Origin of the sequence: Alkalihalobacterium elongatum (assembly GCF_019024285.1) — a bacterium.
Classification (GTDB): Bacteria; Bacillota; Bacilli; order Bacillales; family Bacillaceae_F; genus Alkalihalobacterium; species Alkalihalobacterium elongatum.
This window is the reverse complement of sequence record NZ_WMKZ01000002.1, coordinates 57,672-115,342: the sequence shown is the minus strand read 5'-3', so window position 1 is coordinate 115,342 and position 57,671 is coordinate 57,672. Positions and strand designations below refer to the sequence as shown.

The 57,671-nt window shown below is 35.5% G+C and carries 57 protein-coding genes, 1 tRNA gene and 1 riboswitch (2 of these 59 cut by a window edge); of the genes, 35 read left to right on the top strand and 23 right to left on the bottom strand.

Annotated features, from left to right (window positions below; translation table 11 throughout):
• Positions 1-614, top strand: the 3' portion of a protein-coding gene (locus GKP30_RS04460; protein ID WP_216828204.1) for an ABC transporter substrate-binding protein. The gene continues 397 nt to the left of window position 1, outside the view; 614 of the gene's 1,011 nt are visible here — the last part of the coding sequence; its start codon lies beyond the left edge, outside the window; the stop codon is at positions 612-614.
• 114 nt (positions 615-728) lie between these two features.
• Here GKP30_RS04460 and GKP30_RS04455 read toward each other — a convergent pair whose 3' ends face one another.
• Positions 729-3,023: an ATP-dependent helicase gene (locus tag GKP30_RS04455; protein ID WP_328703118.1), complete on the bottom strand. Its 2,295-nt coding sequence runs from the start codon at positions 3,021-3,023 to the stop codon at positions 729-731.
• Positions 3,024-3,262: 239 nt separating this feature from the next.
• Here GKP30_RS04455 and GKP30_RS04450 point away from each other — a divergent pair, with 239 nt between their 5' ends.
• From GKP30_RS04450 to GKP30_RS04435, 4 genes are all read left to right on the top strand, one after another.
• Positions 3,263-3,496: a hypothetical protein gene (locus GKP30_RS04450; RefSeq protein ID WP_216828203.1), complete on the top strand. Its 234-nt coding sequence runs from the start codon at positions 3,263-3,265 to the stop codon at positions 3,494-3,496.
• 122 nt (positions 3,497-3,618) lie between these two features.
• Positions 3,619-3,807 (top strand): hypothetical protein, encoded by a 189-nt coding sequence (locus GKP30_RS04445; protein ID WP_216828202.1) that lies wholly within the window; start codon positions 3,619-3,621, stop codon positions 3,805-3,807.
• Positions 3,797-4,690, top strand: coding sequence for an MBL fold metallo-hydrolase (locus tag GKP30_RS04440; protein ID WP_216828201.1), 894 nt, complete (start codon positions 3,797-3,799; stop codon positions 4,688-4,690). Before GKP30_RS04445 ends, GKP30_RS04440 begins: the two co-directional genes overlap by 11 nt.
• 8 nt (positions 4,691-4,698) lie before the next feature.
• Positions 4,699-4,992 carry an HNH endonuclease gene (locus GKP30_RS04435; RefSeq protein WP_216828200.1) on the top strand — a complete coding sequence of 98 codons (294 nt, stop codon included), beginning with the start codon at positions 4,699-4,701 and terminating at the stop codon, positions 4,990-4,992.
• On the opposite strand, the gene mscL is transcribed toward GKP30_RS04435, so the two are convergent.
• The 4 genes from mscL to GKP30_RS04415 all read right to left on the bottom strand — a co-directional run bounded on the left by mscL (position 4,989) and on the right by GKP30_RS04415 (position 7,542).
• Entirely contained in the window at positions 4,989-5,492 is a 504-nt protein-coding gene (gene mscL / locus GKP30_RS04430) for a large conductance mechanosensitive channel protein MscL (protein ID WP_216828199.1), read from the bottom strand. The two genes, GKP30_RS04435 and mscL, sit on opposite strands and share 4 nt — an antisense overlap.
• Positions 5,493-5,752: 260 nt before the next feature.
• The gene (locus GKP30_RS04425) at positions 5,753-6,175 is read right to left on the bottom strand and encodes a GNAT family N-acetyltransferase (RefSeq protein ID WP_216828198.1); all 423 of its coding nucleotides are present in this window, start codon (positions 6,173-6,175) and stop codon (positions 5,753-5,755) included.
• 2 nt (positions 6,176-6,177) lie between these two features.
• Entirely contained in the window at positions 6,178-6,693 is a 516-nt protein-coding gene (locus tag GKP30_RS04420; protein WP_216828197.1) for a YjcG family protein, read from the bottom strand.
• 120 nt (positions 6,694-6,813) lie between these two features.
• Positions 6,814-7,542 (bottom strand): alpha/beta hydrolase, encoded by a 729-nt coding sequence (locus GKP30_RS04415; protein WP_216828196.1) that lies wholly within the window; start codon positions 7,540-7,542, stop codon positions 6,814-6,816.
• A gap of 390 nt (positions 7,543-7,932) precedes the next feature.
• Between GKP30_RS04415 and GKP30_RS04410 the strand changes: the two genes are divergently transcribed.
• Both GKP30_RS04410 and GKP30_RS04405 read left to right on the top strand, forming a co-directional pair.
• A complete protein-coding gene (locus GKP30_RS04410) occupies positions 7,933-8,484 on the top strand; it encodes a phosphatidylglycerophosphatase A family protein (protein WP_216828195.1) in 552 nt (183 codons plus the stop codon).
• Between the two features lie 135 nt (positions 8,485-8,619).
• The gene (locus GKP30_RS04405; RefSeq protein WP_216828194.1) at positions 8,620-8,814 is read left to right on the top strand and encodes a hypothetical protein; all 195 of its coding nucleotides are present in this window, start codon (positions 8,620-8,622) and stop codon (positions 8,812-8,814) included.
• A gap of 121 nt (positions 8,815-8,935) precedes the next feature.
• Here GKP30_RS04405 and fumC read toward each other — a convergent pair whose 3' ends face one another.
• Positions 8,936-10,324, bottom strand: a complete 1,389-nt coding sequence (gene fumC, locus GKP30_RS04400; protein WP_216828193.1) for a class II fumarate hydratase — start codon at positions 10,322-10,324, stop codon at positions 8,936-8,938.
• Between the two features lie 389 nt (positions 10,325-10,713).
• Between fumC and GKP30_RS04395 the strand changes: the two genes are divergently transcribed.
• The 4 genes from GKP30_RS04395 (at position 10,714) to GKP30_RS04380 (ending at position 14,383) form a co-directional block, all read left to right on the top strand.
• A complete protein-coding gene (locus GKP30_RS04395; RefSeq protein ID WP_216828192.1) occupies positions 10,714-11,928 on the top strand; it encodes a NupC/NupG family nucleoside CNT transporter in 1,215 nt (404 codons plus the stop codon).
• Between the two features lie 188 nt (positions 11,929-12,116).
• Positions 12,117-12,515, top strand: coding sequence for a GntR family transcriptional regulator (locus GKP30_RS04390; protein WP_216828191.1), 399 nt, complete (start codon positions 12,117-12,119; stop codon positions 12,513-12,515).
• Positions 12,502-13,380 (top strand): ATP-binding cassette domain-containing protein, encoded by an 879-nt coding sequence (locus GKP30_RS04385; protein ID WP_216828190.1) that lies wholly within the window; start codon positions 12,502-12,504, stop codon positions 13,378-13,380. The genes GKP30_RS04390 and GKP30_RS04385 overlap by 14 nt, the downstream gene beginning before the upstream one ends.
• Positions 13,370-14,383, top strand: coding sequence for an ABC transporter permease subunit (locus GKP30_RS04380; protein ID WP_216828189.1), 1,014 nt, complete (start codon positions 13,370-13,372; stop codon positions 14,381-14,383). Before GKP30_RS04385 ends, GKP30_RS04380 begins: the two co-directional genes overlap by 11 nt.
• A gap of 348 nt (positions 14,384-14,731) precedes the next feature.
• Here GKP30_RS04380 and msrB read toward each other — a convergent pair whose 3' ends face one another.
• Positions 14,732-15,691 carry a peptide-methionine (R)-S-oxide reductase MsrB gene (gene msrB, locus GKP30_RS04375; RefSeq protein ID WP_328703117.1) on the bottom strand — a complete coding sequence of 320 codons (960 nt, stop codon included), beginning with the start codon at positions 15,689-15,691 and terminating at the stop codon, positions 14,732-14,734.
• 174 nt (positions 15,692-15,865) lie between these two features.
• On the opposite strand from msrB, the gene GKP30_RS23715 reads away from it, so the two are divergent.
• Positions 15,866-15,988 carry a hypothetical protein gene (locus GKP30_RS23715; protein ID WP_268884659.1) on the top strand — a complete coding sequence of 41 codons (123 nt, stop codon included), beginning with the start codon at positions 15,866-15,868 and terminating at the stop codon, positions 15,986-15,988.
• Between the two features lie 24 nt (positions 15,989-16,012).
• Here the strand turns inward: GKP30_RS23715 and GKP30_RS04370 are convergent, their stop codons facing one another.
• The gene (locus tag GKP30_RS04370; protein WP_216828432.1) at positions 16,013-16,669 is read right to left on the bottom strand and encodes a potassium channel family protein; all 657 of its coding nucleotides are present in this window, start codon (positions 16,667-16,669) and stop codon (positions 16,013-16,015) included.
• A gap of 585 nt (positions 16,670-17,254) precedes the next feature.
• Between GKP30_RS04370 and GKP30_RS04365 the strand changes: the two genes are divergently transcribed.
• A complete protein-coding gene (locus GKP30_RS04365) occupies positions 17,255-18,988 on the top strand; it encodes a BCCT family transporter (protein ID WP_216828188.1) in 1,734 nt (577 codons plus the stop codon).
• A 273-nt stretch (positions 18,989-19,261) separates the two neighbouring features.
• Positions 19,262-20,710 carry a SulP family inorganic anion transporter gene (locus tag GKP30_RS04360; RefSeq protein WP_216828187.1) on the top strand — a complete coding sequence of 483 codons (1,449 nt, stop codon included), beginning with the start codon at positions 19,262-19,264 and terminating at the stop codon, positions 20,708-20,710.
• 259 nt (positions 20,711-20,969) lie between these two features.
• On the opposite strand, the gene GKP30_RS04355 is transcribed toward GKP30_RS04360, so the two are convergent.
• Both GKP30_RS04355 and GKP30_RS04350 read right to left on the bottom strand, forming a co-directional pair.
• Entirely contained in the window at positions 20,970-21,623 is a 654-nt protein-coding gene (locus tag GKP30_RS04355; RefSeq protein ID WP_216828186.1) for a glycoside hydrolase domain-containing protein, read from the bottom strand.
• A gap of 180 nt (positions 21,624-21,803) precedes the next feature.
• On the bottom strand, positions 21,804-23,093 hold the full coding sequence (locus GKP30_RS04350; protein ID WP_216828185.1) for an ATP-binding protein: 1,290 nt from the start codon (positions 23,091-23,093) through the stop codon (positions 21,804-21,806).
• Positions 23,094-23,394: 301 nt separating this feature from the next.
• Between GKP30_RS04350 and GKP30_RS04345 the strand changes: the two genes are divergently transcribed.
• The 3 genes from GKP30_RS04345 (at position 23,395) to GKP30_RS04335 (ending at position 24,468) form a co-directional block, all read left to right on the top strand.
• A tRNA-Val gene (locus GKP30_RS04345) sits at positions 23,395-23,470 on the top strand.
• Positions 23,471-23,704: 234 nt separating this feature from the next.
• Positions 23,705-23,911 (top strand): YuzF family protein, encoded by a 207-nt coding sequence (locus GKP30_RS04340; RefSeq protein WP_216828431.1) that lies wholly within the window; start codon positions 23,705-23,707, stop codon positions 23,909-23,911.
• Between the two features lie 293 nt (positions 23,912-24,204).
• Complete coding sequence (locus GKP30_RS04335) at positions 24,205-24,468, top strand: hypothetical protein (protein ID WP_216828184.1); 264 nt, start codon at positions 24,205-24,207, stop codon at positions 24,466-24,468.
• A gap of 72 nt (positions 24,469-24,540) precedes the next feature.
• Here the strand turns inward: GKP30_RS04335 and GKP30_RS04330 are convergent, their stop codons facing one another.
• Entirely contained in the window at positions 24,541-25,188 is a 648-nt protein-coding gene (locus GKP30_RS04330) for an adenine nucleotide alpha hydrolase family protein (RefSeq protein ID WP_216828183.1), read from the bottom strand.
• 117 nt (positions 25,189-25,305) lie between these two features.
• The gene (locus tag GKP30_RS04325) at positions 25,306-25,482 is read right to left on the bottom strand and encodes a hypothetical protein (protein WP_216828182.1); all 177 of its coding nucleotides are present in this window, start codon (positions 25,480-25,482) and stop codon (positions 25,306-25,308) included.
• A gap of 487 nt (positions 25,483-25,969) precedes the next feature.
• On the opposite strand from GKP30_RS04325, the gene GKP30_RS04320 reads away from it, so the two are divergent.
• The 3 genes from GKP30_RS04320 (at position 25,970) to GKP30_RS04310 (ending at position 30,375) form a co-directional block, all read left to right on the top strand.
• Positions 25,970-27,061: a DUF4097 family beta strand repeat-containing protein gene (locus tag GKP30_RS04320; protein ID WP_216828181.1), complete on the top strand. Its 1,092-nt coding sequence runs from the start codon at positions 25,970-25,972 to the stop codon at positions 27,059-27,061.
• Positions 27,062-27,323: 262 nt separating this feature from the next.
• Positions 27,324-30,002 carry a YhgE/Pip domain-containing protein gene (locus GKP30_RS04315; RefSeq protein ID WP_216828180.1) on the top strand — a complete coding sequence of 893 codons (2,679 nt, stop codon included), beginning with the start codon at positions 27,324-27,326 and terminating at the stop codon, positions 30,000-30,002.
• Positions 30,003-30,120: 118 nt separating this feature from the next.
• Positions 30,121-30,375 carry a hypothetical protein gene (locus GKP30_RS04310; protein ID WP_216828179.1) on the top strand — a complete coding sequence of 85 codons (255 nt, stop codon included), beginning with the start codon at positions 30,121-30,123 and terminating at the stop codon, positions 30,373-30,375.
• Between the two features lie 74 nt (positions 30,376-30,449).
• On the opposite strand, the gene GKP30_RS04305 is transcribed toward GKP30_RS04310, so the two are convergent.
• Positions 30,450-32,870, bottom strand: a complete 2,421-nt coding sequence (locus GKP30_RS04305) for a S8 family serine peptidase (protein WP_216828178.1) — start codon at positions 32,868-32,870, stop codon at positions 30,450-30,452.
• 560 nt (positions 32,871-33,430) lie between these two features.
• Between GKP30_RS04305 and GKP30_RS04300 the strand changes: the two genes are divergently transcribed.
• The 6 genes from GKP30_RS04300 (at position 33,431) to GKP30_RS04275 (ending at position 41,251) form a co-directional block, all read left to right on the top strand.
• Positions 33,431-34,384 (top strand): AAA family ATPase, encoded by a 954-nt coding sequence (locus GKP30_RS04300; RefSeq protein WP_216828177.1) that lies wholly within the window; start codon positions 33,431-33,433, stop codon positions 34,382-34,384.
• 137 nt (positions 34,385-34,521) lie between these two features.
• Positions 34,522-35,586, top strand: coding sequence for a DUF58 domain-containing protein (locus GKP30_RS04295; protein ID WP_216828176.1), 1,065 nt, complete (start codon positions 34,522-34,524; stop codon positions 35,584-35,586).
• Positions 35,567-36,757 carry a DUF4129 domain-containing protein gene (locus GKP30_RS04290; RefSeq protein ID WP_216828175.1) on the top strand — a complete coding sequence of 397 codons (1,191 nt, stop codon included), beginning with the start codon at positions 35,567-35,569 and terminating at the stop codon, positions 36,755-36,757. Before GKP30_RS04295 ends, GKP30_RS04290 begins: the two co-directional genes overlap by 20 nt.
• 480 nt (positions 36,758-37,237) lie before the next feature.
• Positions 37,238-39,418 carry a malate synthase G gene (locus GKP30_RS04285; protein ID WP_216828174.1) on the top strand — a complete coding sequence of 727 codons (2,181 nt, stop codon included), beginning with the start codon at positions 37,238-37,240 and terminating at the stop codon, positions 39,416-39,418.
• Between the two features lie 122 nt (positions 39,419-39,540).
• Positions 39,541-40,734, top strand: coding sequence for an alanyl-tRNA editing protein (locus tag GKP30_RS04280; protein ID WP_216828173.1), 1,194 nt, complete (start codon positions 39,541-39,543; stop codon positions 40,732-40,734).
• 76 nt (positions 40,735-40,810) lie between these two features.
• The gene (locus tag GKP30_RS04275) at positions 40,811-41,251 is read left to right on the top strand and encodes a MarR family winged helix-turn-helix transcriptional regulator (RefSeq protein ID WP_216828172.1); all 441 of its coding nucleotides are present in this window, start codon (positions 40,811-40,813) and stop codon (positions 41,249-41,251) included.
• A 118-nt stretch (positions 41,252-41,369) separates the two neighbouring features.
• Here the strand turns inward: GKP30_RS04275 and GKP30_RS04270 are convergent, their stop codons facing one another.
• Together GKP30_RS04270 and GKP30_RS04265 are read right to left on the bottom strand one after the other, a co-directional pair.
• Positions 41,370-41,708, bottom strand: a complete 339-nt coding sequence (locus GKP30_RS04270; protein ID WP_216828171.1) for a nuclear transport factor 2 family protein — start codon at positions 41,706-41,708, stop codon at positions 41,370-41,372.
• Positions 41,709-41,748: 40 nt separating this feature from the next.
• A complete protein-coding gene (locus GKP30_RS04265; protein WP_216828170.1) occupies positions 41,749-42,510 on the bottom strand; it encodes a DUF3891 family protein in 762 nt (253 codons plus the stop codon).
• 198 nt (positions 42,511-42,708) lie between these two features.
• Between GKP30_RS04265 and GKP30_RS04260 the strand changes: the two genes are divergently transcribed.
• Positions 42,709-43,026 (top strand): YtxH domain-containing protein, encoded by a 318-nt coding sequence (locus GKP30_RS04260; RefSeq protein ID WP_216828169.1) that lies wholly within the window; start codon positions 42,709-42,711, stop codon positions 43,024-43,026.
• A 110-nt stretch (positions 43,027-43,136) separates the two neighbouring features.
• Here the strand turns inward: GKP30_RS04260 and GKP30_RS04255 are convergent, their stop codons facing one another.
• A complete protein-coding gene (locus GKP30_RS04255; protein ID WP_216828168.1) occupies positions 43,137-44,153 on the bottom strand; it encodes a phosphotransferase enzyme family protein in 1,017 nt (338 codons plus the stop codon).
• 117 nt (positions 44,154-44,270) lie between these two features.
• Between GKP30_RS04255 and GKP30_RS04250 the strand changes: the two genes are divergently transcribed.
• The 6 genes from GKP30_RS04250 to GKP30_RS04225 all read left to right on the top strand — a co-directional run bounded on the left by GKP30_RS04250 (position 44,271) and on the right by GKP30_RS04225 (position 49,006).
• Complete coding sequence (locus GKP30_RS04250) at positions 44,271-44,960, top strand: response regulator transcription factor (RefSeq protein WP_216828167.1); 690 nt, start codon at positions 44,271-44,273, stop codon at positions 44,958-44,960.
• A gap of 19 nt (positions 44,961-44,979) precedes the next feature.
• A complete protein-coding gene (locus GKP30_RS04245; RefSeq protein ID WP_216828166.1) occupies positions 44,980-46,404 on the top strand; it encodes a sensor histidine kinase in 1,425 nt (474 codons plus the stop codon).
• 16 nt (positions 46,405-46,420) lie between these two features.
• Positions 46,421-47,521: a mechanosensitive ion channel family protein gene (locus GKP30_RS04240; RefSeq protein WP_236034895.1), complete on the top strand. Its 1,101-nt coding sequence runs from the start codon at positions 46,421-46,423 to the stop codon at positions 47,519-47,521.
• Positions 47,522-47,757: 236 nt separating this feature from the next.
• Complete coding sequence (locus tag GKP30_RS04235; RefSeq protein ID WP_236034894.1) at positions 47,758-48,042, top strand: glutaredoxin family protein; 285 nt, start codon at positions 47,758-47,760, stop codon at positions 48,040-48,042.
• A 257-nt stretch (positions 48,043-48,299) separates the two neighbouring features.
• The gene (locus GKP30_RS04230) at positions 48,300-48,455 is read left to right on the top strand and encodes a hypothetical protein (RefSeq protein WP_216828165.1); all 156 of its coding nucleotides are present in this window, start codon (positions 48,300-48,302) and stop codon (positions 48,453-48,455) included.
• A 152-nt stretch (positions 48,456-48,607) separates the two neighbouring features.
• Positions 48,608-49,006 carry an HPr family phosphocarrier protein gene (locus GKP30_RS04225; RefSeq protein WP_216828164.1) on the top strand — a complete coding sequence of 133 codons (399 nt, stop codon included), beginning with the start codon at positions 48,608-48,610 and terminating at the stop codon, positions 49,004-49,006.
• An 8-nt stretch (positions 49,007-49,014) separates the two neighbouring features.
• Here the strand turns inward: GKP30_RS04225 and GKP30_RS04220 are convergent, their stop codons facing one another.
• Together GKP30_RS04220 and GKP30_RS04215 are read right to left on the bottom strand one after the other, a co-directional pair.
• Positions 49,015-50,325, bottom strand: coding sequence for an MFS transporter (locus GKP30_RS04220; protein WP_328703123.1), 1,311 nt, complete (start codon positions 50,323-50,325; stop codon positions 49,015-49,017).
• Between the two features lie 172 nt (positions 50,326-50,497).
• Positions 50,498-50,749 carry a DUF2621 family protein gene (locus GKP30_RS04215; RefSeq protein ID WP_216828162.1) on the bottom strand — a complete coding sequence of 84 codons (252 nt, stop codon included), beginning with the start codon at positions 50,747-50,749 and terminating at the stop codon, positions 50,498-50,500.
• 233 nt (positions 50,750-50,982) lie between these two features.
• Between GKP30_RS04215 and GKP30_RS04210 the strand changes: the two genes are divergently transcribed.
• Positions 50,983-51,561, top strand: a complete 579-nt coding sequence (locus tag GKP30_RS04210; RefSeq protein WP_216828161.1) for a hypothetical protein — start codon at positions 50,983-50,985, stop codon at positions 51,559-51,561.
• Positions 51,562-51,619: 58 nt separating this feature from the next.
• Here the strand turns inward: GKP30_RS04210 and GKP30_RS04205 are convergent, their stop codons facing one another.
• The 5 genes from GKP30_RS04205 to GKP30_RS04185 are packed head-to-tail and all read right to left on the bottom strand — an operon-like array spanning position 51,620 to position 56,187.
• A complete protein-coding gene (locus tag GKP30_RS04205) occupies positions 51,620-52,663 on the bottom strand; it encodes an ABC transporter substrate-binding protein (protein WP_216828160.1) in 1,044 nt (347 codons plus the stop codon).
• Positions 52,660-53,412 (bottom strand): ABC transporter permease, encoded by a 753-nt coding sequence (locus GKP30_RS04200; RefSeq protein ID WP_216828159.1) that lies wholly within the window; start codon positions 53,410-53,412, stop codon positions 52,660-52,662. Before GKP30_RS04200 ends, GKP30_RS04205 begins: the two co-directional genes overlap by 4 nt.
• The gene (locus tag GKP30_RS04195; RefSeq protein WP_216828428.1) at positions 53,409-54,185 is read right to left on the bottom strand and encodes an ABC transporter ATP-binding protein; all 777 of its coding nucleotides are present in this window, start codon (positions 54,183-54,185) and stop codon (positions 53,409-53,411) included. The genes GKP30_RS04200 and GKP30_RS04195 overlap by 4 nt, the downstream gene beginning before the upstream one ends.
• A complete protein-coding gene (gene tenA, locus GKP30_RS04190) occupies positions 54,175-54,855 on the bottom strand; it encodes a thiaminase II (RefSeq protein WP_216828158.1) in 681 nt (226 codons plus the stop codon). Before tenA ends, GKP30_RS04195 begins: the two co-directional genes overlap by 11 nt.
• Positions 54,856-54,906: 51 nt before the next feature.
• Positions 54,907-56,187, bottom strand: coding sequence for an acetylornithine deacetylase (locus GKP30_RS04185; RefSeq protein ID WP_216828157.1), 1,281 nt, complete (start codon positions 56,185-56,187; stop codon positions 54,907-54,909).
• 140 nt (positions 56,188-56,327) lie between these two features.
• Positions 56,328-56,431, bottom strand: a riboswitch (TPP riboswitch).
• A gap of 615 nt (positions 56,432-57,046) precedes the next feature.
• Here GKP30_RS04185 and aceA point away from each other — a divergent pair.
• A protein-coding gene (aceA, locus tag GKP30_RS04180; RefSeq protein WP_216828156.1) for an isocitrate lyase crosses the window boundary here: on the top strand, positions 57,047-57,671 show its start. Its footprint extends 668 nt past the window's final position; only the first 625 of its 1,293 coding nucleotides appear in the window; it begins with the start codon at positions 57,047-57,049; its stop codon lies off the right edge, out of view.

Here is a 57,671-nt window from a genome sequence, read left to right as displayed (position 1 = left end):
CAGATCTAATTATCGGAAGTAAACTAAGACATGAAGCAATCTATGAGCAATTAGCAGCAATTGCACCAACTGTTATGTCTGAAACAGTCGGTACAGTTTGGAAAGAAAACACATTATTATATGCTAAAGCAATTAATAAAGCTGAAAAAGGTGCAGAGTTAGTTCAGGCATGGGAAGAAAGAGTAGTTGATTTTAAAGAGAAATACGCCGACAAACTAGAAACTGAAGTATCAATTTCACGTTTCCAATCATCAGGTGGACGTTTATACTATAAAGGCTTCCCAGGTTCCATAATCGAAATGGTTGGATTACACAGACCAGAAGCTCAAAGTAATATAGGTGATGAAGTAGTAGGAGATTTAACAATTGAAAGAATTCCTGAAATGGATGGAGATGTCATTTTCTATTTCGTATCTGATTGGGAAGGTACTGGAGAAGTATACACAATCCAGGAGCAATGGATGGAACATGACCTATGGAAAAACTTAGAGGCAGTTAAAGCAGGAAATGTAGTGGAAGTAAATGATGTATTCTGGAACATGGCAGGTGGAATTCAAGCTGCAAACATCATGTTAACAGACCTAGACGAGTTCTTCGCCACATACGAAAAGTAACAAAAGAATATATATTATGGTGCCAGGCACCTTTAGTATACTAAAGGTGCCTGGCACCATTTATTTCTTTACTTTTTTCTTTACCTTCTTTTCTTTTTGTTGTACTTTTTCTTTCTACCGCAAGAATCTGGATTTGACTGCTTTTTTGCCGCGGCGCATGGATGGGACTGAGATATACAGTGCTTCTTTAGCGCGTGTCATTGCGACATACATCAATCTACGTTCTTCCTCTATCGGTTCATCGTTGCCGTCACGCCATGCATCAAGGGCATAATCGTGCGGAATACCACCATCAACAGCACCGATGACATAAACATGTTTAAACTCTAATCCTTTCGAACGATGAATGGTCATGAGTTGAATGGCGTCACCAGTTATAGCCTTTTTATTAGAGACAATTTCTTTATGCTTGTGAATAATGTGGTCGACGTACTCAAGGAACTCACCTACAGATTGATGGGATTGGGCTGCGACTCGTAAGTCTCTAACATCATCTGACCCTTTATCCATCGAATTACCCTCATTCCCTTGTTTTTTCAAATAATCCGTTAATCCCATTTCCTTTTCAATAAAGTCAATCGCATCTACTGGTTTTAAGGATTGTATTTTTGAAAAAAGAGGCACAATCGTTTTTAGTTTTTTTATTTGGAATGGTGGTAGCTGAGTTAGTTTAGTAAGTGCTTCAACTAATGAGCAATCCTCCACAATACTTAACGCCTTTAAATCCCGGAGGACGTCTTGCTTCAAGAATAAGGCTCCAATAAGGTCACTCATAGCATCAGTATGGTTTGGATTAATTGATAAGTGCATATAAGCTAATATTTTTTTGACCGTTTTACGCTGATAAAACGATTCACCTTCTTGTTCAACAATGAAAGGTAAACTCGTATGTACGAGCCGCTCAAATAATGCTCGAGTAGAAACATTCGTACGATAGAGGATGGCAAAGTCCGAGGGGTTTGCACCTTTTGCAATGCGTTCTTTTAAATCTTCTACTATAATTGTTGCTTCTAGCTCCTCGTCATATGGAAAAAAGACGAGCGGCGTAAACTCACTGTTAGTTAACGCAGAAAGTTTTTTGTCATATCGGTGTTTGTTTTTTGAAATGACATAGTTTGCCGTACTTACGATGGAATGAATCGAGCGATAATTTTTAGCAAGTATAATGGTTTTGGTTGCTGGGTAATCTGCTTTAAAGTTTAAGATGTATTCGGGATTACTTCCTCGGAAGGAATAAATCGACTGATCGTCATCACCAACGACACATAAATTATTTTGTGGTTCTGCTAACAATTGAACTATTTTATATTGAACTTTATTAATATCCTGAAATTCATCAACAGAGATATAGGAAAAGCGTTCCTGATATTTCTCTAGAAGACTACTGTTCTCTGATAAGAAATGATAACAGCCAAGAAGCATATCGTCGAAATCAAATAATTGTTCTTTTCCTTTAATTTCTTCGTAATGCTTGTATATATGTAACGTTCGTTCTTCGAATAGATCTTTCGGTTGAACTTGGTCTGGAATGATTAAGTTATTTTTCCACCATCCGATTTGCGTGAGGGCCTGGTCGTAAGCAAACTCTTTTTCCTCAAGACCCAATTCTCGACCAATTTGCTTAGCAATTTTCTCTTTCTGCCATTCCCATTTTAATAAACGGTCTTGGTGCCAGCCGTTTGGGTCATGATGCATGAGCATCTTATAAAAAATACTATGAAAAGTTCCGACTAGAAGCTGTCTAATCTCTGATTGCTTAAGGTTTGGATACTGTAGCATCCGTTCCTTCATTTCTCTGGCTGCTTTCGCAGTAAACGTTACAAGTAACATTCGATTAGATGGAATTTTTTCCTCTGTCATCATATAAGCAGCTCTTGCTGTAAGAACTCTAGTTTTTCCACTTCCTGCGCCAGCTAAAATGAGTAGTGGTCCTTCTGTCGTCGTAACGGCTTGCCATTGGTACTCGTCTAAAGAAAACCCTTTTTGAGACAAATCATCATAATAGGAATGTTTAATTATCTTTGGGGTCTCATTTAATTCAGAAAAAGAAGAAATCCGACAAACAACTTCAGGCTTCTTCCAATTCATTTCAGTTGTCGTAGCTGAAGCACTATTCGTAATTGAACGGCGTTCTGGTAAGCGAAATGCAACAGTAGTTTTATTAGGACTCTCATGAACTCTTTCTTTTTTCTTTTCTAGGAGAGCCATTACTGCCTTTTGGCATTCACTGTCATCATGAGAGTGAACAAAGTGTGGTGGGTGTTTAATACTCACAGAAAAGGTCATTTTTTCACCACAATGTACGCAAGTTATTTTTCCACACTTACTGTCTCGGTATAGTTGTTGATATTGATTAGCATCTATTTTTGTTAACTGAACAAAGCGTTCATTCCAATATGCGACTTCCACTTAGTGTTCCTCCTTAAAACGAACGGACAATAACTAAAGTAGCATTGTAGCACATATTATGTTAAAGGAAAACTACATAATGAAGAATGAGTACCCGTTAATTCAGTAATTGTGAATTATTTATGGGGTGCAGAAATAACAATATTATGAGAAATAAAAAGAAATAATTGGAATAAAAACTGAATAAACAGCATATAATATTCAAATATTCTAACAATTTAGCAATAGGAGGAAGAATATTGGGATATGTGCCTCCACATCATAATATCGTAGCTGTTCATTATGGGAGTAGAATGAGGGTTAGACAAGCATCAATTAAAAGGAAAGAAAGGGTACAAAAAATAGAGTTGCCAGATTTATTAGAGCAGTACAAGAAAGAAAGGGAATGTAAAAGTTCAGACTTATATAAAAAATGGAAACTAGTTGAAGGTCAAATAACGCAAAAAGGATTACTTTTTGATAAACAAGTCTGAGAAGGGCTTGTTTTTGCGCTTTTTAACACTTTTTAAGTAATAAGCTACTTAAAGTTGACGTTTAATCGGTTGATTTTTAACTGTAATGAAAAGACTAAAAAATAAAAAGGAGGTAAGCTAAAATGGTATCTTTTCTAATAATTGGAATAATTGTTACAATAGGTGCAGGTGCTCTTTTTTATATCGGCCTAACCTTTGAAAATCAATTTTTGTTCGGACCGTTTATTGCTTTAATCGTCGGGATTAATTTTATATTTATGGCGATTGTACGAATGTATCAAACAAAGAGGGGACATAGAGATGGAACTTAAGCAAATTAACGATCACTGCTTTTATTTTAAAGGAGCAGTTAATATCGGCTATATTAAATCAGAAGAAGAAGGTATTCTTATTGATGCTGGTTTAGATGACTCTGCTATAAAAAAAGTGTTAAAGCAGTTAGATGAAAAAAACTGGCCGTTAACTCATTTATTTATTACTCATGCGCATGCAGATCACTTTGGCGGTGCAGCTTACTTAAAAAAGAAAAGGTCCGTAAAAGTATATGCACCTGAATTGGAATCAGCTATTATAAACTACCCCAAATTAGAGCCGATTTATTTACAAAATGGGAACAATCCATACAAACAGTTAAGAAATAAATTTGTAGAAGGAAAGCCAGTACTTATTGATCAAACTTGTAGTGACGGTAGCTTTAAAATAGGTTCAATAGATGTGACTTTACATAATGTTTCTGGACATAGTTATCATATGTTAGCGTTACAAATGAATGATGTCCTATATGCTGCAGATAGTTATTTTGATGAGAAAACTTTAAATAAACATAACATTCCATATATCATTGATGGATTAGAAACAATAAATACGCTCGAAAAATTGTTAACTATCGATGTTAAGGGTGCTGTACCTGGACACGGTGATTATGAAGAAAACTTTAAAAGTACAGTTGAAAAAAACATCAAGTACCATCAAACCGTTGAGGAAGAGTTATTAAAAATTATTTCCAGAGAAGAGTCGACACCAATAGAGAAAGTGATTGCCGAATTTTGTAAACACTGCGGAGTAAAGATAGAAAACCTTACCTCTTGGGCATTATATAGAACAGCAGTTAGCGCATATATAAAAAAAGTAGTTGAAGATGGTCAAGTAGAAATGACGTTTGAAGATAATTATCTATCTTTAAAAAGAATGTAGGGTGAACAATGGGTAGAGCAACTGTAGGGACTTGTGAGTTATGTGAAAGGGAGTCAATAGAACGGACTGTTCATCACCTAACGCCAAGAGAGGAAGGGGGAGTGAATCAGCCAACCGCACTGCTTTGTTTTTCTTGTCACCGACAAATTCACGCCCTTTATTCCAATCGAGAGTTAGCTATAAGGTTAAATACGATTGAGTTGTTGAAAGACGACGATGAAATTAAGAAATATATAAAGTATATAAAGAAACAACCCTCTTCTAAATCAGTACCTGTACGCAATACGAGAAAAAGGCGCTAGCCTATTCTTCTTTTTATCGTAATTTTAGTAGGCTTTCGTGGTTCTATATTTTCATCCACTGTGAGTTCTGACGTACAGTTCGGACATCTCGTTGCTTTAAAAGGAATATTAGAAAAACAAAAAGAGCACATTTTTTGTTTCATATGATCGAGCGGATCACCCGAAGGTCGGCGTAGCCTATTTATTTGTCTTACGAATAAAAATAGTACAAATGCAACAATTAAAAAATGAATGGCATGGTTTAAGAATACCCCATAATTAATTGTTGGTACACCTGCTTCCCTAGCTTCTGAAAGAGTGTTGTAGTGAGTTGATGAAAGATTAATGTAAAGGTTTGAAAAATCGACTTTCCCGATTAAAAGGCCAAAGGGTGGCATCAAAACATCATCAACAAACGATTGTACAATAGTCGCAAATGTTGTACCAATAATGACACCAACACTCATATCAACAACATTTCCTCTCATTGCAAACTCTTTAAATTCAGTAAAGATTTTCATTGATCGTTCCCACCTTAGAGGTTGTCTTTCTCAGATGTTATGCACTTTATCTTAGAAGCATGACGGTTGACTCACTGTTTAATGAATAATGAATAATAATTAATCAAGAAATAAATTGTTCATTTGAAGAAATAAATAATATGGTGGTGCGATTGCAGTTAACAATAAGATAGATGTAACCTGAATAGAAAATAAAAAAGCAGCTGGATAATCAGCTGCGATTTTTATAAGCTCTTTTAATGTTGATTGTTGTTTTGAACTTATTGTAATTTTGTCATTGTAACATGAGGGATACCAGCATCAAGAAACTCACCAGAGACCGTCTCGTAACCAAGTGTTTTATAAAATGGCTCTGCTTGAATTTGTGCATTAAGTTTAAACTTTGTAAGTCCTTTTTTATGACCGACATGTTCAATTTCTTCCATTAATAACTTACCTACTCCTTTGTTTCGGTAGGATTTTAAAATACAGATTCTTTCAACCTTTCCGTAGCCATCAACTTCTCTTAATCTCCCAGCCCCAATTGGTTGATTGTTGTCATAGACGACAAAATGAGTAGCTTCACTTTCAAATTGATCGATTTCTTCTTCCACAGGTACTTTTTGTTCCTCAACAAAGACGGTAGTTCTTACAGAGTATGCTTCTTTTAATTGTGCTTCGTTTTCTACGACGATTACTTTCAAGCTTAACAATCCTTTCCTAAGTGAAATGTTTCATGTACAGTCCAAGAGCCATTATCTAATTGATAGAGCAGTTGGATGCGGTCGACTGTCTCTTCATGATCAATCGAATGCATTTTTAGTTGTCCCAGAACATCGAAATGCTCTTGATTCGTTAAGTTTTGAGCGATAGTTACATGAGGAGTAAACTTTTGTGTAATTTCCTGCTTTATTATACCTTCGTGTAATAAACGGTGTAATTGCTCTAAAGAAGGATTAGAACGTACTTTCAGAAAAATTTTGTTTGTATTTGGATAAAAAGAATCAATTTTATAAAAGTGAATAGGAAACGGGGGGATCTCTTTTGTCACACCCCTTATATAGCTAATACAGGTATCAAATGTGTCATCAGCAATCTCAAATGGATTCTTTAGCGTGATATGAGGAGGGATTAATGAATAGTGTGAGTCATACCTTTTTCGGTAAGAATTTGCTTGGTCCTGCAAAGCTTTTGATGGAAATACCGCAATCCCATATTTCATAATATCATCCTCCTGTTTAAACAAAATTTTTTTGGGGGGGTGAATTAGGACGGTCTCATTGTCGTTAAGGTTATATATCAATCATTAAATGAGTCCCATCCCAACTTCCCTTTAACAGGCTTATTTGTTAAACATATATTTCAGCGCTGATTTAATATCAGGCTGCCAAAAAGTCCACTTGTGGTCACCCTCAAATTCATGATAATGATAAGTCATTCCCATATTTACTAGTATTTTATTCAATTCACGATTAGGAGTAAGAAAATCTTTTTGTTTTCCGTTAGTTGTCTCTACGTTCGTTTCTTCTTTTCCAATGACGTGATAAATTTTTAAGTGATGCCCCTTTAGAGAAGACAGTTCCTGTAATACCGTCTGATTAACATATGGCGATTGAAGAATAATTTGGCCAAATGTATTTGGATAATGTAAAGCGGCCATTAACGAAATAGTTCCTGCTAATGAATCGCCAATAAGTGTTCGTCCTGCTGCAAGAGAAAAAGTATGAAATTGATTTTCGGCATATGGTACCAGCTCTTCTGCTAAAAAGCGTATGTAATTGTTAGTTTGTGAACCGTTAGGGTGATACATTTCTCTTCGTTCCTGAACACTTTCATAAGGAATGCCTATAATGATAACGTCTTCAATTTCATCATTAGAAATAAGCTCTTCAGCTTGACGAGCAATCCGACCTAGCTGAAAGTAATCCTTACCATCTTGCGCTATGAGCAAATGATAGCTATATAATGGTGAATAATTTGGCGGTAAATAAATCATGATAGGTAGTTCTTTTCTTAAAAATTTACTGTAAATTTGATCTTCTTTAATTGTTCCATACAATTGATTGCTCATTTACTTCAACCTTTCAAATTGTTGTCGAGATTTTCAACAGGATGATGTTATTATTCTAACATATATGCAGAAAATACGGTTTCAAAACGAACTTTTATGATCATTATTGAATTTTTTAGCTCTCTTGTCGAAAGATTGTTGTTTTGTTATTAAGCCAATAACCGAGCATAAGCTTGCCTTTTTCACGTTTTAGCCGAAAGCTTCTGATGCCTATACAATGATCCATATATGATCATGTGTTAAACTATTTCTAGTAGTTTGAAAAAATGATCTTGTTGTTTAAAATAATCTTTTATTAATAGTTTATTTGTTATATTTATGTCGATTATCACCAAAATGCCTTGACACAGCCAAAAATTACGCAGTACATAATTAGAGGGGGAGAACTTTTTGAAAGTACCAGTACCATCCAACGTTGTGGAACAAGCTGCAAGAAAAAAGTTACAAGAAAGAGGCGTGACCTTAAAAGATATTGCAAAGATTGTGTATGACCTTCAGGTTAAGTTTTATGAAAGTTTGACATTTGAAGAATGTCTAGAAAGTGTTGATGCGGTTTTGTATAAACGGGAAATACAACATGCAATCCTTGTAGGTATTGAATTAGATGAACTAGCAGAAAGAGGTCAATTATCTGAACCTTTATTATCTATTATTAAATCTGATGAAGGGTTATTTGGGGTAGATGAGACGATTGCATTAGGATCAGTATTTGGGTTCGGTAGTATTGCTGTAACATCATTTGGGTACTTAGATAAAGGGAAAGTAGGAATTATTAAAGAACTGGATGACTTTAAAGGTCAAACCAATACATTTTTAGATGATTTAGTAGCAAGTGTTGCAGCAAGTGCTGCTGCTAGGTTGGCTCATCGTTTACGTGACCGTGATGAAAATAGGAGTCGTCAGGAATTGGAAAAGCTAGACCTGGAAGATAAAATTGGATAAAAAGCTACTGTCAACACTTTGCTAGTTCTTATAAATAAGATTTAAATTATAATTCCCATTTTTTTATAGAAGAGTAAACTTTTTTCTGCTTTTTGGATAAAATAAAAAAAATCGTTGAAAGGCATGGGAAAACATATGGGAAAAACGCCACGTTGGATATATTGGAAGCAAACATTTCAATCAAAATTTCAAGCAGGGTGTTTAAAAGCAAAGCTTGAAGATAATTGGCACAATGGTTATGAAATAGGGCCTTGTGTGGAAATTAAAAAGCTAAAAACAAATAAGTATGTTGTTAGATATACGTATGATGAGATGTCAGAATGGTCCTGACATCTCTTTTTTTAGAGTTGAGGTGCAGTTCATTTTCATATAACAAACTAACTTTTTATTAGCATCATTATAAACGTAAATTAAAAAGTTTTACGTTAGTTAATACATGACGGGAAACTTTTTATTTATGCTTCCCAATCATTTTTTCAGGACGAACGATTTCATCAAATTTTTCTCCTGATAACAAACCACTAGCTATCGCTGCCTCGCGTAAGGTTGTTCCTTCAGCATGAGCCTTTTTAGCAATTTTAGCAGCATTTTCATATCCTATATGAGGATTAAGAGCAGTAACGAGCATAAGCGATCTCGAAAGTAAATTCTCGATCACGTCTGTATTGGCCTCGATACCAACGAGGCACTTATCGTTATATGAATGGATTGCGTCAGTTAAAAGTTTTACTGATTGTAAATAGTTATAAATAATGACAGGTTTAAACACGTTTAATTCAAAGTTGCCTTGGCTAGCCGCAAAACCGATTGTAGCATCATTCCCTATCACTTGAGCAACAACCATAGTTAGAGCTTCACTTTGAGTTGGATTTACTTTTCCTGGCATTATTGAACTTCCAGGTTCATTGGCAGGGATCGTAATTTCGCCTATTCCCGAGCGAGGTCCACTGGCTAACCAACGGATATCATTAGCAATTTTCATCAAATCAGCTGCAAGTGCTTTTAATGAACCATGTGCATACACAAGTTCATCATGGCTTGTTAATGCATGAAATTTATTTTTAGCTGACGTAAATGATATGTTTGTTATTTTACTAATTTCTTCTGCAACTTTATCCCCAAATTGTGGGTGCGCATTGATACCTGTTCCAACAGCGGTTCCTCCGATGGCTAACTCTTTCATATGTTCTAAGCTTTCGATAATCATACTTTCCGATTTTTCGAGCATACGATGCCAGCCACTGATCTCCTGACCGAGTGTTAAAGGAGTTGCATCTTGTAAATGTGTGCGGCCAATTTTAATAATATCCTCGAATTCCTTCACTTTACTTTCCATGGTTGTTTTCATCTTCTGAATAGCTGGAAGTAACGACTTATTTACTTGGTCAACAGCTGCAATATGCATTGCTGTTGGAAACGTATCATTAGAACTTTGTGAGCGATTTACATCATCATTGGGGTGAACAAGTTCTTTGTAATTTTTCGCTGCTAGTATTTGATTGGCTTCATGGGCAATCACTTCATTTATATTCATATTTGACTGCGTGCCACTCCCTGTTTGCCACACTGCGAGTGGGAAGTGTTCATCGAATTTACCAGTGATGATTTGATCGGCTACAGCAACAATCGCGTCCTTTTTTTCTGTCTCAAGGTTGTTAATATCATGATTAACTATTGCAGCAGATTTTTTTAGGATCGCAAAAGCATGCATTACTTGTATCGGCATTTTTTCATTACCAATTTTAAAGTTTTCTAAACTTCTTTGTGTTTGTGCTCCCCATGATTTATCACTTGGTACTTTTACTTCTCCTAATGTATCTTTTTCAATCCGAAATTCCATTCGCCATTCCTCCAAACGTTATGATATACATAGCTTTATATATTTTTTGTTAATAAATACCCTTTTCTCCTTTATTTATATGATTTCTTATCAATTTCTTTCAAAATCATTTGGATCGTGCCCACTATAGGAAGAAACTAGGAGGATGAGGGAAAGCAAGAGAAGAGATCGTGTCCGCTAGAGAAGAAGGGATGAAGGAACACAAGCATCAGAGGTAAGCTTTTCTTTACAGAATAAAGTTAGGCTACACAGAAAGTTAAATAGCAAGAATATCAGTATTCTAAAATGTTGATTTGTAACTGAATGATATTTCCAGCTTTGCTAATAATAATCTCATTACTTAGAACGCAATGGATTTCTCTTTAGTTCTACATAATGAGGTGGGTAAGATGAATATACTTTGGGGGATATTTGGAGTCATCGTCATTTTTGCTATTGCTTTTTTACTTTCAACGAAACGAAGCGCCATCAATTTAAGAACAGTACTTGGAGGATTTGCAATACAGCTTTTATTTGCAATAATTGTATTAAAAGTTCCTGTAGGAAGAGAAATACTAAATTGGTTGACACAAGTGGTCGGAAGTATTATTGATTATGCAAACGCAGGAATTGGTTTTGTGTTTGGAGAAATGTTTGTTGAAGAAAATGGAATTTTTATGTTTGCAATTAACGTTTTATCGGTCATAATTTTCTTTTCGTCGTTAATTTCTGTACTTTATTATTTAAATATTATGCAGTGGGTTATTAAGCTAATTGGTGGGGCACTAGCTAAACTGCTAGGGACTAGCAAAGCTGAATCAATGAGTGCTGCCGCTAATATCTTTGTCGGTCAAACTGAAGCCCCACTCGTTATTAGACCCTACATATCTAAAATGACGAAATCTGAATTATTTGCTGTTATGACAGGAGGCCTTGCATCTGTTGCTGGGTCAGTCCTAGTTGGATATGCATTGTTGGGAGTGCCCTTAGATTATTTGTTAGCTGCAAGCTTTATGGCTGCTCCCGCTGGATTAGTTATGGCTAAAATGATCGTACCAGAAGTAAATAAAGATGATATTACTGGCGATTTTCAGATGGAGAAAGATAAAGAATCAGCTAATGTTATCGATGCAGCTGCTAGAGGTGCAAGTGTTGGATTAACTTTAGCTCTAAATATTGCAGCGATGTTACTTGCTTTTGTTGCTTTAATTGCACTGATTAATGGCATTCTTGGTGCAATTGGTGGGTTATTTGGGGTCAGCGCTCTAACCTTAGAAGGGATACTAGGGTTTCTCTTTGCTCCATTAGCATTTGCTATTGGAGTACCCTGGCATGAGGCTGTTACAGCAGGAGGATTTATTGGACAAAAGCTCGTTGTTAATGAATTTGTTGCTTACCTTTCCTTTGCCCCGCAAATTGATAATTTGTCAGAAAAAACGGTTGCAGTTGTCAGTTTTGCACTTTGTGGTTTTGCAAACTTTTCCTCATTGGCGATATTACTGGGCGGCCTAGGTAATCTAGCACCTGACAGGCGAAGTGATATTGCAAAACTAGGTCTACGTGCTGTCGTTGCAGGTATGTTAGCATCCCTATTAAGTGGTGCTGTGGCAGGAATGTTATTTTAAGTTTTGCAGCTAAGAGCTCTCTTCACAAGAGGGCTTTTTTTACATTAATTTTCGAGATAAAAATTATAAATTTATTTTTATCTATTTGGTATTGACAGGAGCTGGAAAAGATAATAATGTATTAAGTGTACTACATTATGTAATACACAACAGACAGATAGAAGCAACCTAAAGAGGGTGGTGAATGCATGCTTTTACGAATTGATCCAAAAAGTAATGTACCATTATATGAACAAATTATTATGCAAATTAAAGAACTGCGAGCAAAGGGGATAATCTTAGCTAATGAAAAGCTCCCGTCAGTCCGAGAATTAAGTTCGCAAATAGTAATTAATCCTAATACTGTAAGTAAGGCTTACAAAGAACTTGAACGGCAAGGGATTATTGTAACGATTAGGGGGAAAGGGACGTTTGTTGCAGAAGGTGAGAATATAGAAGCGTCTGAAAAGGAGAGAGAGAAAATGAAGAAGTCTCTAGAGCAGCTCGTTATTGATAGTGTGTATTTAGGGATAACAAAAGAAGAACTTCAGCAGTGGATAGACGATTTATATAAAGTTATAGGGGGGGAGTCTGATGATAGAAATTAATCAGCTGTCAAAGTCGATCCATAATCAACAGGTGCTTTCAGATATCAGCTTTCAATTAAAGCCAGGTAACATCATTGGATTAATTGGGCGAAATGGTGCAGGAAAAACAACACTCCTACGTTTATTAGTTGGAATTCTTTTGCCATCTAAAGGTGATGTTCTTTTAGATGGGAAAAGTATCTATAAAAACCCTGAAGTAAAAAAGGATATCGTTTTCGTACCTGACTCACCAGAAGCCTTAAAAAGTTATTCTACTAGAGAAATTGTTAAGTTGTATAAAGAAATATATCCTAATTTTGATGAGGAGTATTTTTACGGATTGCTAGATCGCTTTTCTTTACCGAAGACGAAGAGAGTGGGAACATATTCTAAAGGGATGAAAGCATTGTTTGCACTTGTATTAGCCTTTTCAACGAGAGCGAAGTACATCCTACTAGATGAACCAACTGATGGGCTCGATGTCATTATTAAAAAGAAAATATTACGCTACATTATAGAGGAAGTAGCAGAGCAACAAGTGTCAGTTATTATTTCTTCACACCGTTTAGATGAGTTGGAATTTATGGCTGATCAAATTATTGTCCTAAAAGATAGAACGATTAATTCTAACTATGATCTTGATGTAATGAAACAAACTTATCGAAAAGTTCAAGTTGTTTTTAAAGAATATTTGCCTGTAGAACTAAATAAAAAGGTAAAAATTTTAAATCAAACGGGGAGAGTTTACACGCTATTAATTGATGGTAATTTGGCAGAAATAGAAGCGGAAATAAAAAAGTATGAACCGTTATTATACGAGGAACTATCTGTTGCTTTAGAAGATATTTTCGTTGCAAAGCTTGGAGGTGAAGAGTATGTTGAATAAGGCATTGTGGATGAAAGAATATAAGCAAACAAAAGCATTAATTTTTGGATTACTTCTATTATTCTTCTTTGATTTTCCTATTCGAGTTTCGCTTAGTTTAGAAAGCTGGAAGACATTAGAGAAAAATGCGGCATTAAATCCAGATATGTATTCACATCCGATTGTCAATGATTATATGGTACGTTCATTGTTTTTTGGTGGTTTTGCCACATTTTTAGGCTTAATTCTCATCGTCTTACTTGCTGGAATTATGATTGGATCAGAAAGAAATACGAGAAAAAATGACTTCTCATTTGCTCTTCCATACAAGCGTAGTGATTTATTTTTAACCAAATGGCTTGTAGGATTTTTGTCAATCACTACTTTCTACACAGTCAATTACTTTGTGGCGTATCTATTAGTCGCAACTTCTGATTATAGCCATTTCTTAGAACAATTTTCACATGTGCAACTTTTTGTTACTCCGCTATTAGGATTTATAACAATGTTTAGTTTTGCTATGTTAATAGGAACGATCGCTGGGGAAATGATCTCTCAAATGGCTTTAACGTTTATTTTTACGTTTTTCCCATTTGGATTTTATTTCTTAATACAAGGATTTTGGATGGTCCATACGAACGGTTATTTACCAGAACCTGAAGCACTTACTTATCTGGTTTGGCCTATTTATTCCATTGATACGTACTCCAATAAACCATTAATTTTACCGATAATAGCTACTATTGTTTTCACAGTCATTGCGACTCGATTGTATATGGTAAATAAAACCGAACATAATGGTGAATTCCTTATTTTTAAAGGGTTACAGCCAATCTTTAAAGTTGGAATTATCGTTTGTTTTGCTTTATTAGGTGGAATGCTAATTTCAAGCTTGACGCCATACACGAATGGTAATATACTGACTATCGTATTCTATTGGATAGGGTTTATTGTCTTCCTATACCTATCTTATAAATTAACGACAAGACTATTTACGATGAATGTAACAGTTAAGAATAAATAAAAAGGTGAGAAGAGATGAAGAGAGTTTTTTGGTTGTATATCGTTTTACTTTGTTTTCTAGCTTTTTGTTTTGTTTATATTGAAAATATGAACCTACTATCCTAAAGAAGTAATTTAAATATAGATGTAGTAAAACAATTTAGTACGAATAGCGTCACATGGACTTTTCTAATAAGGAGAGTTCCATGTGATTTTTTGTTTTGCTTCATGTTTATTCAAATAGGAGAATGAGTATAATCACAGATTTTTAGAGTAAAGTAATGAGTAATTTTTCATGTTTAAGACTCCTAAGGCAAAGTTTCACCCTAGGAGTCCTGATTAGTTCAATATAAATCATCAAGATAAAGTGTTATTTAAATAGGCTTTTGTATTCCCCGTAACCTTCTTTTTCAAGATCGTCCTTATGAATAAATTTTAATGCTGCCGAATTGATACAGTAGCGTAACCCAGTTGGCTTAGGACCGTCATCGAATACATGGCCTAAGTGGGAATCAGAGTTTTTACTCCGAACTTCAATTCTTCTCATTCCATGACTTGTATCTAGATCTTCAGCAAGTCGATTGTGATGCAGTGGTTTTGAAAAACTAGGCCAGCCACAACCTGCGTCAAACTTATCAAATGAACTAAATAAAGGTTCACCAGAAACAATGTCTACATATATACCTTCTTCCTCATTATTCCAATATTCATTATGAAAAGGTGGCTCTGTTCCGTTATTTTGTGTTACTTCATACTGCATTGGTGTTAAGGTTTTCTTAAGTGTTTCAGGATCTTTATTCACAGACCAATTTTCTTTGATAAAATGGTCTCGCCCAGAACCTTTTCTATATGTCATGTATCTAAATGAATTTTTCTTGTAGAAGTCTTGATGATATTCTTCTGCTGGATAAAAAGTTGTTGCAGGTAATATCTCTGTTACTATCGGCTTTGAAAAACGACCGCTTTGTTCTAGTTCTTTTTTAGAGTCTTCGGCAACCCTTTTCTGTTCCTCGGTATGATAAAAGATCACTGTTTTATAGGAGTGGCCACGATCATGAAATTGCCCGCCAGGATCGGTTGGGTCAATTTGTTGCCAAAAGATTTTTACTAATTTTTCATAGGGGAATATTGTTGGGTCGTACGTAATTTGTACAGCCTCATAATGACCAGTTGTTTCACTACAAACCTCTTCGTATGTAGGGTTCTCTTTATGACCTCCTGTATAACCTGATACTACTCTTTCTATTCCTGGTAATTCATCAAATGGTGTAACCATACACCAGAAACATCCGCCAGCAAAAGTTGCGACTTCAAACGTATTATTAACCACAAGTTTACCTCCTTTAGGAAAACAATTTATGTAAGTAGTATACAAACAAAATGAAAAGAAAAACAAAGAAAATGCCCTGCCTAATAGTAATTATGAGGGAAAAAAATTCTAAGAAACCAAATTACTATTTAATTCGTAAGTAAAGTTAAGTATTAAACAAGGAGTGATCATGCGATGGCGAAAAATCAAAAGAAAAAGTCAGAAAGTGGTTGGTCTTATTTTCTCTTTGAAATGTTTCTAGAAGTTCTTTTCTTTCTACCAAGATTGATTATCCGAGTAGTTAAGCATTGGTCATAATCAATTTATTAATTATTACAAACTTTACATTCCTTCTTCTTCAAATCTTTTCAGATCATTTTTATGTCCAATAACAATCAAAATATCGTTCAGTTCTATTAAGTCTGTTGGAAAGGGAGAGATATTAATATCTTTTCCACGTTTGATTGCAAGTATTGTACAGCCAAATTTGGCACGAACATCTAATTGATCGAGTGATCTATTTGCAACTTTTTCTGTAGCAATAACCTCAACGATACTATATTCATCTGACAATTCGATATAGTCGACGATTTTTTCGGATACGAGATGTTGCGCGATTCGAATGCCCATATCTTGTTCGGGATGAACAATTCGATCAGCTCCAATTTTTTCGAGCACACGATGGTGATAATAATTCTGCGCTTTAACCCATACATTTGCTACACCTAATTCTTTAAGAATGAGTGTGCAAAGGATACTTGACTGAATGTTGTCGCCAATTGCCACAATGACATAATCAAAATTGCGTATCCCAAGGGAATGTAATGCACTTTCATCTGTTCCGCTTGCAATGACACTATGAGTTGAATGCTCTGTCATGTTATTCACTTTTTCTTCATTGTTATCTATGGCAAGAACATCATGCCCTAGTTTATAAAGCTCTTTACTTACACTACTTCCAAATCGCCCTAACCCAATGACAGCAAATTGTTTTTTCACCTTCACCTTACGTTTTTCCTCCTTTCCCTTGTCAATTAAGAACCGCAAAATGTTTATTTGCAATTAGTATGCTCAAGCTTCACTTGTATTTATTAAGAAAGCTTTGTGTAAATAGTAAGGGTACAAATTCCTACAAGTGGGCGCGGGGTATATTGAATGTAAAAAAGAGGAAAAGTAAATATGACCTCGTAATAAAAAGACCCAATAAACATGTGCGACGTTTAGCAGACTTTACATCGGGAAAATAAAGAGGGCTAAACACCTGTTATAGGACATCTTTTCTTAGTATAAACTCCATATAAAAAATACGTTTATTTTTAACTTCGTTTGATATAGTGATATAATATAAACTTGCTTCGTGGGTGTAACATGAACAAAGGGAAGTATGTTTCCTACTCCTTATTGAATAAATGAAAAAAAGGTGAGGAAACGTAATATAAACCATAAAATTCATCCACAAACAGTAATAATTGGTTTTTACTATATGAAATAGGAAACTACAATTAGCTATTAATAAAGCAATAAGAGAGCTTTTGAAATTGAAGGGAGGGACCTTACGACCAAGTACTTGTTCGTAAGGGAAACATGGAAAAGTATACGTACAACACGAAAAAGCCAGGTAGTGTCTTTGTTATATCGGCTATACTAGTAAGTTTATTTGTATTATGGGGTGTATTTTCACCAGGAGGCCTAGAAGCAGCAGCAAGTGATTTATTAGCTACAACGATTGAAAACTTTGGCTGGTTTTATATGATTGTAACAGCCATCTTTATCGCATTTGTACTCTTCTTAGCGATTAGTCCATTCGGAAAGATGAAGCTTGGAAAACCAGAAGATAATCCTGAGTATTCATATTATACATGGATAGGAATGCTTTTCTCCGCTGGTATCGGGGTAGGGTTTGTTTTCTGGGGAGTGGCTGAGCCCGTGCTTTATTATATGGACCCACCATATGGCGTGACTCCAGAAACGGTAGAAGCTGCTAATATGGGTTTACGTTATGCAGTATATCACTGGGCGTTGCACCCATGGGCGATCTTTGGTTTAGTAGCTTTAACATTAGCTTATGTTCAATATCGTAAAGATCAACCAGCCCTTATTAGTTCAGCGTTTTATCCTATTTTAGGTGACCGTATTAATGGTTGGTTTGGACGTGGTATTGATATTTTAGCAGTCCTGGCTACTTCTACTGGTGTAGCAACAACATTTGGTCTAAGTGCTATGCAGATTACAGGGGGATTGTCCTACTTAACCCCAATTCCTAATAATACGACAACACAGCTTGTGGTTATCCTAGTAGTTACGATTTTATTTATGTTTTCTGCTGGTACAGGATTAAATAAAGGGATCCGAATACTAAGTGTGACAAACTTAACGATTGCAGCTATTCTTTTGTTATTTATGATCATCTTTGGTCCGACCCTTTTTATTGCGGAAGGTGTTGTAACAACATTAGGTGGATATATTTCCAATATTATTCCAATGAGTTTAACGATGACGCCATTTGCAGATAGTGTTTGGCTAGGCGCCTATACAATTTTCTTCTGGGCATGGCATATTTCATGGGCTCCTTTTATGGGCTTATTCATAGCAAGAATTTCAAGAGGGAGAACGATTCGTGAATTCGTATTTGGAGTATTATTTGTTCCATCGCTTCTCGGTTTAATTTGGTTTACAGCATTTGGAGGAACAGCACTACACCTGCAACGAACAGCTGGAAGTAACATTGCTGAAATTGTTATGAATAATGTTGAAGTGGCTCTATTCGCTACGCTTGCAGAGTTACCGCTTGGAGCGGTCATGAGTGTTTTATCTGTATTGTTAATTATTATCTTTTTTATTACTTCAGCGGATTCAGCTTCCTATGTACTAGGAGCGATGACTTCTAGAGGAAGCTTAGCACCTGCCTTGTATATAAAACTGATCTGGGGACTATTAATTGCAGCGACAGCAAGTGTGCTTTTATTAAGTGGAGGCTTACAAGGCCTACAGACAGCTTCAATCATAGCTGCTTTACCATTTGCCATCATCATGCTTACAATGGCAGTTTCAATGTTTTTAATGATTAGCAAAGATTATCGTTCCATTACGAAAAAGAAACGAACAAAACAAATTGAAGCCATTAAAGAAGAAGTTCGTGAAGAAATGAAAGATGACATATATGAAGAATTAAAAGAAGAAATGTTAGAAGAAGTTAGAGATGAAATTAAAGAAGAAGTATTAGAGGAATTCAAAGAAGAAATTTATGAAGAAATGAAAGAAGAAATTATCGAAGAAATCGAAACAGATGACCACAAACCTAATACTAAGAAAGAGTAAGTAATAGTAAGAGGCTAACATATTGTTGGTCTCTTTTCTTTTGTGTCTGTACTCAAAGAATGTTGCATGACGAGAATTACCATGTAAATATGAATTTTATATGAAAAATTAAGATTTCTAAAGAAAAATGGAGAAATAGGAGGGAAATAGCGGATGAAATACGGTTACATGCATATTTGCCTAATTTAGAAAACATGGTACAATGCACTTCGTTATGTGCGGACCCGATTTTCTAAGGAAGGAAAATCAACAAACTAAAGATAGAGGTGTAAAATGAATATCGAGACAATAAAAAATGAATGGTTTGGTAATGTGAGGGGAGATGTGCTAGCTGGGATAGTAGTTGCACTCGCTTTGATCCCAGAAGCGATTGCGTTCTCCATTATCGCTGGTGTGGACCCAATGGTTGGGTTGTATGCCTCTTTCTGTATTGCTGTCGTTATAGCGTTTGTCGGTGGACGACCAGGGATGATTTCCGCGGCAACAGGAGCAATGGCATTATTAATGGTTACACTCGTGGCGGAGCATGGGCTTCAATACTTATTAGCGGCTACTATTTTAACTGGTATTATTCAAATATTATTTGGTGTTTTTAAACTAGCGCGGTATATGAAGTTTATTCCACGTTCTGTAATGATAGGTTTCGTTAACGCGTTGGCGATCTTAATTTTTATGGCACAGTTAGAACAATTTGTTGATGCAACTTGGGTAATGTACGCATTAGTTGCAGCAACGCTAGTGATTATTTATGTCTTACCTAGATTTACAAAAGTAGTTCCTTCAACATTAATAGCAATTATCGTAATCACAACTTTTGTTATTTTAACGGGAACGGGCGTTAGGACTGTAGGAGACATGGGTGAACTAACACAAGCTCTGCCGATGTTTTTAATTCCACAAATTCCGTTAACATTAGAAACATTAGCGATTATTTTCCCATATGCTCTGGCTTTAGCCATTGTAGGTCTTCTCGAGTCTTTATTAACTGCTCAAATCGTAGATGATATGACAGATACAGAAAGTGACAAAAATAAAGAGAGTCGTGGACAAGGTATTGCCAATGTAATAACAGGGTTTTTCGGTGGTATGGCTGGTTGTGCAATGATTGGTCAGTCGGTTATTAACGTTAAATCTGGAGGTCGTGGAAGATTATCAGCATTAGTTGCAGGTGTATTCCTCATGATCCTTATTGTAGCTTTAGGAAACCTTGTCGTCCAAATCCCAATGGCTGCTCTTGTTGGGGTCATGATTATGGTATCTATTAGTACGTTTGATTGGAATTCTGTTCGTACGCTTCATAAGGTACCTCGTACGGATGCTGCTGTAATGGTCGTTACGGTTGCGACCGTTGTTATTACTCACAACCTAGCGATTGGAGTATTTGCTGGGGTTATTCTAAGTGCGATTTTCTTCGCAGGAAAAATTTCCAAAGTTAACGTTTCAGCAGAAGTAATTAACCAGAAGAAAACGTACTATGTACAAGGTCAGATTTTCTTTGCTTCTGTTACTGACTTCGTTGCTGCATTTGATTACAAAGAAAATGTCATAGAAGTCGTAATTGATCTAAGTCAATCTCACTTATGGGATGACTCTGCAGTTGGAGCAATTGATAAAATCAAATATAAGTTCGAACAAAATAATATTGATGTTAAGATTATTGGTTTAAATAGGGATAGTACAAATTTAATGAATAAAATTGGTGGCATATCTTCAGGTCACTAAGGATAGTTTAATAAATATTATGGTCATCCATTTTGGATGGCCTTTATATTGAATGTAGAAGGCTGACAACTTGAGAATGGCGCTTGCTTTTAAGGGATTATTTTATCCGAAAACAAACATAAAGTAACCTTATCATATTAGAGAGGACAAAAGAGTGCATTGTCAGCCTTTTCATAGTTATGATCATAGAGATAAAAACCATGACATGAAGGAACTAAACAACTAATAGTAATGGAAACAAAAAAATATTAAGAACATCTTACCACATATCTTCATACAGGCGTCTGTCAGCGAGGACTGTATCAATCGGACATTCTTCTGCATCTCGACCATATTGCCATGCCCATACATTTGTTTCACACGGTGGTTTTGCAGGAGCAAATCTTTTTGGTCGATTTTGCTTTGTTGTCGTTCCAGGTTCAGGTTCGGCACTCCAAAGGACAGATTGGACTTTCACTCTTTCACTATTGGCAATCGCTTCACAATAAGCATCACTAAATGGTCCTTCAATTGGGTCATGATAAAACCCAGGTTTGTATCCACTTGGATAAAAAGCGTCAACCCAACCACGGATCCAAGCTTCATCCACATCAAAAATGTTTTGAATATTAGCAAATACTCTTACTCCAGTTGGAAACCCTAGTCTCCTTGCATGAAAAATTGCATTAGCAGCTGTAATTTCCCCTGTGCGATACCCAACGGCTTCTAAAAATTCATTATAAATAGGCATAACTCTAATTCCGTTTCCTCTTAACCTATTGATTTCTTCTTTCGTTAGACCAGTACTTACATTAGGTATCGTTGTTAAATATCTGCCCCAGTATTCAGGCTTACCAAAGTTTTCGATAACACAATCATATAAGGCAGGAGTTACGGCCGCTGCAGAATCAACACCCCAAATGCTTCTCGCCATCAAATCACTCCTAACGTACAATACGATTTTAGAGTCGAAGAACATCTATTTTTATATCATATCGGTTTAAATGTTGTACTATGACAAGTGATGTAATTTATTACCCTAATTAATTACATATAATAAAAAAGCGTGACGATTAATTGATGTCAACGCTTTCATTATTTACTATCTTTTTCTTTATAGATAATCTAGCTTTTCTTTATATAAAGGGACAATTATTTTAAAAGTAGTCCCTATACCTAATTTACTATCGACAAGGAGGGAGCCATTCATATTTGAAATAATACTAAAACAGACCATCATACCGAGCCCAGTTCCTTTTGATTTTGTCGTATAAAAAGGTTTACCAAGACGCTCTAATTCTTCTTGGGTCATTCCAATTCCAGTATCAGCTATCTCAATCATAACTTTATCTTTGTTTACTGATGTAGTAACTTGCAGTGTACCGCCGTTAGGCATGGCTTCAATAGCGTTTTTAAAAATATTAATTAAACATTGCTGAAGCTTTCCTGAATTACCATAAATCACTGGTTCATGCTGGACATGGCTATTGACAGAGATCGAATTTAAATTAGCAAAAGGAGTTATAACCTCAACAGCTGCAGTGACTAACTGATTTACAGAAATAGGTTCCTCTTCTTCTCTTTGAGGTTTTGCTAATGATAGGTAATCAGTAATAATGTATTGTGCTCGGTCTATTTCTTTTAGCATGATGTTATAATATTCTTTATTTTTAGAGTTCGTTTGCTCTTCACCTTGAAACATTTGAATAAATCCCCTTACAACCGTCATTGGATTTCGTATTTCATGAGCGATCGATGCTGCTAATTCACTGACGAGCTTCATTTGTTCCATACCTTCCATTTCTCTTTTCATCATCATGTGGCGGTGATGGTGCTCCATAAAGTAGATTGCTCCCCATATCGTAAAGGTAATAGATAATATAGCTAAAATAAAATAATGAAAGATTTCAGTAATTTCAATACTTCGATGAATGTGTAAAAGAAATAATCCCGATGCTACAATAATGATAGCGAATATAGAAGAGATGGTAGTACCGTATAATAATCTCTGTTTAAAATTGCCTTTTTGATAAATAGGCAGGATGTAAATCATCGCAATAAAAATAATGCATTGGATAATAAAAAAAGCGATATATCCATGATTTATATCCAAAAATGATCGCGGAATTATAATCAGAATGCTTGTTATAATCCCTGCTGGTAACCCTCCGTATAAATAACTAAGGATTAAAGGTACAGCCCTCATATCAATAAAGAACAGGGAATCACCAATTAAAAACGGAAACAACATACAGAAAAATGCTGGTATACTAAAAATAATTCCAATAAGGATAGATTGTCTGCTATATGTAAACCTCTGAAGCTTTTCTACCAAGAAAAACTGATAGAAGAATATAGTTACTATAATGAATAGGAAATTGAGTAAAAGCTCCTCTATATCCATTTTGCTCCTCCTTGCTGAAAGGACAATATTCTTAACCTTATTATTAATAATATACCTATTTCTACCTGTTTTCTACGGTAATCTATTTATTAAGTTAATTTCGTAAACTTGAAATAACGAAAGGCAACAATCTTTGAGGATAGAGTAATTTATTAAAAGACTTATAGTATATTTTTGGCTTCGCAATTTCAATTATTTTTAGCTCGTTGTAATAGTGAATAATAGAAAGCAATGTATAAAAAATGTTGACACTTAAAGTCTAATGTAGTATATTTATTTTGTCGATAATAAAAAGACCTTTGATCCGTTAGCTCAGCTGGGAGAGCGCCACCTTGACAGGGTGGAGGTCGGCGGTTCGATCCCGTCACGGGTCACCATACATATGAAGCTTAAACCCCTTGCGTAGCAAGGGGTTTTGTTGTTTTCGGATTTTTTTATTTTATTTATTAGTTGTTCTTTCCTGCTAAATTACTAAAACTGGGGCCATTGCCCACAACAAACTTATTTATAGGCATATGATACATTGTTCAAACCAATTAGGAGGGAAAGCAATGTATTACAATAACATAGACTACACTAGGAATCATCACCAGCACCATACTCACACAACTATGCAGCAACAAATGGTTATGCTGTATGATCCATATGTAGTAGAAACATTACAATCCGTAAAGGGTAGGGAAATTCTTGTGGAAACAAGCCGTGGTAGTATTCGGGGTGATCTAGTAGATGTAAAACCAGATCATATTGTCCTATCAACAAATGACACTTCTTTTTTTATTCGCATTCAAGAAATAATTTGGATAATGCCTAATTGAAATAAGGTCCTGCTCTTTTTGAGCGGGACTTTAATGATTTATAGAGTCTTACTAATAGGTAGCTACTATAATGCTTTACTACATTTCCTGATCAACACGATGGTAAATAAGGGATATATTACAAATAATTCAGGAGTTCTCCTGATACTATTACAAAAATATAAAAGATAAGATAAAGATGAATTATAAGGAACTTTCAAACAACTCAAAATTACATAAGTTTATCAAAACTTTTAGGTAATGCTAGGTTAGGGGAGTAAGTAAGAAATCATTGATTTGGGGGAGTGGACAAGATGAATTTAACTTTGGTTAATCAAGCGGGGACAGTTTTTATTGAAACAGATACTATGTTAATTGGGGAAGTTAATGGTGATGTTGTTGTATTACCAGGGGCAAAATTAGACTTAACGGCAAAGGTTAAAGGTAATGTGACATTAAAAAAATTTGCGATTGCATCTATACGAGGGCAAATAGAAGGGAATTTATATAATGAGGGTGCTCGTATTGAGCTAATAAGTGAGGTTAAGGGAGAAATAATAAATAATCCTAAAAGATAAGTTAAAAGTGAAACTTAAAACCAGCTTAGTCTAAATCAACACTAAGCTGGTTTTAAAGTACTTTAGAGAAAATTAAGAGTTTGTATTTGCCATGACTTCTTCCATGCGGGCAAACCCTTCACGTATTCTAACAACTTTTAATTCGTTAGGGCTGGCAATTACGAAAAATCCATTTGAAAAATCTGTTGCTTGCTCTTTGAAAAAAACTCCTTTAAGGTTTGTTGCGGTGAGGCAATCAAACGATAATGCGTAATGTCCGTTTTCCTCTACTAAGTGAGCATTTATGCCTCTTTCGTAGGAAGGGCTCTCGTAATGGAAATCCCTTGTTACTTCAACAATATGAATATCTATTCCTGTTATTTTTGATAACAGATTATTAATGATTGGCTCTTTCGTCCATAATTCAACTTTCGTTTGGATGGATTGTCCTAAGACAATTTGTGTGGTGTTTTTTTCGAGAGCTGTTTCTGCAATAGCGGTTGCAATATTTTTAGCATCTGTATTTCTGGTGATTAACGGGACTGAGTATTTTTCTGCTAAGCTCTCAAAGAGGTATTTTGTTTGAAGTTGGTTAAAATCCATTTCATCATAGGCTTTCGTACTGACAAATAGCACTAGACATTCCCCGTCAAAAGCTTCTGCGAGAGCTTTCCCTCGTTGTATTAATTTTTCAGCGTGGATTGGATTACTGATACAAACTAAAATGCTTTCCGTTAACATAGTTCCTCCTAGGTTCTTTAGGGTTATAGTAATCTACGTTTTTCCCTAGTGTTTTTAAGAATGGTCATATATAAGACTCTTATCTAATCTATGTAGTCTCTAATGGATCTTAGAAATTCATTGTTTAATATCAAAGGGATCACCTAACGTAATACCTCTCTCGCTAGCAACCGAAATGATTAAGCCTAATTCAAAATATACACTTTTGGAGATGATGCCTTCTTTTATCTCTTTAGTAATTTCATAATAATAGGCAAGTAAATTTTCGGTAGGTAATCTTCTATACGTGTTCAACTTTGCACCTCATTTTCTCTATCTAGTAATAAATCAAAAGGCCGTGTTATATCATGTTGATATCAATAACAAAACCTTATCTAATCGTAATAACTTTCGTATGCCACTTACTATGTTATGCACTTTATGTAAGTGTGGTTAAAGACAAATGTAAAATATTTATAAAAAAATTTGAAGGTTAAGTGTTAGGGTTTGTCTTTAACCTCGGCTACAACATTCTATATATATGAGTTTACTCCCCTAAATCCATCTTATCACGAAAGCGGTTCACTAATTTATCAGGGAATAACCTGAAAGTGGGGCTCAATAATCCCTATTTTTAATAAAATATGAGATTTCTTACCACAACTAAACTAAGATAAAGAAAGGTAAGTTTGTTCAGCTTTAACTTGTTAAGTTTAATTGATTTAATCCGTAGATTTAGTAGGTTAAGTTTACAGGCTATTTATGAAAATAACTGTTATTAAAGAGGGGAGCAAATAAAAGGATGAGTCGTAGAAGAGTTTTGGGTATTATACTAATATTAATTGGTTTGGTTTCTGTGATATGGGGTGTGTTAAATAATAATTCGACTCAATCGGTATTTAGTTTTTTTTCTAAAACTGTTGAAGTGAATGAAGGTCAAATAGTAGATGGGAAAATAATTACAACACTTGAAGTCACTGCTTCATCTACAAATGTATACATTATTCCGGCAGTTGAACATGACGACATCGAAATACAACTAAAAGGTGAGGTTAGCAGTAGGTTAACAGATCCTTTCTCATTAAATGTAAAAATACGAGAAGATAATTTAAAAATTGAAGTCGAGAGACAAAGTGAAACTATTAGAAATATTTTCGGGGGCATTAAAAATAACATTAACCTTGAAATTTATATTCCTCAAAAAATGTATAAGGAAATAAATGTTACTAGCGCATCAGGTCAAATACAAATCAGTGACCTTAATGCGACGGAGCTAGAAGTAAATTCAAGCTCTGGTAAAATTAGTCTTTCAAATATTACTACAAAAAAAGAGACTCATATAGATTCTTCAAGCGGGGCAATTCAAATTCGTGATAGTAATACAATATCTCTGGATATAAGAGCTAGTTCTGGCAATATCAATGTATCCAATGTAATTGTTGACCAAGAAATTAATCTTAACACTTCAAGTGGTCAAATTGAGGTTTTAGGTAGTCATGCAAAATCTATTCAATCCAGCGCAAGCAGTGGTTCAATTAATATAAGTGAGTTTCGTGGAGAGCGAAGCAATATTAAAACTTCATCAGGGAGTATATATGTAAGAAATATCTCTGGTGAGTTGATGGTAAATGCCACATCTGGAAAAATTACTATTGATAACAATGAGTTACAAGGTGATATCGATGTATCAACCTCGAGCGGTAGCGTTGAAATTCGATTAAATGATGTAACATCGGCGATCGTTGACTTTAAGGGAAGCTCTGGGAAGGGAAAAGTTAATATATCAGGTATCTCATTTGAAGAAGAAAGCAGTAACCGCATTTATGGAGTTGTAGGTTCTGGCCAATATAAAATTACGGTTCGAACTTCTTCAGGTAGCTTTCAATTAAATTAATACATTACAAAAAGGGTGCGGAAAATTCATTTTTTTTAGCCCTTTTTTATTTTGCTTAAAATGTGTAATGAACAATGGTTGTGCTTCACAAACCTTCGTTTTATTTCTAAAACTTCCATGTAAGTTTATATCTAGCTGTACCTATATTTTAGTTCATATACAGTTCATACTCCTATCTTATAATGAATGAGCATTCAGTCCAGTGAAGAATTATAAAAATGTAGGATGAACAGTAGAAATCTTCGATAGTGGGAGGAAAAGAATGGGGAATATATGGAGTATTTTTAAACAGGATCTTCTGAACATTAAGCGTGTTCCACTTGTTGGTATTCTTTTGATTGGATTAGCGATTTTACCGTCTCTTTATGCCTGGTTTAATTTAGGTGCTGCTTGGGATCCGTATGCAAACACGAAAGGTGTTCAGGTAGCGGTCGTTAATGAGGACCAAGGAACAGAGGTTGAAGGTGAGTATCTCAATATAGGTGAAGAGCTTGTTGAAAACTTAAGTAAAAATGAAAACCTAGGCTGGTCGTTTGTTTCAAGAGAGGATGCAGAGAGAGGTGTTGAATACGGCGATTATTATGCCAGTATTTTTATTGATCGTCATTTTTCTAAAGATCTCGTTCACGTTTTATCAGGGGATCCAGTTCAGGCTGAAGTCTACTATCAAGTTAATGAGAAAATTAATGCGATTGCTCCGAAAATGACTTCCGCTGGAGCTTCAACGATTGTAAAAGAGATTAATGATCAATTTGTTGCGGAAACATCAAAAGCTTTGTTTCAGGAGTTTGATAAACTTGGTCTTAGATTAGAAGAGGAATTACCAACTCTGCGAAGAATAAAACAAGCGATCTATGACTTAGAGCGACGTTTTCCTGAAGTAAATGAATTTGCTAATTGGATTATTGATCTCGATAAGAATTGGTACAAAATTGAAGAAAGTGTAAAACATTTTCTTGCTCTAGAAGAGTTCTTTCCACAGATTAAAGAAGGAGCAGACCAGATTCTGCGGCTTGAAAACGAGTTTCCCCAATTATATAAACTTGGGGAGCGTATTTTACAATTAGAAGAAGCCATACCTGAAATCGAAACTGCTGTAAATGAATTAGATAAAATTAATGCTCATTATGCAGAGATTGCCGATTACTTGAACGAAGCATTGGTTGTTACAAGAACAGCGCAAAGTACAATTAGAGATGTGCAAGGGACCCTCCCTGCTGTTGAAAAAAGAGCGGAATCTATTGAAATGTATATGGAGGCTCTGGAGAATTTTATTAATGAAGCAGAAGGGGCAGCAATTCCTGTAATTGATACATTAACAAAACAAGTTCTTTTCATTAGTCAGACGGCAGCAGCAATTGATCAAGCTCTAGTTTTTCTAGAAGATGAGCAGAAGCAAGAAAAAGCTCTTGAAACATTAAAAAGACTGAACCATGAATTAAACTCACATATTCGTGTATTAGATAACGCAATTGATATGTACACTATTTTGTTTGAAACCTCTAGCGATGAAGGCATTCTTACCATAATAGACCAACTTACGCAAACGAAAAATCTATTAGAGTCGCTCCAAAGAGATGTGGAGTCTATCATAGTGACAGTTGAAGAGGGAGGAAGTGTTGGATCAGACCAACTTCATCTTACCCGGGAGAAAGTGCAAGAAGTCCAACAAGCATCGAAGAAGCTTCATGCCTTATTACAGGGTGAAGGTGATATAAATATTGAGGGTGCGTTCGATCAAATTCAAAGTAAGCTATACGAATCCAAAACCTCAATAGAAGAGGTTTATGCTGAATTGAAGTCAATCGAAGAAGTATTAAATTATGCCGAAAAGATAAGCATTGAAAGCGAAGAAAGCATTTCCAGGTTGATTGATAGATTACCAGAAATCGAAAAACGAATGAATGAATTAACAGAGCGAATACAGGGTGATTTACCTTTAGTTATTACGACAATAGAAGCATTAAGTACTTTTGTTAGAAATGATTTACCTGTTATCGAAAATAAAGTAAATTCCATTTCAAAATTAATTAAAGAAGAGCTACCTGGTGTCGAGGAAGAGTATTGGAGACTTGCTAAAGCCCTTGAGGAAAATATACCTCATATACAACAGTCCATTAAGGAACTAGCCGAGTTTGGCCGAAACCAGCTACCAGAGGTTGAAGAGAACATTAGGGAGGTAGCGGATCGGGTCTGGTTGATTGAATCAGATGACAGAATTAATGAAATGATAGAAATGCTACGAAATGATTTAGATGAGGAAAGTGAATTTTTCGCAAGTCCAGTTCATTTAATTGAAGAAGACTTATTTCCAATTCCTAACTATGGCTCAGCAAACGCTCCATTTTACACAACATTAAGTCTATGGGTTGGAGCCTTATTATTATCAAATTTAATTAGTACAAACTTACATGCAGCTGATCGACGAGAAGAATTTACTTTACGACAGATTTACTTTGGTAGAATGTTTTTGTTCCTAATAGTCGGAGTGTTACAAGGACTAATTGTTAGTATTGGGAATTTAACAATACTAGGAATTTATGCAGCCCATCCTTGGTTATTAATTTTATTTTCTGTAATTATCGCGGTCATATTTATGACAATGGTTTATACACTTGCATCTATTCTTGGAAATATCGGAAAAGCATTGGCAATCGTTCTACTTGTCTTACAGCTATCAAGTGGAGGAGGGACATTTCCAATTGAAGTAGCTCCACCGTTTTTCCAAATGGTACATCCATACATGCCATTTTCCTACGCTATTAATCTATTACGTGAAGCTGTAGGTGGTGCAATTGCCATCCTTGTTTGGAAAAATCTATTAATACTAGGTGGGTTCTGGTTACTCGCACTTACGATCGGATGCTTGTTAAAACCAAAACTTTCAGCAAGAATTCAAGAAACGTATGAAAAATCAAAATCTAGTCGATTAGTTGATTGATTCAGTAAGGTAGAAAAAATAAATAAGGAAGACCAGATTAGAAGAACATTTAGAAAACTTGAAACCTCCTTACAATATAAGTCGTATACGTAATAGAAACTAAAAGGGGGTAGTACGATTGAAAATTGTGAGTGAGAAACAATTCGGAGATGTAGTCATCGAAGCAGACACGATGTTGCTCGGTGAAGTTGACGGGAATGTAACGGTATTAGCAGGTGCGAAGCTTGATTTATTAGCTAGGGTAAAAGGTGATATAAGCTTAAAAAAGCACTCACAAGCTTCAATCCGAGGCCCAATTGAAGGAAATCTATATAATGAAGGTGCCAATGTTGAGTTGTTAGCAGCGATTATGGGAGAGGTTATTCGAAAATAAAGGACTAATAAAACATTCTTTAATTGAAAAAAACGATGTGTCAATTATAAACACATCGTTTTTTGTTAGTAGTTTTATTCTTCTTCAGATGTAATTGTTAATACGCCACCTACTAATTCCATTTCATTTGTACCTGTCTTAGCATAAGCACTAATTTGATAACGACCAGGTGTAAGAGGTTGGCCATTGATCGTCATATTCCAGCTAAAGCTATGGATACCGCTTGGAACATTTGTTGCTTTCGCAGGCTCAGCTAATAACTCACCTGTATCAGCATTGCGAATTCTTAAGTTAAACTCTTCAGCGCCACCAGGAACATTGACTGTTCCAACAAGATTACCACCAGATAATCCAAGGTTTAGAGAGTTAAGCATTGGGTAATCAGGCTCTTGTACGAATAAGATGGTCGGCACTTCAATTGTTTGCGTTCCGTCATTTAGTAAGAATGTACCTTCATAGTAACCAGGCTTAAGATTAGCCGTATCTACTTGAACACCGAAGTTTAAGTTTTGTGTACTTCCAGCTTGTACTTGTAGATTATTACTTGTTTGGACTTTAATCCCTTCATGACCTTTAAATTCAATAGTAAATCTTTTTCTTTCATCAGAAAGATTATGGATCGTGAAGCTTTGACGTCTTACTTCCTTGTCCTCCTCATTTGAGAAGATACCAAAAGAGTGGCTTCCAGGTGTAGCTAATATTTCAGCATTAATAGCATCAAGTACACGGATACTTCCAGCACCTTGGCTATTGTGTGGGTAAAGGTTTCCATTTACATCATACAAGTTTTCCGCCGTATTCATTAGAGCAGCTTTAACAAATTCGACACTCCAATCAGGGTGTGCTTCTAAAATAAGTGCCGCCGCACCCGCTACGTGTGGAGCTGACATACTCGTTCCTTGGAATGCAGCATAACCATGTGGGTTATCAGCATTGTGTGTAGGAATCGTACTTACGATCGCTACACCAGGAGCAGAAACATCAGGCTTGATCATCCACGTATTCATAACTGGACCACGAGATGAGAAACTAGCCATTGTTTCGCCAACTTCTTTAACAAACTCAATATTAAATTCAACTGTATTGTTACCTGCTGCAAGCTCTGCTAATAGTTTTTGACCATCTTCTAATGTCGTCTTGATCATTGGAATTGCTGTACCTGGCACTTCTGGTTGAACTCCAGGAACATTATTATAAATGATAGCACCAATTGCTCCTGCATCTTTAGCATTTTGTGCTTTATCAACAAATGCATAACTTCCACGAGAAATTAATGCAATTTTACCAACAAGATCCTTTCCAGCAAAATCAGCATCTGTCCCTGCAAGTCCAACATCAACAAATTCGAACTCGCCTTCATTTAAAGCTAATAAAGCTTCTTCAGACGGGTAACCCATAATTCCTGCACTTGGGTAATCTACTCCTTCAGAAGTAAAGATATCTGCACTAAATAAATTGTAAGGAAGTTGTGTTGCACCTACAGAAATCGCTTCACGAGAAGTACCAGGTGAACCAACTGTCCAGTTATTTGGACCACTATTCCCGTTAGATGTTACAGCTACTACTCCTTCTGCCATTGCCCAGTCAAGTGCGATAGAAGTTGCCCAATCTGGGTCATTCAATGTATTACCTAAAGAAAGGTTCATGATATCAGCACCGTCTTGTACAGCTTTCTCAATTCCAGCAACTACATTTTCAGTCGTACCGCTACCACCAGGACCAAGAACACGGTAAGCAAGAAGAGTTGCGTCAGGAGCTACCCCTTTAATTAATCCATTTGCTGCTACAGTTCCAGCAACGTGTGTACCGTGATTAGTTGAACCACCGCGAGGGTCACCAGGAGGTGTTTCTTGTGGGTCATTATTGTTATCTACGAAGTCCCAGCCTTTATAACTTCCAAAGTTATTTTTTAAGTCAGGATGTGTATAATCAACACCTGTATCAATGATCGCAACAGTCACACCTTCACCAGTGAAGCCAGCATCCCAAGCCAGGTCCGATTGAATATGTGGTGCACTATCCATCATTGCAGGACTGAATGTTTCAGGGTTTAACAGTTCCCCTTCATCTACTGAAGTTACTTGATACGTTTGGTTTGCATAAATTGCTTTTACGCCAGGTACTGCAGCAAGATTAGCAATCTCGTTTTCTGCAATTTCTAGTGAAAATCCAGAGAATACATAATCATATTCTTGGTTAACTTCTGCAGAGCTTACAGCGCTTTTAATATCAGCAATCACTGCATTACGCTCAGCTGCTAGTTTTTGTTTTGTTTGTTTTTTTCCTTTATGTTTAGCTTCAACGATTGACTCTTCTTCTAACTCTACGATTACTGTTGTTATTTCAGAAGAATTTCCATCAAAGTCAAGCTGGATATTTGCAAAGTTTGATGAAGATTGATTAGCATTAACTGACGAACCAAAAGTGCTAAAACTTGAAAGTGCCAATACGAAAATTAGTGAATAAACGACAAGCGTTTTAAGCTTACGACACATTTAATAAAACACCCCTTACCTGAGTTTTTTAGTGGATAGTAGCTATTTTTCTTATGTTCACCTCCGAATTTCACACGATTTCCCACAATATTTTAAAAAATTCGTTACATTCAGTTAATATTCCTTTCATTTTTCAAAAACGAGTAAATATTCCTAAAAGACAGAAAACTTAACAAAGTAATAGAAAATGTTAGTTAAAAAGTCCTTGTTTTTATATGGAGAAATATTAGGATGAGACTTATAAGCGGAATGTAAATTCGGGATTCGAAATATATAGGAATAATATCGGTCTGAATCTATAACTTTTAAAAGATTTCGAAAATAGAGCTTTAAAATTTATAGTAATAAAGTAATGGTAATATATAACTATATTTATTATGTAAATATTTGAAAATTATAAAAAAACTTCAATTCATGTCGAAAAGATTAAATTAATGAAACTATAGAACACTATAGAACGTAGGATTAGTATAAAATTAGCAGGTTGAAATACAGGGTTATTTTCACGTTTTATTAATAGAAGGAAGTATTGTAATGTACTCACTAAAAGGAGGACCTAAATGAATAGAATAGAAAAAATAAACGAGTTGAAATCTTCAATTGGCAAAGTGTTGGTTGGGAAAGAAGAAATGACTGAATTAATGGTCATTGCCTTATTAAGTAAAGGCCATATCTTACTAGAGGATGTTCCAGGTACAGGGAAAACAATGTTGGCGAAATCAATAGCCAAGTCGCTGGATGCAACGTTCCGACGCATTCAGTTTACTCCAGATGTGTTACCGAGTGATGTGACGGGAATAAAATTTTTTAATCCGAAAGAGCAAGCGTTTGAACTGCGCCCTGGTCCTGTAATGACGAATATTTTGTTAGCCGATGAAATTAATCGGGCGACACCGAGAACACAATCCAGCTTACTCGAGGTAATGGAAGAAGGGCAAGTGACCATAGATGGAGAAACGCTCTCACTAGCTAAACCATTTATAGTAATCGCAACCCAAAATCCGATTGACTCTCAACAAGGAACGTTCGCATTACCTGAAGCTCAAATGGATCGATTTTTACTTCAAATTAATGTAGGCTATCCGACTCTGCAAGAAGAACAGCAAATGTTAAAGATGTATCGTGAGAATGAACCGCTTGATTCACTAGATGTCGTATTCACATTGGATGAGATTAAGGATATGCAACAAAGTATTAAAAAGGTGAGTTTGACAGACGAGGTAGAGATGTACATCCTGAATATCGTCAAAGAAACACGAAATTCACAATATGTAGAAGTTGGAGTAAGTCCACGAGGAACGCTTGCTCTCATGAGAGCCTCACAAGCAAAAGCGTATGTATCCGAACGTAATTATGTAACTCCAAAAGATGTGAAAGAAATGGCGCGTTATGTGCTCGGACATCGACTTGTTCTTTCAATAGAAGGATCAATGCGCAAAACAAAGCAGGAGGTTTTAGAAGAAATCTTAGCAAAGGTAGAAGTTCCAGTAGAGTCTGGCTTTGATCGATCATGAATTGGACCGAGCAATATATCGTTCCAAAGCTATATAATTATTTACTTTGGTCTTTGCCTATACTAATCGTTATTTTTATTTATACGAAATCGGCTATCCTCTTTAGTGTTTTTTTGCTTTTCAGCGCGTTGATATATTTGAACCATTATTATTTAAAATATATTAGCCGATACATAATAATCCCAGAAGATAAAACGACAGTACGTATGTTTCCAGGCGATGAAGGGACACTTAAGATCCCAATTGAAAACCCCACAAAACTTCCCATTCCTAACGGAGAACTAACGCTTTTCTTTTATGGTCCTGATGAAGCGATGGCAATGATCGATCAGCAAACAAATAAACAAGGGATATATACAAGTAATGTAGCCGTTTTAGGACAACAAAAAGTAATGCATCATACGAGGGTAAAAGCTTTAAAAAGAGGGATTGTACAATTAAGAACGATTGAATATACGATTTATGATTTTATAAATTCAGGAAAAGTGCGGCTTGGATATCGTGGTCGTTTTCGGGGAGAATTAATTGTTTATCCTTCATTAGTTCTGGTACAAGGTCTTCAGCAGATTATGCAACGTAACCAAGGAGAGCGTCCAAAAAATCATTCAGTCCATGAAGATGTGATGATGGCAATGGGGACTCGAGATTATAGTCCAGGCGATCCTTTTAATCGAATAGATTGGAAGGCTACAGCTAGAACGAATTCGCTTCAGACAAAAATATTTGAGACGACAACGATACTCAAATGGTGTGTAATTGTAAATATCCAAAGTGCAGATGTTAAACGTCAAACGATAAATAACCTAGAACAAGTACTAAGCCATGTCGCGTACACTTTGCAATTTGCTACTAAGCATCAAGTTTCATACGAACTATTCATTAATATGAGGGGACCAAGGGGCCCGTTTATTCACTTGCCAATAGGTAGTGGTAAAGATCATTTATTAAAAGCACTAGAATTATTAGCGAGAGTGAGTAAAAGTACGGTACTAACCAATAGTAGTGAAATGCTTCAATTTGTTAGGGTTAATTCCAATGAGCATACTTTCTTCTTGCACTTTGGTGCATTAAATCGAGAGGATCAGCTTGTCTATAAACAGTGGGAGCTAGATGGAGCAACCATCTATCGTGTGTATTCCAATGCAGAAGCAGGGCAAGTTTTATCTGTAGGGGGTGAATTAGATGAAGCTGACAGACCGTAATGCCTTACATTTTTTAAATTTAGGTGTAGAAGTCCTTTTGCTGTATCTAATTATTTTGCCTCTTTATATTATTCATGGAGACTATCCGCCATTCATAGCTTTTGCTGCTTGGGTCATAATTGCAACCCTTTCCTATCGGTTGGTTTTGATAAAATTCAAAAGCATGAAACTAGGATTGCTCTGTATTCTGTTCGTTGCTGTTGTCGCATTTTTAGTTGGGTTTTATATTATTTTAGCATTTTTACTTGCGGTTTATTGGTTCTGGCGGACTATTTCACTTATTGAAGAATCGAATGAACCTTGGAATGTTTTTTTATGTACATTCATAATTGGCTTACTTTACTTTTTGCATTTCTTTTCTTTAGAGACAAGAGAGATATTCATTTATATTGTTATCGTTCAATTTTTACTCGTTGTTGCGTTAAAATTAGGTCAATTTTCGGAGGGGAGTACCACTGCGACTAAAAAGGTGAGCAGTGCTAAGTGGCAATTTGGTATCGTTATATTATTAGGTAGTATCGCTACTATCGGTTGGTTTATGTACCCGCTGTTGAGCAGTATCTTGTCCTTTTTTATTCGTACTTTAGTTTATATCTTCTATTTAATTGCTTATCCGTTCTTTTATTTATTAAGCTTTTATGACCCTGACATTATTGAGCGAGAAAGTGAAGGCGGGAGTGGGGAGCTAGTTGATCCTCTTGAGGAACTGCACGAATTTCCCGTCTTTGACTTAGCTGCTACGATTGGAAATCTTGTGTTAATTCTCGTTGGAATTGGCCTCTTATTTTGGGTGGTATCTATTTTCATTAAAAAGAAATTTCGTCCTATTCAAAAAGAAGGAATAACCACCACAGTAAATGATACGCTAACTGTTTCTAAGATAAACAATTTACCTCCATTTTGGAAAAGTAAAAAGCCGAAAAATGAAATAAGGCGTATGCTCTTTGATTTAGAGAAAAATCTTTCAAAAAAAGGAGTAGGGAGAAAGCCAGGGCAGACGATTGAGGAATGGTTCCGCCCTTTTGAGGTAGATCCACATATAAAAGAGATCATTATCTCGACCTACCAACAGGTGAGGTACGGGAAAAAAGAGATTTCCAAGGAACAGGTAAAAGATTATCGTCGGGCAATTAAAGAGTTTCAACAACAGGTTGTTAAAGAGAAAAATTAGGAAAAGAAGACTTATAGGTAAAGAAACACCGTCTAACTAAGACGGTGTTTCTTAATGAATAAATTTAGTTTAGCCCTTGAAAGTAGAGATTCCCAAAGTTCAATTTAGAATGTAATATGGCCAAATAAAGGAAGGTTATGGTTTCGAAGCTCAATTTAGAGTGTGATAATTTCATATAATGTAAGATTCCTGTTACAAAGCTAATTTTAGAGCGCAATAATTCCATATCCAGCAAGATTGCGGTTCCAAAGCGCATTAACTATTGCTATATACCCACATTAAGGTGTTTTGAATACTTTTGTGACTAGGATACTCTGACATACTATTATGAGTAGTACATTTTGAAATTTATCGTTTAGTTTTTTCAGAATTGTTTCCTTTTTGAGTTATATGTTATATAATAAGTTCATAATGTTATATAACAGTTTAAGGGCTGTTTGACTAAATGAATTATGTGATCATTTGAAGGAGGCAAAAAGTATGAAAGACTATTTACAGGTAGGAAATCTTCAAGTGGCTTCAGTTCTATATGAATTTATTAATTCTGAAGCTCTTCCAGGAAGTGGGCTTACTAGTGAGCAATTTTGGACAAATTTAGAAACGTTAATCACTGAGTTAGCTCCAGAAAACAAGGAATTATTACAGCGTCGCGAGGAATTGCAATCAGCAATTAGCACATGGCATAAAGAAAATAAAGACTTTTCCTTTGATGCATATAAATCATTTTTACAAGAGATTGGGTATCTAGAATCTGAATTAGAAGATTTTGAGATTACAACGGAAAATGTTGACGATGAAATCACTCTTCAAGCTGGACCGCAATTAGTGGTACCTGTTAATAATGCAAGATATGCTTTAAATGCAGCAAATGCACGTTGGGGAAGCTTATATGATGCTCTTTACGGTACGGATGCAATTTCTGAAGAAAATGGAGCAGAGAAAGGGAAAAGCTATAACCCAGTTCGTGGTGAAAAAGTAATTTCATTTGCTAAAGACTTTCTTGACCAAGCTGCACCGTTAGTAGATGCAAATCATAAAGATGTTGAAAACTATTCAATTAAAAATAATAAATTAGTTGTTTTACATAGTGGTGGAAAAACATCTGAACTTCAAGATGGAGCAAAATTAGTAGGTTATCAAGGACATCCTGAAGATCCATCAACTATTCTATTAAAAAATAATGGTTTGCATTTCGAAATCCAAATTGATCGTGAACATCCAATTGGTAAGTCTGATCAAGCAGGTGTAAAAGATGTTCTAATGGAATCGGCACTTACAACGATTATGGATTGTGAAGACTCTGTAGCTGCAGTAGATGCAGAGGATAAAGTTGAGGTTTACCGTAACTGGTTAGGGCTGATGAAAGGTGATCTATCAGTAACATTTGCAAAAGGAAACCAAACAGTTACTCGTCAGCTTAATTCAGATCGAACGTATACAACTCTTTCTGGTGACTCATTAACATTACGTGGTCGTTCGCTTATGTTCGTTCGTAATGTTGGTCATTTAATGACAAATAACGCAGTACTTGATGCCAATGGTCAAGAAGTTCCAGAAGGTATCTTAGATGGTTTAGTTACTAGTTTAATAGCTAAGCATGATTTATTGAAAAGTAGTAATCTAACAAATTCAACAGAAGGTTCAATCTATATCGTTAAACCAAAAATGCATGGTTCTAAAGAGGTTGCATTTTCTAACAAACTTTTCAACCGTATAGAAGATTTACTTGGTCTTGAGCGCCATACATTAAAAATTGGGGTTATGGATGAAGAACGTCGTACATCTCTAAACTTAAAAAATTGTATCAATGAAGTAAAAGAACGCGTTGTCTTTATTAATACAGGTTTCCTTGATCGTACGGGTGATGAAATGCATACATCGATGGAAGCAGGCCCGATGATTCGTAAAAATGATATGAAATCTTCAACTTGGTTACAGTCATATGAGAAGTCAAATGTAAACATAGGTCTTGTGTGTGGTTTACAAGGGCGTGCACAAATTGGTAAAGGTATGTGGGCGATGCCAGATCTAATGGCAGAAATGTTAACGCAAAAAGGTGGTCAACTAAAAGCTGGTGCTAATACAGCTTGGGTACCATCACCAACTGCTGCAACATTACACGCCCTACATTACCACCAAGTTGAAGTGACTTCTATTCAAAACGAGTTAAAAAATAGCATTACAAACCTCCAGGATCAAATTTTACAAATTCCTGTAGAGTCTAATCCACAATGGAGTGCTGAAGAAGTACAAAAAGAGCTTGATAATAATGCTCAGGGTATTTTAGGTTATGTTGTGCGCTGGGTCGAGCAAGGTGTCGGTTGTTCGAAAGTACCTGACATTAATAATGTAGGGTTAATGGAAGACCGTGCGACATTACGTATTTCAAGTCAGCACGTGGCGAACTGGCTTCACCACGGCATTTGTACAGAAGAACAAGTATTAGAAACGATGAAGCGTATGGCTGCAGTTGTAGATGAGCAAAATGCAGGAGATGCGGATTATCGTCCGATGGCACCTGATTTTGATAACTCGGTTGCATTCCAAGCAGCATGCGAGCTTGTTTTTAAAGGAATTGAGCAACCAAGTGGTTATACAGAGCCGATCTTACACCGTCGTCGTATTGAGGCAAAAGCTAAATTTGCTGCTCAAATAAAATAAGTAATATTTAAAGTAGTGTGGCCGTAGTTCATATGCGGTCACACTGTTTTTTTTGTATAATAACAGGAGTGATAGTCCTAACGATAATGTATTAAGGGAATTGTTCAAAAGGGGTGTTTATATTGGCAGACCGATTATATTACAGTGATGGGTATATTCAATCATTTACAACAGAGCTCGTAAAGCAACAAAAAGATGAGACTGGAAACCTGTATGTCGTCCTAGCTCAAACAGCATTTTATCCTACAGGTGGTGGGCAACCTCATGATATTGGAACGTTAAATGATGTTCCTGTTATAAATGTTGACGAGGCGGACGAAGAAATTCGTCATTACATAGAAAAGCCACTAGAAATTATTGATGAAGTGTTTGGTGTCATTAATTGGGAGCGGCGTTTCGATCACATGCAACAACATTTAGGTCAACATATCTTATCAGCCTGTTTTGAAGAGTTGTTTAATATATCAACCGTAAGTTTTCATTTAGGAACAGAATTTGTCACGATTGATTTAGATATCGATCAACTTACAGAAGAACAAGTTATTGAAGTCGAGACTCTAGCAAATCAAGTAATCCTTGAGAATCGGCCCGTTGAAACAAAATGGGTAACTGAATCGGAGTTAAGTCAATACCCACTACGAAAAGCGCCGTCCGTTCAAGGTGGCATCCGACTCGTCATCATTCCTGAATTGGATTATAACGGGTGTGGTGGAACCCACCCAAATACAACGGGAGAAGTGAGAGCGATCCAAATCTTAAATTGGGAACGTCAAAAAAAGAAGATTAGAGTTCAGTTTGTGTGTGGAGAACGCGTATTGAAACAATTTCGAGCGAAGCACAAAGTAGTTAGTCATTTAACACAGTTGCTGAGTACACCTGAACAAGAGATGGTATCCGCAGTTAATCGTTTACTAGAACAGGAAAAGGACCTTCAAAAAACGTTAGAGGAAACCCGTGAACAACTACTTAAGTATGAGGTGAGGGAACTTCTTGAGAAGGCTAATCTTCAGGAGGGTTTCTTCATTTTAACTAGTGTTTTTCAAGATCGTACTATTCAAGAATTACAAAAGCTAGTTCGACTTTTAACTACTGAAAGAAATGATCTTAATGTGTTCCTTGTAGCAGAAAATGAAGACAAGCTTCAATTTGTATTTGGCCGTGGAGCTACTAGTGAAGTAAGTATGAATAGTATTATTAGACAAGCATTACCATTAGTAAATGGTAGAGGCGGAGGAAATGAAGTATTAGCTCAGGGCGGTGGTGAAGCCATAATAACTGGTCAACAATTACTTAATAAAGTGGTTAAACTGTTATAATTGGTGACAGAAAAGCTTGAACAACACGTTGCCTTATTGTACGATCAATGTATTAATAGGCGAATAGGGGATCAATATGGACTATCGAAAGTACGTTTTACAAGAATCGATTGGATACAGAATTGCTAGTACAGGTCGACTCGTTATTAATCGATTAAATAAAAATTTTAAAGATAACGATTATCCAGTTACACATGACCAGTGGTCGATTATGATCCGCTTATGGGAAGAAGACGGACTGACACAACAACAGCTTGCGATATTAACGGGGAAAGATCAGCCGAGTGTATCGAGGTTGATTAATAACCTTGTTAAGCGAGGGTTAGTTAAACGAGTACAGCACCCTGTTGATGGAAGAACTAATCTGATCTTTTTAACTTCTGAAGGGAAAAAGATGCAAATTGGTCTCATTGAGCAAGCGCAAAAAACTATCGAACAAATTTCTGAAGGAATTCCGAAAGATGATTTAACTGTCTTTTTACGTGTACTTGATAAAATTAATAAAAACTTACAATAAATAAAAAACACATGAAATTCTCAATAGTAAAGAATTCATGTGTTTTTAATTTTTATGGTTACAGGTATTATTTAGGAGAGTAGAAGAAGTAGAAAATTTTAAAAAGGTAAATAAAGTTTTATTTTATAAACCAAACCTTTGTAATTTTATCACCTTCGACTTCGTAGATAGCTATAGCAAATACGTTAACTCCATTTGCTCTACCTGTCACATGTTCATGATCAATCACTATATTGTTATTGGTCATTCTTGAAAGCAGTTTGGCGTGTTGATTTGGATTTGTTTTAAATAGTTGATCGTAACGTTCTCGCATTTTATCAATGCCTTTGTATAACAACGTTGAAGGAAATTCATAAATAGAAACATCCTCACTATAAACAGATAAAAATTCTTCTATATCTTGATTGTTATAAGCATCTAGCTGTTTTTGAGCTAATTGTTCTGCCATATTTTCCATTGTGGTACCCTCATTTCAATTCATAATATGTGTAACGGAACTACTTTCGAACTAAGATCTGCTGTTCTTCTACTATACTGTTCTCATATGCCTTGGCTATACCCATAACTTGAATAGCACTTTTTAGCACGGTCTTGTACGATAACGTTAATTGAAACTCTTCATAAAAAGGAAACGAATTTAGTTTAATTTCATTTTGATTCAACCAATTGGCTACAAGAGGTTTTTTGTCCTTTGTAAAAATTTCTGAATTTGCAAAACCGTTAACAAACCATGGGTGTTCTTCAGCCTTAGATACACCAGGTTCATTTAAACAAATATACAGGGATAAGTCATCTGAGAATTGAAGTAAGCGGAAATGTTCTAGTAGTAGTTCATGATTAAGATTTATTAGATTGTTTTTAATGTTTGTTTGTCTTTTTCGTTCTTTATTTAAAAATTTAATGACTTGCTCATCAGTAGAGCGAGAGAAAAACGAACAATAATGCAGACTGCACAATAAGCTTGCATAGGGGTTAACTTTTTCGACCTCATCTATCCCAATATTGTAAAAAGCTAACTTAGGGATAAGTGGAAAATCCGAAAACGAATATGGAACATGTACTTGATCATTCCATATAGGAGTCTCGTCTAAGCCGACCCAACTTCGGTCGTGTTCATACGCAGCATAGATAGTATCTTGAAAAAAAATGTCGGACTGGAGAAGATCACGTGTAAAGTACTCAACGACTTTTCCTGAAATATAGGCGTGATCATGTTGTTTTATCATAAGAAATGCATCTTTTGTTTCACGGAAAATCATTAATATCAACGCCCTTCTATTTATTTGAATACTTTTATTGTAACGATGAAAAGCTACATGTTCAAAGAGAATGCTAAGTAGCCTGTTATTTTATTCTCAATCCTATCAAATAGAGCATATATGTAGTCAAACCGGGTATCTTAAGGATAAGGATAAAAAAGGAAAGCAGAAAGTGCCTAAAAGGAGTTGGTTTGTATCATGGGTAATAAGAATAATATAGGACCAGGGTTTGTTATTGGTGCACTTTTTGGTGGAATGATTGGTGCAGCTAGTGCGTTATTACTTGCCCCTAAAAAAGGAGAAGAGATTAGGCAAGATCTCATCGAAAAACTGAACATTACCCCCCAAGAAGATAAACCACTATCTCATATGATTTTAGAAATGGGTAGTGAATGGGCGCAGGATTTATTTGAAATAGATGAAACGAATAATCAGGAAGAAGACCAAGGTGGCGGCGAAGTAGGTTATGTCGTTCATAATCTTCTAGATAATATGGATGAACAAAGAGGAGGCTGACTTGCAATGTCAGCCTCTTTGTTCATCTTAGAGGTGTTATTAGGTCCCTTTATAATTTCTACATATTTTTACTTTATAATAGGTGGGAAATACTAAAGGAGCATTACACACTATAACGACTGAATAATCTGGTCGATGTTGAGATCCACTATAGGTTGATCGTTCATAATTCGCTCATAGATCTCATCCAATAGATTTTGTTGTTTCTCATTTAAGTTAGCAATGTCCCATTTCTTATGGAATACGCCATATAGCTCACAGTCCCGTAACTTTAGGAATAATGGTAGGTGCTTAAGGCTCTCTAAATGTAAAGAACGTTCTAATTGGTACCCCTTTAAGAAATGCATAAGAAATTCATGGCTAAAATTGTTTCTGTCTAGTTGGTTATCATGCTTTAACCATGATGAATAATAAACAGGGATAGCGATATCACTAATTAAATGATGATAAGAACAATCATCAAAATCAAAAACTACAATTTTATTTGTTAGTTGATTATAAAAAAAGTTACCTGAGTGAACATCAGAATGGATAAGTCCATATCGTTCTAATGTTTTAGGCAGTGCTTTAACGGCTTGTAATACTTCACTAACTTTTTCTTGAAGCTTCTGTTCCTTTGGGAGAAAGGGTGCAAATTGTTTATCGTATTCTTCAACTAGGTCTGGACGCTTGGCTATCGAGTTTGGACGAGAATAATTAATCGTTAATCGGTGAAAGCAACCAATCGTTTCTCCCCATTTTGTGATTAGCTTATCGTTAAAAGAAATATCATGAACTTTTACTGGACCACCAGGTGCTTTTTCAAATAAGCTTGCGTAGAAAGCCGTATCATGAGCTTTAATCGTTTCAACAACGTTTCCATTATTAGAGGGCAAACAAACGCAAACTGGAGCATTGTGTTTATGTAGGTATGTTAACCAATTCAGCTCTGACTCGATTTGGTCTTTTGTCCGATGGGAGCTATGAGTCAATCTTAAAATGACTTTATCACCTTTAGAATTTTCACCTTCAAAGACGTAGTTCTCAAAACTGCCTAACTCTTTTAAAGAAGAGAACGTAATTTGATAGGTACTAGCTGCTTGAACTAAAATACTATCATTAAAATATTGTTGGACTTCTTTTTCCATAGGGTCACTTCCTTATATATTTCATTTAAAAAGTACAAGACACTGAACATAGATTTCTATCTAGGTATATAATTAGACGAATTATAATAATGTTAGGTTACAATTGGAGGAGTAAAAATGAAAAAAAAGATCATTCTTATAGTTGATGACGAAAGTGATATGCGTGAATTGATAAGTATCTGTTTACAAAGTGACTATGAAACAATAGCAGCAGAGGATGGGGAGGTTGCATTAAAAGTTCTTGACTCACAAAATGTTGACCTAGTCCTCCTAGATGTCATGATGCCAGTAATGGATGGTTTTTCGGTTCTCACTGAAATGAAACAAATCCAAAAGATGAAGGATACTCCTGTTATATTGTTAACTGCACTAGGAGATACGGATGATATCGTAAAGGGATTAAATCGAGGTGCAGATGATTATATTGTAAAGCCATTTGAACCAAGAGAAATGGTGGCAAGAATTCAATCTGTCATAAGACGATCTGCCATTACAGATGAGACTTTTGAAATCCACGGCCTAACCTTTGATCAAGAAAAATATCAAGTATCTTACAGTGGACAAGTTGTACCCTTAACCAAAAAAGAATATCAGCTCTTTTTCCGTTTAGCGAGTCACCCTGGTAGAGTCTATTCAAGAGAACAATTAGTTGAACTTGAATGGGATTTTTCATTTGATGGAGATGCAAGAAATGTTGATGCTCATATAAAAAATATTCGTGAGAAGTTAAAGAAAACAGGATATACCCATAAAGTCATTGAAACGGTTTGGGGTATCGGTTATCAAGTCGTTCAAGAACTTTCATGAAATAACATTGGAGGATGCGATGAACCTATCTTCAAAACTAGCAATGCTCTTAGTGGTTAGTCTATTAGCTACTATATTAACGATGAGCTTTACGTTTTATATTCAGTCAAAAGAATTTTATCGTGATCACCTAACAAAACAATTAGAACACCGGTTAGTCGCTCATGCTGACAGCATTGAAAATCACTTTGTTATCGATACGATCGTACATGTTCTAAAAATGGAAAAAGAAGATACTGTTAATTTCCTTCTTTTTGATGAACATTTAAATCCTTTAGTTATGGCTCAGCCTATTAATTCAGATCTAATAGAAGCATATCATTTATGGATTGAACAAATCATTGATACAACAACATTTCATCCAAGTAGTAAGCAACCAATTACAGAATATGTTTCAATACTCGATCATCACATTCAACACATTTGGTCAATGAAGCCTGTATACGTTAATGAACGAGTTAAAGGATATTTATTTATTGATCAAGATATGAGAGAATTTGAAACAACAAAAAATAACATACTTCAACTTGTATTTATTATGAGTATAATTATATTTGGTGTAGGTTTATTATTTGTTTTATATTTAACAAGAGTATTAACAGATCCGTTACAAAAGATGGGAAAAGCCACTAACCAAATTGCTCAAGGAAATTTTGAATACGAAATTCAAACAACTTCTAGGGATGAAGTTGGAAGGTTAGCTCGAGATATTCAGGAAATGTCTAACCAATTAAAACGTTACAATGATACTAGAAAAGAATTTTTATCCCATATTTCACACGATTTAAGAACACCACTGACTTATGTAAAAGCGTACGCGGCTTTATTAAAGGATCGAGAAGAAAGTGATACATTGTGCAAAAAACAGGCTGATATGATTTATAAGCAGGCAAAGAATATGGAAGTGCTCGTAAATGATTTATTTGAGTTAGCAAAATACGAGGAGGGGAATATACAACTTCATAAGGATGTTGTAAACTTATATTCTTGGTTCCATGATTTAAAGCTAGATTTTGACTTGAAATTACAACAAGAAAACATAGAGTTTGAACTTGATATTGAAAATAAACAATGGGCTGCTATCTTTGATAGAGAAAAAATGAAGCGAGTTATTAAAAATTTGATTGAAAATAGTATCCGTTATTCACCAAATGGAAAAATTCAAGTAAGCATTGAAAAGGATGAACAGTCACAAAGTTTGTTACTTATTATAGCTGATAACGGACAAGGGATCCCAGAAAATGAACTTCCATACATTTGGGAGAGATTTTATAGAGTCGATAAATCTAGGACATCTAAAAATGGTGGTAGTGGTTTAGGTCTAGCAATTGTGAAACATATTGTTGACCTCCATGATGGAAAGATAACTGTTGAAAGTGCTATTGATGTAGGAACAACATTTTCTATCATATTACCACAAGAAGGATTAGAGAAGGAAGATTGATTGGGGGAATTTAGAATTGCCAGAATTGATGAGTCAACTCATTAAATTTTTTATGCAATATCGTGAAATTACAACGATTATTATTGTTATTTTCTTTGTCTTTATAAATAGATGGTTATCAAAGTTTGTAATCTATCTAATTTCGAAGGTAGTTAATAAAACGAATAATCAATTTTTTATTGCTGTTTTAGGTGCATATGAAAAACCTCTTCGGGCGTTTTTTATCTTTTTACCGATTTATATAGGAATAAAAACGCACGACTTACCAATAAGTACAGAATTATTAATTGATCGTATTTTTAATACGATCGTTATATTAATTATTGGGGCGGGATTAGTTAAACTTTCAAGTAAAAGCTCAAGTGTGTTTGAAAAGCTTAAAGAAAAGCTTGATGTAGAATTTGATGAAATTTTAATTCCGTTTTTTTCAAGAGTAGTTCAGGTTATCATCATTGCCGTTATTCTTAGCCTCGTCGCTCAAGCTTGGGGGCATAATATTAACAACTTAGTAGCAGGTTTAGGTATTGGTGGTTTAGCTGTGGCACTTGCTGCCCAAAGTACTTTAGGTAATTTATTTGGCGGTGTAGTAATAATTACCGAGAAACCATTTTCACTTGGTGATTGGATAAAGACCCCTTCTGTTGAAGGTGTAGTTGAGGACATTGGATTTAGGAGTACAAAAATTCGTACATTTGCTAATTCAGTGATCATTATTCCTAACTCAACTTTAGCCAATCAAGAAATTGAAAACTTTAGTAATATGGGTAAACGAAGAATTATGTTTAATTTAGGTTTAACCTATCAAACGACTAGAAATCAGATGCGGAGCTGTGTAGAACGTATAGAGGAATTGATCAGAAATCACGAGGATGTTCATCCTGAAACGATTATGGTTCGTTTTGATAAATTTAATGAAAGTAGTTTGGATGTATTCATATACTTCTATACTAAAACTACTATTTGGAGTGAGTATTTAGAGGTTAAAGAAGATATTAACTACAAGATCATGGAAATCCTAGAAGAGGAAGGAGCGTCCATCGCATTTCCAAGTCGCTCATTATATGTTGAAACGGTTGAAAAAGGAGATAATTTTAAAGAAATTGGAACAGATAGCTAGCACTATAAAGAAGAGTCTGATATTTACGTCAGCCTCTTCTTTTTGTATGAGGTTATACCTATCTTGCATATTTTTTGCTGTTTCGTAACCTCTTAGAAAAGAGCACTTTAAGAGTCAAGTGTCTGATTATAGACTAGTTGTAATTTCTATTTAATAATTACTATCATTTAATGTTGACTATTAAAAAAAACCACTTAATATTAAAAGTAGAAAATAGATAAATGGAGGTGTGGATTATGGAAGTAATTGTTTATTCGAGTAAAGGTTGTCCTTATTGTGAGAAGGTCAAAACTGCGTTAAAAGAGTGGGGCATAGAGTACGAGGAAAGAAATGTATCGGTTGTAAAAGAATATTTTGATCAACTAAAAGAAAAAAAGATTATGGGTACACCAGCAACTTATGTTAATGGGAAATTAATTCTAGGTTTTCAAGAGAAGAAATTTAGAAAAGCATTTGGTTTTCCTTTAGAGGGTGAAGTAAAAGCAGACAAGAGTGCAACGAACAAGACATCTTTGAACTAGTGACAAAGGATATTCTATGCAGATCTTAACGAATTAGAGGAGATAAAAAATGCTACTGTATATAAGAGGCCCGTATTAGAGAAATAAGAGGCAATGACAATGTAGAACAAATTGTTATTCTTGATAATAATCGAGAAGAGAAAACATGGGATGTTGATGGTGTATTCGTGTATTTAGGTGGAATGAAGCCAGGAACTGATTTCCTAGGAAATGAAATTGCTCGAGATTCATAAGGCTATGTCGAAGTAGATGATTTCATGAGAACAAATGTTGACGGAGTCTTTGCTGGTGGTGACGCTAGACTTACACCTATAAACCAAGTAGTTGTGTCAGCTTCTGATGGGGCTATTGCTGCCATGGGTGCAGATCAGCATGTAAATAAACGTTCTAAAATGAAACCACAATATAGTTAATTAAATTTGGAAAACTGCCTCTCTTTGTTCAGCACTGAGAAGGTAGTTTTTTGTGCGATTTTTAGTGTTAATTAATATTACACCATTGTAGTTGCAGCTGTAGGTTTAGTATTATAATATTCCTCAATACAATGATACGGAGGGGAAATTATATGAAAATTGAAAAGGGGTTAACCTTTCCAAAAGGGCTTACAGTAAGAAAAGTAATTGAATTAGTTACCATCAATGAGCGTTTTAATAGCAAAATTTATTTTCAAACAGCATGTCATCAATGTAATGGGAAAAGTATGTTAGGCTTAATGTCCTTTATGATGATGACTAGAATCGGAGAACAATATAAAATATTTATCGAAGGTGAAGATGCAAATAAGGTTCTTCAGTTTTGGGAATCCTTTGTAGAACAGCTTCATGAAAAAGTTCAATTAAGCTACTGGGAGGAAGAAGGGGCAGAAACGGTTCAAAAAGAGATGTGTAACTCTATGTCATTTTGGAACCCTTCTGTTCGTTCAGTAGCTCAATCGTATTTTAGATCAGGTAAAAAAGAATTATAGCTTAAATTCTATACTTCAAGTTTAAAGCTGCTGGCTTTTTTTCGTTCAAAGTGAAAAAGACTATAGCATCCTAAACCACAAATAAAGCATGTAATCGCAGACATAAGATGTGCGCTTAAATAGGAGTTAGTGTAGTCAATTAAGAAACCAGTAATGATAGGAGAAACGAGTTGACCTGCACTAAAAAATATCGTTACAAATCCCATTGCTACTGGAATATACTTTGCATCAATATAATCTCCTACACTGGCATTCATAATGGTTGGAACTCCCCAGAGTGTTGAACCATAAATAATGACTTGCATAAAAATTAATAAGCTATCTGTCGTAAAACTTAGTCCCATTAACATGAAAAACTGTGTAAAAAATACAATCATTAATGAAACCATTCTACCAAGTTTATCAGAAACACTTCCCCATACAAAACCACTTATAATGCTAGCAACCCCAGCCGCTGCAAAAAAGTTCCCAGCCTGTTGACTTGTAAAATGTACGTCAGTAATTAAGTAGTCTACAAGAAACGTAGAGAAAATGAGGTAACTCATCCCCCATAAGAAATAGATTGAACCAATAAACCAAAGTGTTTTATTACTATAAACAGTTTTAGGTTTTACTAATGGTTCCTCTAGAGTATTAATTGACGTCGGATTATTATTAGTGGCGCCAATTGGAAGTAACCCAGCATCTTCTGGTTTGTCTTTGAGGAACAGCCAATTAATAAGCGCGATCGCAATTACTAGAAACGCGAGTATATACCAGCTAATTCTCCAGCCTTGGTCAATATTAATAACAACTATAGCTGGTACAGCAAAGCCACTAAAAACCATCCCTACCCCTGAACCGGCCATGGCTGTTCCCATGGCCATTCCTCTTTTTTTAGGCGAAAACCACTGACTTATTAGGCCTAGCGAAGGGACATATGAACCTCCTGATCCAAGCCCTGTTATAAAACTTCCCATATAAGCTACAAAAAAATTAGGTGCATTTGCAGTGATGATCATACCCAATGAAATGACTAATAATGAAGCAACAATTACTTTTTTAGCTGAAAACCTTAAGACAAAAAAGCCAGAAAGTAAGACGGCGACTAGATATCCTAAAAAGATAGATGAAGCAATTAGTCCTGTTTGGCGATAATCAAGAAGCAACCCGTCCTTCATAAAAGGAAGAATTGCACCAAACGAAAATCGACCAAAACCAAGACAGGCTAATACACTTAGGACAATAAGGAAAAGCATTAGCCAACCCTTATGTAAAGAACTATGTTTCATAAAGAAAACCAACCTTTTATATTTATTTCGAAAATTCATACTATTTATTGTAAAGGAATCAACAAAAAAAGCATAGGGTTAATCTTTTTGACCTAATTTTAGAAAAATAAGCAGGAGAACGGGGAACAGGAGGGAATATATTATTTATGAAAAATTGAAGAAAAAACTTTATTCAATAAGAAGAGGGAGAAATAGTTTCTCCCTTTCTTAATCGTAATCATTAATTTAATAAATCCTCATATGGTGTTAAATCGATTTTTTTACTTTTTAGTAAAGCTACAGCACGTTTTTGCATCGGACCAGGTGAAGCAAGGATGTATCCTCTAATGACATGGTCTTTAGTCACTTCTTCGCCATTAGCTAATTCGTTAATCTTTGCTTCGATTCCCTTTTTAGCCATTGGTCTAACAAAAACGGGTACTGGTGCTAATAATTCTTCTAATAAAGATGTTGCTTCATTACTCCAACTCACTATGTTTCAATCCTTTCAAAAACCTATTTTATTATCAAACCTATTATATACATAATTGCTTAATTATCTCAATTTGAATCTTAACAAATCACTTTACTTCTAAATAAAGAGATAATGATTTTAGGCATAATTTTAAATTAGATAGGGTAAACATGTAACAAATAGTTAAATGGACAAGCTATTAATTTAAGGTAAATCGTTTAAAAGACATTTAGTTTGGAGGGAGTAAGGACATGAAACGTTTTCTATTTAAATTCTCACTAATTACAATGTTAGTAATTACAGCTATATTTTCAATTGATTATCTGGGTGGGCAATTCTCTGTTAATGGAGATGACGATAAAGCTGAATTATTAAAGGGAAATAGCGATACAGGGGCTGTTTTAGCTGCTAATAAAGAAGAAAAACAAATCAATAATATTGATCTTAGTTGGCTTGAAAAAGGTTCTGATGGTCAATTAAATAATATAGAATTTCCGCTAGGAACAGATAAAGAACAAATACTACTAAGCAGGGGAGAAGCAATTGATACAGGATATTATGAGGGTGGAGAATACTTTCGTTATGAAGATGTTACCTTTTTTATAAACCCAGAAACTAATCGTTTAGTGGCGATAGCTTTATCAACCGAGAAATATGATCTAGATGGTAAAAAATTAGAGGAGACACTTGGAAGTCCAAATGTCAGTGAACGAAATGAGATGGAAGGTCTCTGGATGTACGAATATGATTTAGGTAAATACTCCCTTATGTTTGAAGCCAAAGAGGAAGAAGGAGAAATCTTATTTGTTTGGTTAAGAGAGAAAATATAAATCTCCAAAAACAATAGGGTAATAAAAAGCTGCATAATTAAATGCAGCTTTTTATGATTTATTCTGTAATGTTTTCAAAAATGGTATCAGCCGAAGGAGCTTCATCAATAAGTCCAGCAGATAATAACCAATCAATTACTTCTTGCCAAGATTCTTTTGTTTGACTTCCAAAACTTTCATTTTCAGTTTCCATTTTGGAAAGAAGAATTTCTAAACTTTGATCTTCAACTTCGCGAATAAGTGGGAAGTTGGCTTGGTCTTGATTTGAAAAAAGAATATCTAAACTTTCACCAGGTTCATTTTTCATTTTTTCATAACCTTTTACAGCAGCACGCCAGAATGCTTGAATCTCTTCTCGTTTTTCTTCTAAATTGTTTTCATTTGTTACAATAACTAACTCGTAATATGATGGTACACCGTAATCTATTGGATTGAAATAACGGATTTCATGACCTTGGTGCTTTAATACTGGATATTCATGATTAATATATGTTCCGATAACAGCATCCACACGCTCACTTACAATCGAAGAACCTAGTTCAAATCCAACATCCATTAAGTTTACTTGATCATAGTCACCGTCATCAGCTTCGACCATAGTTTTTAAGATGGGTTCATTAACAGGAATCCCAGGGTAACCTACTGTTTTTCCTTCTAAATCTGCTGGCGACTCGATATCACTTTCATTCATGACCATCATGTGGTTCAAAGGTGAACGAACAATAGCAGCTATGGAAACAACAGGAACATCTTTTGTACGAGCCATAATTACATCAGGTTGGTATGTAATCCCAAGGGTTACGCCACCAGAAGCAGCCAGGTTAATAGGGTCTGTTGGGTTTGCAGGGAAAACTATATTTACATCAAGCCCTTCTTCTTCAAAGTAACCTTCTTCTTTAGCTACATATAAATAAGAGTGTACTGCATTTGGATACCAATCAAGCATAATATCGATACTCGTTAACTCTTCTGTTTCAGTTGTTCCAGTTGCATCTTCACTAGAAGCATCTTCGTTTTCTTCTTGTTGTGGATTATCGGCTCCGCATGCGGCTAAGCTGAAAGCCGTTGCAAGAGATAGGACAAACATTGATAGTTTTTTCATGATTTTTTCCTCCATTTAAGTAAATAAGATTCGACTGCTTTTACGATTAAAAATAAAGAAATGCCAAGAATTGATAACCAGACAATTGGAGCAAACACCCCTGCACCATCAAACTGTGTCATCATCCTGCGGCTAAAATAGCCTAAACCTGCATTTGCTCCTAACCATTCTCCAATTGCCGCTCCAATTACACTTAGTGTAACAGCTACTTTTAAGCCAGAGAAAAAATAGGGTAGAGCGGTTGGAACTTGAACTTTAAAAAAGGTTTGCCAGCGGTTAGCTCCCATTGTGCGTAATAAATCGATATGATCTTTACTTGTTGCACGTAGCCCATCAAATGCACCGATCGTAATTGGAAAGAACGTAATGAGTACTGTTACAACAACTTTACTCCATATCGTATATCCAAACCACAAAACAAAAATCGGTGCTAGGGCGATAATAGGGATGGTTTGTGAAGCAATAACTATAGGGAAGAAAGTTTTTTCAGCGAGTGTACTCATATTCATCCAAACCGCTAAACTAACTCCAAATAGTATGGATATAGATAATCCAATTAGGACGACTTCCAGAGTTGCAAATAAATGAACTTTAAAAAGAACTTCATGAAGCTCTACCATTTTTGCAAAGATAAGAGTTGGTGAAGGTAAGATAAAAGGTTTATTTACTTGAATTGCGCTAATCTCCCAACCTAGAAGTAGAATGAATAGGAGAATAACAGAACTTAAATAATACTTTAATTGTTTCATAGCTTCACCTGCTGCCTTAACTCATTCAGTAAATCGCTTTTTATTTTTGAAAGTTCTGGTGAAAGCAAGTTTTCTAATTTCCTTGGTCGGGGCAACGGCACCTTTATTTCTTTATAGCTTGACAATGGTGTTTGTGAGAACAGAAATATACGATCTGATAAAAATAAAGCTTCATCAACATCATGGGTTATAAAAATGACCGTCTTCTCCAGTTTTTCCCATTGACCTAATAGCCATTCCTGCATATTCAGACGGGTAACGGCATCTAGAGCACTAAAAGGCTCATCAAGCAGTAAAAGGTCTCCGCCACCGAGCATAGCCCGTAAAAATGATACTCGTTGTCTCATTCCGCCAGAAAGTTGGTGTGGATAATCATATTCATGTCCTTTCAATCCAAACTCTTCAAGTAAATGTAATACATGTGCTTTTTTATTTTTTTTAGTAAATCCATTAATTTCTAGAGGGAGAAAAGCATTATCGAGAATATTACGCCAATCAAGAAGCATATCTTGTTGTGGCATATAACCAACTTTACCTAATCGGTTGATTTCCTTTTTTCCATCTAGGGAAATACAACCGCTAGTGGGCTGTTCTAATCCTGTTATCAAGCGAAATATTGTACTTTTCCCTGAACCACTTGGACCTAAAAGGCTAATAAATTCTCCACTATTAATTGTTAGAGATAGGTCATCAAGGATGGGCGTAATCTTTTCTTTCTTTTTACCTTTATAGGCAAATGATATATTTTCAAAGGTAAGAACATTATTGCACATCATCAGTTGGCCACATTTGTAGGTTGTAAGACATATCCCAGAACATATATTCATAGCGGCTTGTGTTTAAGAAAATTTCTTCAAGAGCAGCTAGTTCAGCTTCTGTTTTACCTTCTGCTAGCTCATTCATTAATGTAATAAGCCAATCTGCTAATTCACCAAACTCTTCAGAAGCATACATTTTTACCCATTCTCCGTATGTTTCGTTCTCAAGAGCTCCGGGGATTTTGCTTAACTCTGTACCAATTTCATAATAACTCCATGTGCAAGGAAGAACAGCTGCAACAAGTTCAGCTAATGAGCCACGTTGAGAAACATTAAGCATATAGCCGCTGTAAGCTAACGTAGTTGGAGCCGCTTTTGTTGCTTCAAGTTCCTCTTCACTAATTCCGAGGCGACTGGCATATTGTCTGTGCAAATCCATTTCCACATTTAAAGTAGAGTCTAGTAACTTTGCAAAGATAGACATTGTTTTAAGGTCAGTTCCTTTAAGACTTCCTAAAGCAAATAAACGAGCATAGTCAATTAAATATAAGTAATCTTGGCACATAAAGAATTTGAACTTTTCAATATCCAAGGTACCGTGTCCAATTCCTTGAACAAAGGGATGATCATGACTCTTTCTCCAAATAGGTTTTGCTTTCTCATGTAATCGATCTGTAAATTTCATAGAATCGCTCCTTATCTTTTGTTAGTTTTTCAAACGCCGCTAAACAGGCCCTTACACTTTTCTTGTATTACACCATTTATGGATGAATTGGGTCATTACTTTTGTAAATTGGACTAATTCATCCATAGAAAGTTGTTCATTAACAGCATGAGCATGCTCTAGTTTACCTGGGCCATAGATTACTGTTGGAATGCCTGCTTCACCGAGCCAACCTCCGTCTGTAACAGTAGGGGACATTCCGATCGTTGCTTTGTCATTAAAGATATTCTCATGAACATTTGCAAGTGATTGTAAGCCAGGGTGCTTCTCATCTATAGCTAGTGATGGGAAGATCTCGCCACGATCTTCAATCATCGATGTACCACCCCAACGAAAGGTAGGAGGGTTAACTCGTAGCCAAGGATCGGCTTTTGCAACATTTAGGATATGATCCTCAACTTCTTTTGCAACTTCATCATGATCTTCATTTGGATAAAAATGTACAGTAATCCAAAGCGCACAACGGTCTGCAACAAAAGCAGCGTGACGTCCACCCTCAATGACTGCAGGATTTATTGTTGTCATTCCAGCAGGAAAGCCAGGGTACGATTTAGTAACAGCCCAATGTTGTTCAAGATCCTTTAACCCTTGAATAACTTTGGTCATTTTTTCAATGGCACTTGCGCCAAATAACCCACCACCAGCATGGATCATACTTCTACGGTTAGCATCATGAAATGTTTGTGGGCTTTGTATGGTAATCCATCCTGTGATGACTCCACCTTGCCCTTGGATTTGACAATTACTTGTATCTACGACGACAGCAAAATCAGCATCATATCCTTTTTTACAACATTCTAGTGTTCCTGCTTCTCCAACTTCTTCTCCGATAACCGATTGAAAGGTTAGGTTACCAGGAAGGTGGATGCCAGCTTCTTTTAATAACTTAATAGCGAACAAGGAACCCGCAAGGCCACCTTTCATATCAGCAGCACCGCGTCCATATAAGATATTGTCTTTTACAACAGGACTAAAAGGGTCATAATCCCATTGTTCTCCCTCTTCAATAGAAGCAACATCAATATGACCATTGATGAGAAGGCTATTGTATTCCTTAGGTTTCGTTCCCGAAAGAATACCAACTACATTCGGATCACCTTCATACACATCCCATTTATCAATTGAAAAACCTAAGTCACTTAAATATGTAGCAACAAATTCCTGGGCCTCGGCTGTATTTCGAGCTGGAGGACTAGGTGTCTTAAAACGAATGAGACTCTTTGCTAATTCAACGAGCTCTTCTTTTCTTTCTTCAATTTGAATGAGTAGTTGATTAATCGTCATGTCACTCATGTTCATCACTCCTTTCAATAAACAGAACTAAGTTAAAGATTAGGAGGTGACTTTTACAGATTATACAAAAAGCCACTTCCATTGAAGGGAAGTGGCTGAATAGTCAGTACATAAACAACTGTGCAGAGTGTTTATATCTCTGTTCCGACTATCCACTTCCCTCCGCTAGTATTATCTAGATCAGGTACAAGGGTTTAGGCTTCTGCCAGTCTCAGCTTTTATAAAAGCACCCCTAGTGGACATATAATATTAAACTCATTTCTGACTACAAAATTAACATACTTACAATAGAAACTCAACTAAAAAGTCTGAAAGTATAATAGGTAGTAAATTTAGAAAGTGATTAACTGTTTCATAACAGTTATATTTATAATATTGATTTTGCAACAGAGGGATAAAACGAAATAAGGTAAAAGGGTGAATTATGATTATAGTAGAAAGAATTTTGATAACGATTTCAACAATACTTACTTATTGATTAAAGAGAGCTTATGAGCCTAATAAATAACAGGAATCCAGGTAGTAGGAAGTAATTCAATGGGTTGAACGTGATTTGAATTTAAATTTAAATATTTGAATATTACGACTATTATTAAAAGAGGCAAAAAAGTGAAAAAAGTGGTTGAGTTTTCTATAAACCTGTTATATTATAAAACTGTAAACAACAAACTGTAGTAATACAGAAAACGAGTGAGCAGTAAAGAAGTTGGGGTCAATTGATTGAGACATATAGTATCTACGATTTTGATCAACTAGTAACCAATTAGTCTTTATACAGAAACTTACATAGCATTGGTCAACTAGATATAATATCTCAATCAAAAATTAAAATTTTCTTAAGAAAAGGGAGATGGAGATTATGGCAAAAGTAAACATTCAAGAAGAAGCAAAGAAATTACAAGAACAATGGGATAACGACCCACGTTGGGCTGGTATCGAGCGTCCTTATTCAGCAGAAGAAGTAGTTCGTTTACGCGGTTCAGTTCAAATTGATCATACATTAGCACGTTTAGGTTCACAAAAATTATGGAAGCTTGTAAATGAAGAGCCTTATGTAAATGCACTTGGTGCACTTACTGGTGGTCAAGCGGTTCAACAAGTAAAAGCTGGACTTAAAGCAATCTACTTAAGTGGATGGCAAGTAGCTGCTGATGCTAACCTTGCTGGTCACATGTATCCAGACCAAAGTTTATATCCTGCAAACTCAGTACCACAAGTTGTTAAGCGTATCAACAACTCTTTACAACGTGCTGATCAAATTCAACATATGGAAGGCGAAGGCGAAGTTGATTATTTCGCGCCGATCGTAGCTGACGCTGAAGCTGGATTTGGTGGACAGTTAAACGTATTTGAACTTATGAAAGGTATGATCGAAGCTGGTGCGTCTGGTGTTCACTTTGAAGACCAATTAGCTTCAGAGAAAAAATGTGGTCACTTAGGTGGTAAAGTACTTATCCCTACACAAACAGCTGTACGTAACTTAG

What these genes read in the sequence shown, in the direction of transcription:
- GKP30_RS04445 (WP_216828202.1), top strand. Translation starts at nt 3,619, where the DNA reads ATGGTATCTTTTCTAATAATTGGAATAATTGTTACAATAGGTGCAGGT.
- GKP30_RS04440 (WP_216828201.1), top strand. Translation starts at nt 3,797, where the DNA reads ATGGAACTTAAGCAAATTAACGATCACTGCTTTTATTTTAAAGGAGCA.
- GKP30_RS04435 (WP_216828200.1), top strand. Translation starts at nt 4,699, where the DNA reads ATGGGTAGAGCAACTGTAGGGACTTGTGAGTTATGTGAAAGGGAGTCA.
- mscL (WP_216828199.1), bottom strand. Translation starts at nt 5,492, where the DNA reads ATGAAAATCTTTACTGAATTTAAAGAGTTTGCAATGAGAGGAAATGTT.
- GKP30_RS04420 (WP_216828197.1), bottom strand. Translation starts at nt 6,693, where the DNA reads ATGAAATATGGGATTGCGGTATTTCCATCAAAAGCTTTGCAGGACCAA.
- GKP30_RS04415 (WP_216828196.1), bottom strand. Translation starts at nt 7,542, where the DNA reads ATGAGCAATCAATTGTATGGAACAATTAAAGAAGATCAAATTTACAGT.
- GKP30_RS04405 (WP_216828194.1), top strand. Translation starts at nt 8,620, where the DNA reads ATGGGAAAAACGCCACGTTGGATATATTGGAAGCAAACATTTCAATCA.
- fumC (WP_216828193.1), bottom strand. Translation starts at nt 10,324, where the DNA reads ATGGAATTTCGGATTGAAAAAGATACATTAGGAGAAGTAAAAGTACCA.
- GKP30_RS04395 (WP_216828192.1), top strand. Translation starts at nt 10,714, where the DNA reads ATGAATATACTTTGGGGGATATTTGGAGTCATCGTCATTTTTGCTATT.
- GKP30_RS04390 (WP_216828191.1), top strand. Translation starts at nt 12,117, where the DNA reads ATGCTTTTACGAATTGATCCAAAAAGTAATGTACCATTATATGAACAA.
- GKP30_RS04385 (WP_216828190.1), top strand. Translation starts at nt 12,502, where the DNA reads ATGATAGAAATTAATCAGCTGTCAAAGTCGATCCATAATCAACAGGTG.
- GKP30_RS04380 (WP_216828189.1), top strand. Translation starts at nt 13,370, where the DNA reads ATGTTGAATAAGGCATTGTGGATGAAAGAATATAAGCAAACAAAAGCA.
- GKP30_RS23715 (WP_268884659.1), top strand. Translation starts at nt 15,866, where the DNA reads ATGGCGAAAAATCAAAAGAAAAAGTCAGAAAGTGGTTGGTCTTATTTT.
- GKP30_RS04365 (WP_216828188.1), top strand. Translation starts at nt 17,255, where the DNA reads ATGGAAAAGTATACGTACAACACGAAAAAGCCAGGTAGTGTCTTTGTT.
- GKP30_RS04360 (WP_216828187.1), top strand. Translation starts at nt 19,262, where the DNA reads ATGAATATCGAGACAATAAAAAATGAATGGTTTGGTAATGTGAGGGGA.
- GKP30_RS04355 (WP_216828186.1), bottom strand. Translation starts at nt 21,623, where the DNA reads ATGGCGAGAAGCATTTGGGGTGTTGATTCTGCAGCGGCCGTAACTCCT.
- GKP30_RS04350 (WP_216828185.1), bottom strand. Translation starts at nt 23,093, where the DNA reads ATGGATATAGAGGAGCTTTTACTCAATTTCCTATTCATTATAGTAACT.
- GKP30_RS04340 (WP_216828431.1), top strand. Translation starts at nt 23,705, where the DNA reads ATGCAGCAACAAATGGTTATGCTGTATGATCCATATGTAGTAGAAACA.
- GKP30_RS04335 (WP_216828184.1), top strand. Translation starts at nt 24,205, where the DNA reads ATGAATTTAACTTTGGTTAATCAAGCGGGGACAGTTTTTATTGAAACA.
- GKP30_RS04330 (WP_216828183.1), bottom strand. Translation starts at nt 25,188, where the DNA reads ATGTTAACGGAAAGCATTTTAGTTTGTATCAGTAATCCAATCCACGCT.
- GKP30_RS04320 (WP_216828181.1), top strand. Translation starts at nt 25,970, where the DNA reads ATGAGTCGTAGAAGAGTTTTGGGTATTATACTAATATTAATTGGTTTG.
- GKP30_RS04315 (WP_216828180.1), top strand. Translation starts at nt 27,324, where the DNA reads ATGGGGAATATATGGAGTATTTTTAAACAGGATCTTCTGAACATTAAG.
- GKP30_RS04305 (WP_216828178.1), bottom strand. Translation starts at nt 32,870, where the DNA reads ATGTGTCGTAAGCTTAAAACGCTTGTCGTTTATTCACTAATTTTCGTA.
- GKP30_RS04300 (WP_216828177.1), top strand. Translation starts at nt 33,431, where the DNA reads ATGAATAGAATAGAAAAAATAAACGAGTTGAAATCTTCAATTGGCAAA.
- GKP30_RS04290 (WP_216828175.1), top strand. Translation starts at nt 35,567, where the DNA reads ATGAAGCTGACAGACCGTAATGCCTTACATTTTTTAAATTTAGGTGTA.
- GKP30_RS04285 (WP_216828174.1), top strand. Translation starts at nt 37,238, where the DNA reads ATGAAAGACTATTTACAGGTAGGAAATCTTCAAGTGGCTTCAGTTCTA.
- GKP30_RS04275 (WP_216828172.1), top strand. Translation starts at nt 40,811, where the DNA reads ATGGACTATCGAAAGTACGTTTTACAAGAATCGATTGGATACAGAATT.
- GKP30_RS04270 (WP_216828171.1), bottom strand. Translation starts at nt 41,708, where the DNA reads ATGGAAAATATGGCAGAACAATTAGCTCAAAAACAGCTAGATGCTTAT.
- GKP30_RS04265 (WP_216828170.1), bottom strand. Translation starts at nt 42,510, where the DNA reads ATGATTTTCCGTGAAACAAAAGATGCATTTCTTATGATAAAACAACAT.
- GKP30_RS04260 (WP_216828169.1), top strand. Translation starts at nt 42,709, where the DNA reads ATGGGTAATAAGAATAATATAGGACCAGGGTTTGTTATTGGTGCACTT.
- GKP30_RS04255 (WP_216828168.1), bottom strand. Translation starts at nt 44,153, where the DNA reads ATGGAAAAAGAAGTCCAACAATATTTTAATGATAGTATTTTAGTTCAA.
- GKP30_RS04250 (WP_216828167.1), top strand. Translation starts at nt 44,271, where the DNA reads ATGAAAAAAAAGATCATTCTTATAGTTGATGACGAAAGTGATATGCGT.
- GKP30_RS04245 (WP_216828166.1), top strand. Translation starts at nt 44,980, where the DNA reads ATGAACCTATCTTCAAAACTAGCAATGCTCTTAGTGGTTAGTCTATTA.
- GKP30_RS04235 (WP_236034894.1), top strand. Translation starts at nt 47,758, where the DNA reads ATGGAAGTAATTGTTTATTCGAGTAAAGGTTGTCCTTATTGTGAGAAG.
- GKP30_RS04230 (WP_216828165.1), top strand. Translation starts at nt 48,300, where the DNA reads ATGAGAACAAATGTTGACGGAGTCTTTGCTGGTGGTGACGCTAGACTT.
- GKP30_RS04225 (WP_216828164.1), top strand. Translation starts at nt 48,608, where the DNA reads ATGAAAATTGAAAAGGGGTTAACCTTTCCAAAAGGGCTTACAGTAAGA.
- GKP30_RS04210 (WP_216828161.1), top strand. Translation starts at nt 50,983, where the DNA reads ATGAAACGTTTTCTATTTAAATTCTCACTAATTACAATGTTAGTAATT.
- GKP30_RS04205 (WP_216828160.1), bottom strand. Translation starts at nt 52,663, where the DNA reads ATGAAAAAACTATCAATGTTTGTCCTATCTCTTGCAACGGCTTTCAGC.
- GKP30_RS04200 (WP_216828159.1), bottom strand. Translation starts at nt 53,412, where the DNA reads ATGAAACAATTAAAGTATTATTTAAGTTCTGTTATTCTCCTATTCATT.
- GKP30_RS04195 (WP_216828428.1), bottom strand. Translation starts at nt 54,185, where the DNA reads ATGTGCAATAATGTTCTTACCTTTGAAAATATATCATTTGCCTATAAA.
- tenA (WP_216828158.1), bottom strand. Translation starts at nt 54,855, where the DNA reads ATGAAATTTACAGATCGATTACATGAGAAAGCAAAACCTATTTGGAGA.
- GKP30_RS04185 (WP_216828157.1), bottom strand. Translation starts at nt 56,187, where the DNA reads ATGAGTGACATGACGATTAATCAACTACTCATTCAAATTGAAGAAAGA.